We start from the raw sequence: 40,787 nt of genomic DNA on the forward strand, positions 1-40,787 counted from the left end.
TATTTGGGTCCTTGACTGTATACCAGCCTTCGTCTGTTTCGCCTGTCTTCACTCTGTCACCGGCTTCTGGGTTGTCCAATTCAGTATCAGTGCCTTCGATGAAGTATTTCACTCTGACAGCACCGCCATTATCAAACAATATAACGCCAACTCTCTCTGGTTCAGTAGGCAATAAACCATTTGTCGTTACCGCAAATGAATTCCAGGCTGCCTTCTTTTCATTTTCTTCAGTTCTTTTTGCTTTCGCAAGATCTGTGAAGAGAATGCTTTCATCAGGAAGATTTGTTTTATCGCCTTTTTCTGGTGCTTTCATATCAAACGTAAGAGTAATATCCTGCCCTTTGACAAAGATTGTATCGTCTTTAAGTTCTAATTTAAAGCTATGAATAGTACTCCAGTCATTAACTTCTTTTGTCCAGTTTGCTTCTTGAGCAGTTGCTGGATCTGTATGAACGAATGATGTATTTGGGTAATTCACTCTATTATAGAGATCAGTTCTCTTTGGATTTTTTGAAGTACTGTAGTATACATCTACTTTATCAGCCCAAGCTTTAGGTAACTGTACAGGACCTTTAAGGATTGGTGTAAATGCACTTCCTCTACTTGTATTATCAACAATTCCTAAATCACCAACGGAAGGAAGAACATCAATAAAGCCTAATTGAGAAATATTTCTACCTGTAGTATTTGTAAGATGTAATTTATATGAAATATCCCCACCTAAACTTGCCTTACCAAAACGAGAATATTCCGTATCCATATTACCTTTTACAGACTTTTCAATCTTAAGGTCTTCTTTTGTACGTAAGTTATAATTATTGCTGGCTTTAATAATCTTTTGATCATTTGATAAGCCATCATCATTAATATCTTTTGTATCTATTTCAATAGTATTAGTATCTGGAGTAGAAGCAACAAGTTCTTTAGATTTCGTACTTCCAGAATAAGAAATCAATTGCATATTCTTTGGTGCATCATCAGTAATATCAACATCGAATGTTACTGCTAACTGGTCATATGGGGCAACATAATCCTTATCCCACACAACTTTCACTAACTGCTTACCTGTACCCTTATAATCATCATCAATAACTTTACCTGTACCAGTAATACTATTAGCTGGAATATTTAAACGATATTCCTGATGATAGAACTTGAAGTTACCATCACCTTTTAGCTTTACACCATATGGAAGAATAATAGCTGAACTTATTTCACCATCTAGATTAACAGGAGATGCATATGGCGTATTAATGAAATGACGAACTTGATTTTCACCTACTTTTACAGTATTTCCATCAGCATTACTAAAACGAATACCTGATTTTACTAATGGTGTATTTTCTGTATTTTTAATAACCTGAAGTGTTCTTGGACCAATATTATCTGATGTTTTATCAGCTGATTTCACATATGTCTTTCCATTTGATAGCGTCATTTCCCAAGTATTTTGCCATCTAAGTTCACCTTCATAACCCTTCTTGATATTAAAGAATGGATAGGCATCTAATGAAACACCACCAAATATAGGAGAACCATCGGCATTTTCATAAACAACTTCATAACTATCAACATGATCTTGAGGAGTGATACCAAAGGCAGTACGTGATACTAAAACTTGATGAATACCAGTTTGTTTTGAGAAGTCAACTGTTTGTGATTTTGTTGTGCCATTATCTAAATGAAGGATAATTGTAACAACAGGATCAGATGCTAAACGTAAAGGTGGCTGACTTGAATGATAGTAACTCTTTGGTGTTTCAAGACGTACACCAGAGAAAATGAGTTCAGGACTAAATATTTGTTTCGAGACAATTTTCTTATAGCCTTGTTTCAAGACATCTCCTAAATTCCATTCAGATCTTGCATCAACACCATCTCTTGTCAGTTTATCTGTTTGATTAAGTGCTATAGCGTAATAATCATGGAAGAGAAGGGAAACGTTGTCTTTAACTGATGGGTTTGTGTTTTGTGCCCCAGTTACAGCATTAATTTGATTAACAGCTGTTCCACTTGTAAGAGATGTATACCAGCTTCCATCAGGAAATTTTGTATTATCGCCATCAGGAGCAATAGACATCTGTGCTTTAGATTCTTTTGTTATTTCTTTTCCATCAATACTTGTCGTTGTGAAAGTGACTTTATTTTCTAGTTTCTGAAGTTGATTTGTTTCCTTTGTCACTTCTGTAAGAAGCTGAATTTCAAATAAATATAAAGCTTCACCTCTAGCTGAACTTTCTTCCTGTTCTTTAAGAGAAGGTGCAGTAGCTGTCCAAGTAACTGTCTGGCCATTTACTTTAGCTTCACTTAGGTTTTTACTAATAATAGTCGCATTTGAATATGTAAGACCTTCAGGTAATGTATCTGTTACAGTAATTTTACTGCCTGGTTTCATATACATACCTGCACGTTGTGCTAAATCAACTGAACCTTTAAGATTCCAAATTGCTTTTTCACCCTTTTTAGGTGCTTCTTCTTTAGAATTCTCAACACCTTTATAAACCTTTGAGACAGATTCATTATATGCAGATTTAATCTGGAATGATGCTGTACGAGGAGTTGTGAATGATGTGCCATCTTCTTTATTAAGACTAGCTTCAAACGAAAGTGTTGTACCATTTGGTGTTATCCCATTATAAGTATTGATAGGGATTTGTACGACTGCTGATACGCCTGTTTCAACATTTTCAAGATTCCAAGATAATACTTTATTGTTTTGATCAAATGTTGGTTTTGTACCTAAGATTGATAAGCTTTCTAATGTATCTTGATGAAATGCATAATAAGTATCATCTTTAGGTAATTGCACTTTAACTTGTGCTTTACCTGAAAGATCCTCATTAATTTGTTCTTGTGAGCCTGCAATTTTCACATGCATTTCAAGAATCCCCGTATCTCCTGCATTAACACTCGATTGCACTGCATTAAGCGCAATATCATAATTCTCATTGCTTTGTGCTCCAGCTGCAAAAGCTTTAATCCCCATTGGCATGATCATCATACAAATCGCAATTAAATACTTATACAGCGAAGAAATCATTTTCTTTGACTGTCGTGTCATGTTTTTTACCTCTTTTCCCACTAGATTTTGGCACACGAAAAACAAGAGAAGACTTTCAATCTTTTCCCTCAGTGACCAATTTATTTGAAATACCAACTAAGAAGTACAGGCAGCTTCCTATTGATATCCCTAACCTCTTTACAAAGAAAGATAAGCTATATCAGCATCAATTAATGATTAAACTAGAAAGAGAAACGACTCATATAGCTTATACATTCTCAAATACTTCTATCAGCACAATCTTCCATATCATACTGATAACTCATGAGCAATCATAAAACATATCATCAAGCTGGTGCTATATTATTTGTTATGAGCTAAGTATTGTTATGTGTATATATTATTTGAGTGTTACACTCAAATTATGAAATTATCAAATATAGCCCCAGCAATATCACAGCTTTATAATCATCATTAGATTAACGTAATGTTTATTGTAGAGATAGTACTGAATATGAACGATTTTATGCATATTTCGTACTTGATGACTTTGTATCTGGATCTTGGATATCTCTATAAAAATACATAGATATCAAGTTGATTGACTTTAATCTTCTTTATATGTTTTACAGTTAGAAAACTAATAAAGGCGAAATATATTGATTAAATCAATACTTTTTCGCCTTTTTGCATATTATTTCAGCTTCGTACTTTTCTTGGAGTTAACGACCCGCTATATTTTTTTAGATATTTCTATGTAATGATCTCCCTTGATGGCTGAATGTCAAATGTCTTTACCAGCGCATCTTCCATCTCACACGCCTTAGTTCACAATTAGATTACCAAACAGAAATCATCTTAAGAGGGATTATCTCATATCAAAAATAATCATCGTAAAACACAAAAGACCTAGATTGTAAATGATCTAGATCTTTCTATTCATGATTATGCCACTTAGCGTATTGCAGCGAATACATATGAACCATTTGCGCCAATAGTTTAAATTAGATATTTGATAAACCTATACCTTCTTCAATAAGATGATATCATTTGCTTCAAAAAAATGTTGCTTTCAAAAAAAAGGAGTTTCTTGCACTCATATTCATTTTCAATCTTCCATAAATATGTTTCTATCTTCGATGACTATCTAATAAGGTATTCTAAAGTAATCTAGATAAGACTTATATTGATCCTGCGCACTTAGGCATGTATCCCTCAAATAGCCTCTCTCATGACTCCATTCTTTTAGTCCCCGATAGTAAAACATCTTCAGTTCATCCTCAATTATGAAAGGAACAATACCATATCTCAAACACTCTTTAAACATGATGAGTCTACCTACTCGACCATTACCATCCTGAAAAGGATGAATGCGTTCAAACTTAACGTGGAAATCCAAGATATCATCAATGCCCTTGTCTTCTATTTCATGATACTCTTGAAGTAATTCCTTCATTCTTTGAGGAACATCTTCAGGAAGTGCTGTCATTCTTCCGCCAACTTCATTGGGTAATTTTTTGTAAGCTCCTACTCTAAACCAATCTTTCCTAGCATCACTCGTACCATTTTTCAAGATTGCATGGAGCTCTTTAATAAAATTCTCAGTTAACTCAGACTTAGCGCGGTCTATGATTTTGTCAACACAGCGAAAATGATTAATAGTCTCTATAACATCGTCTATATTGACAGCTTGCTTTTCTAATCTAATAGTATTTGTATCAAAAATATACATTGTTTGATCAAGTGTTAATCTACTTCCTTCAATATGATTAGAATGATATGTTAATTCGATTTGCGTCTTGTGGTATATTCCTCTTGTATATTTTGTACTTTTCTGCTCTTGTAAAATATCTAATAAGTTATTAGATTTGTCTTTCTTTTGATTTTTGCGTTTTGGCTTTATCGCATTTTCAGGAATTTTCCAAGTTTTACCTTTAAGAAAGGCATCCTTTACACGTCCCTGGGCACAATAGTTTCTCACACTTCGCTCAGATATATTCCATTTTTTTGCAATTTCTCTTACACCAAGATATTTCATTCTTTGTTCCTCACCATAAATAAGTATTTTCATGATCCTGATATTATTATATAACTTTATCGGCAAAATTTCTCTTCAAATTCATACATCTATAATATTTTTTGCCGATAAAAGATGCCGATTATTTGCAGTAGAGTAGAGGAAAGAAATGAATTTTGTTCCTCTCATTGCAGTATATGTTCGGTTCGCATATATAGTGTTACATTCATTCACTTACTTCAGGCTATTTTAAATTATAATCAAGGGGATTGACCAAACCAGGTCTATCGCTTTTTCTTATCACAAGATCTCAAGACTGAGCTCATAGTTGACGCGATCACCATTTAACTACCTGTGTTCGATTTTATTCCGACTGAGTTAGTGCAATACCCGACATACAAACATAAAAGACCTAGATTGGGAATGATCTAGGTCTTTCTATTCATGATTATTTGGGAAGTTGTCATGAATACGTAGTCTATTTGGGAAAATTGTATTTTGGGAAAAATTATGAAAACTCTTTTTTGACTACACTTATAGAATACACATTATTCGTGTGAGAATTATGCATAAAATATGTGAAATCATGTGAATCTTTATTATGCAATAGTTTGAGATAGCGTATTGGCTGTTTTCATAGCTGCAACGACATCTTCTGGTGTAACTTCAAATGGCATATTACCCATCGTGTCATTTGGAGAGCATGCTTCTGTTGCTGCTTTCAACAACAACTCATCACTGACATTTTCCATATTCAAATCTTTAAATGATGTTGGAAGATGGCACGCTTTACAGAATTTAATAACCTTTGTGATTTCTTCAAGAGAACGATCTTCTAAAACAAGCTGAGTGATTGTGCCAAAGGCAACCTTCTCACCATGAAGATATTGATGTGTTTCAGGTATTACTGTTAAACCATCATGAATTGCATGAGCAGCCGCTAAACCACTAGATTCAAATCCAAGGCCGCTTAAATAAGTATTCGCTTCAACAATATTCTCTAATGCTTTGGTTGTCACTTTGTTTTCGACAGAAGCTTTAGCCTTCAGGGCATCTTCAAATAATGTATCACGACATAATGTTGCGAGGGCAAAGGCTGCTTTTGTGACATGGCCTCCTGGCATTGTCAAAGCATCACTCTTAACACAGGCAGCTGCTTCATAATATGTCGCAAGAGCATCACCAACACCGGCCATCAAGAAACGTACTGGCGCATGAGCAATAATATCCGTATCCATCAAAACCATATCTGGATTAGCTCTTAAAGGCAAATAAGCATCAAATTCACCATTAGGCTTATAGAGAACGGACAATCTTGAACATGGCGCATCGGTAGAAGCTGTTGTTGGCACAATGATGACAGGTAAGTGTGCATAGAATGCGACAGCTTTAGCAGCATCCAATGTCTTACCACCACCAATACCAATAACGACATCACATTCACCTAACTGTTTTTGATGTTTTTCCACTTCTTCGCTTGAACATTCACCACCAAAGACTGCTGAAGTAAAAGGTACATTTGCTTCTTTAAAAGAACTTTCAATGTCATCTAAGTCATGTACATAGGCATGATGACCAATCATCATATAGGCACCTTTCGTACCTAATTCCTGATAGTAGGAAGCAAGTTTCTTAATTTCACCTGCTCCCTGAATATAACTTCCTGGTGCACAAATAATTTTTGTCATAAAGCAACATCTCCTTTTTTATAAGTCACTAACTTGTTTATTAACACCATACAAATTATACCAGTCTTTATTAAAATCTTCTATTGCCAGGGAAATATTCTTATTTTCAAAGATTGTCTTAAGAACACCATAGGGTGCTGTAATAGCCTGAGCTCCAGCTGCCAATGACTCTTCCACCTGTCCTAAGGCATGGAAGCTAGCTGCAAGAATCTTACAATCATAGCCATCCATGGCGATTCTGCTTTCAACCTTGTCAATAAGGTCATATGGATCACCACCAATATTCGCAATACGATTGACATAAGGGGCAATATAGTCAGCACCTGCTTCTAAAGCCATATAAGCTTGCATCACTGTATAGATAGCAGTTGCTGTTACATTTCTACCTTCTGCTTTTAATGCTTTGATGGCTTTTACACCTTCATAGCTTGTTGGGATCTTTATATAAACATCTTCATCTATTTCTTCAAAGATACGTTTCGCATCTTTCAGCATATCTTCACAGGTTGTACCTACAACCTGAATATGAAGGCTTCTATCTTTTCCTATGATATGTCTGACTTCACGCATATGTTCAAAGAAATCTTTTGGTGCTGTCTTTTTGACAATACTTGGGTTGGATGTAATGCCACTAATAGGCATATGATCAACCCCATCTCTTATTTCCTCTAAGTTAATTGTATCTAATATGAATTCCATTTTCTTTCTCCTATAAACTTTGTTCTGTTCTTCCAATAATATCATCCTGTGTTGCTTTAGAAAGGACATTGAAGAATGCTGAGTAACCAGCAACACGAACAATTAAGTCTTTGTGTTTTTCTGGATGTTTTTGGGCATCAATGAGTGTTTCTCTTGAAACAATATTATATTGGACATGATAGCCATGTAATCGATTAAAGAATGTCTTTATCAACATTTCTAATTTCATTTTGTTTTCATCTGTTGTCAGCATTGTTGGGGTCATCTTTTGATTAAGTAGGACACCACCTGTTATAAGATGTGTTGGTAGTTTAGAAACAGTCTTGAAGACAGCCGTTGGTCCATTTTGGTCGGCATTATGAGCAGGTGAGCAACCTTCGGCTAATGGTTCATGGGCATGACGACCATCCGGTGTTGCCATAGTCCCCATACCTTGGCCAACATTGGCAGAAATAGAAGATGTTCCACCATAACGAACACCACCAATAGGTCCACGACCATAACGGGTATTCTTATACTTCTTCATTTCATCAAGATAGCTATCATAAGCTTCTACGACGAGCTGGTCAACAGAGTCATCATCATTGCCATATTTAGGTGCATCATGAATCAGCATATCCTGGATTTTCTGATTTTCTGGTGTACTAAAGTCATCCACAATCGCATCCCATAACTCTGCAGGGGTGATACGCTTCTCATCGAAGACAAGCTTCTTAATCGCCGCAAGAGAGTCTGCCATATTCGCAATCCCTACCTGTAATCCTGAAATAAAGTCATAAACAGCACCACCTTCTTTAATCGTCTTACCACGAGCTAAACAATCATCAGTCAAAGTACTACAAAGAATATCAGGAACATCTCTTTCACTCGCTTTATCAATCGCATTTTCAGTAATCACTGAATAACGAGTCAGTTCACGAACAGTTAAATCCCATGCCCTCATCAACTCTTCATAACTTGTCATATCTTTGAAATAACCATAACCCTTCGTAAATCTCTTACCACTTGTCATATCAATACCATTATTCATCGCCACAAGAAGAATACGAGGGAAGTTCATATAACTCATACCCGTACAACGATATCCCCATTTACCTGGTACCGCTGTCTCAACACAGCCAATAGCGGAATAATTATAGGCATCTTCTTCCTTCACACCTTTTTCAATGAATGAAGGAATAATGATTTCATCATTATTGAATGCTGGCATACCAAATCCTAACTTCACAACTTCAATACATTCATCAAAGAAAGCTGGATTAAGATTCTTATGATAACGGACTGTTAAGTTAGGTTGAGTTAATCTTGTTTGAGCGATAGATTGTAAGACTGTGAATGAGAGTTCGTTAACAGCATCCTGATGATCTGTTGTCTGTCCGCCAATAGTGACATTCTGGTACATTGGGCTACCTGCACTTGATAGTGTATGGGACTGACTTCTGACTTTATTGATTGTTAGGCTCTTAATCCATAAGTTTGATAAGAGCTCCAAGGCTTCATCTTTAGTCATGTCATGTTGTTCAAGAACGGAATGTTTGTAGTAAGGATACATATATTGATCAAAGCGACCATATGAAAGAGAATGGCCATTGGATTCAATTTGGAGAATGAGCTGAATAAACCAGACAGACTGCATTGCTTCATAGAATGTCTCGGCTGGTTCATAAGGCACTTTTTGACAAATCCTACTGATTTCTAAGAGTTCTGCTTTTCTCTTTTCATCAACTTCTTTCTCAGCTTTCTCTTTCGCAAGTTGACTATAGCGTAAGGCAAAAGTATGTACAGCTTCGAGGACAATCAATACGGCATTATAGAAAACATTTTGATCTATTGCATCAGGTTCACATAGGTCAAGCTTTGACTGAAGTTCTTTAGCTCTTTCCTCATAACCCTTAAGGCCATATTTCAGAACCTTCTCATAATTTACTGCAAGATGGGCATCACCGGCATTTAGCTTGCCTTCCATGCCAAAAAAGCCAGTTTCCATAAAGACCTGCACACACTCTGGTAAAAGGTTCATCCCTCGATCTCTTAATGTATTATTTTTCCAGAACGGCGCAATGCTTCTTAAATTCTCCTTTGTTTCTTCTGTAATATAGAAAACATCACCATCACGTTTTTCAAACTTATCAAGTTCATCAATCACAAAGCCCATTGTATATTCAGGGAAGATAGGGGCATTCTTGTTTTTTCTTGCCTGATTTCCTACAAGCAATGTCTGATCTTCAATATAGATTGTCATCTCTTCAAGAATAGCTTTCAACATCAAGGCTCTTAAAAGCACTCTTGGCTTATCTTCATTTTCTTTATAAACCTTAGTGACAATCATTGCACGTTCTTCATCAATATAAGGTTTTTCATCAAGTACTTCTTCACGGAATGCTTGCATACGATTAGTAAGTTGACCAAAGTGTTCTTTGTTTTCCATAAGCTTCTCCTTTTAATTTCATTTGAAAGTTCACAAACTTTCTTTTCCACCTATATCGTAGCATTATTTGGAAATTAGTCAATATATTGTTTCAATTAAATGATATTTAACTTTCATTCGTAAGTTTATATTTACTCTTTACTCTCAAACTGCTACAATAATTGCGAAGGAGAAGTAGCTTATGAGTAATGGTATCTTATTTAATATACAAAAGTTCAGCATTCATGATGGTCCTGGTATTAGGACAACAATATTCTTAAAAGGTTGTCCTTTGAGATGTCAATGGTGTGCCAACCCAGAAAGCCAGCTGGCAAAAATACAAATTCTCTATGATCAAGAACAATGCCTTCATTGTCTTCATTGTGTTGAGATTTGTCCTACACATGCCCTCACACATCATAATCAAAGCATTCATGTCAATCTTACAAAATGTAATGGATGTTTAAAATGCGTAAAAGAATGTCCTGGTCATGCCTTAAGTCATGAAGGGGAATATAAGAGTGTTGAGGAAGTTGTTGAAATTTGTCTTCAAGATTTACCTTTCTATGAAGAGAGTTGTGGGGGGATTACGATATCCGGTGGCGAAGGCATGAGTCAGCCTGATTTCCTACGTGAATTACTTCCTGCCTTAAAAAAGCACAATCTTCATCTTGCGATTGAAACAACAGGATATGTGCCAGAAGATCTCTTTCATGAACTAGCACCAATGTTTGATTTATTACTCTTTGATATCAAACATGCCGATTCTAAAAAACATCAAGCAGGCACAAGTGTTGGAAATGAACTGATTGCAAAAAATCTCAAATGGGCGATTAAACAACACATAGATATCCTCCCACGTATACCAGTCATTCCTCATTTCAACGATTCTTTAGATGATGCAAGATTAATTGCCACATACTTAAAAGAATTAGGCTTAAAGAAAGTCCAGCTCCTACCATTCCATCAAATGGGTGAAAAGAAATATCATTTACTTCAACGTAATTATGCATATGAAAATACAAAAGCCTTACATCCCGAAGACCTTCAATCCTACCAACGCATCTTCATTGATGAGGGCATTGATTGTTTTTTCTAAGAATGGGATTAAAGTAGTTATCCTCTTTCAGCTATGATAATATTTTTTTTGAGAGGAGAACATCTTTATGAAAATGCATCGCATATTCTTTATTATAGCTTCAATTATATTTATTGTATTCTACCTATTTGACCATTTTGCCTATGAATACTATTTGAGGAATTTTGATGTCTTCTTTTCTAACTTTTATCGCTTTACAGTCTTTAGTCGACCTCTTATTCTCATTGCCTTATGGTGTGATCATCTCTATCTTGTATTTAAACGTAAGTAGTAAAAAGTCTGGCAATAATACATTGTCAGACTTTTATAATGAAAAAAGTGCTACTTTATATAGCACTCTTAGTCAACTTTAATGACTTCTACATTCATTTCATTGAGATAGATTTCATCTTCTTGAGGAATATGGGTATCTGTATAAACTTTGGCGACATTTTTTGTATCCAGGAGATTGACTGTACCGATATGGCCAAACTTCTCACTTTCTGTCACGACTATAACCTGGGTTGCCTGTTTTGCCATTTCTCTGACAGTCTCAGCACGTAAATAGTCCTTTCCTGTAAAGCCTGATTTCTCTGAAAAGCCATCTGCACCAATAAAGTACTTATCGACAAAGAAATTCTTGGCATTATTTATTGTGATTGGTCCAACAAGAACCTGTGATGATGCTTGATATTCACCACCAAGCAAGATAACTTTAACTTCTTCATTACGTATGTAATCAGCAATGAAAGCTGAGTTAGTTATAATAGTGATGTTTTTCTTGCTTTGGGCAATCTCTAATGCAACGAGTGCACAACAAGAACCTGATTCAATCATGATTGTTTCACCATCATGGATATCTTCGCATACTTTCTTAGCTATGCGTTGTTTCATTTCATAGTGATAAGCTAATCTATTATTCATATCATCACTGTTATTTAATGTCGCATAGCCATGATTACGGATGATAAGACCTTGCTTAGTTAGGGCATCTAAGTCTTTACGAATAGTGACTTGGGAAACTTCCATCATTTCGGCAAGTTCTTTGACTTCTAGTTTTTCATGTTTTGTAAGTGCATCAAGAATACGATTTTGTCTTTCTTTCATATTGTTTTACCTCTTTTGTATTCTAACACATTTAGTTTCATTTGAAATATATGTAAAAGAAAAAGTCCATAATTTGGACTTTTCTGTTATTATTTTTGATTTAGTTCTTCTTTAATCTTTTTAAACTGCCTGTCTACAAAGATTAAGATTGGGATAAGAATTAGAAGTGTAATAACGATTTCTACCTCTAAAGGCCAAGATAGCTTCTCACCTAATGTACGCATTAGAACCAATACTAATGGGTAGGCAAACATAATGACGGATAAGATATTGGCTCTTGTTTTCCCTTTTAACATAAATAGCCTCCTCTCTTAGCTAATACTTTCTTACTTATAGTATATATGATAAGTATTGATTCTATGTTGTCTTTATTGCTTTTGTTTTTACATTTTTCAATACAAAAAGGTCGATTGCTCGACCTTAAGATTACTCATATGCCTGATCTTCATCATATTCAACTAGATCATCAAATGTCTGTCTTCTAATGACAACTTTACTCTTGCCTTCATAAGTAAAGACAACTGCAGGCTTAGGTAACTGGTTGTAGTTAGATGACATTGTATAGTTATAGGCACCTGTTGAGAAGACAGCAAAGATATCACCTGCTTCAATATTACCAGTGACATGGAGATCCTTACAAATAAGGTCTCCGGATTCACAGCACTTACCAGCAATTGTAACAACTTTTGTCTTTGTCTCACCAGCTTTATTGGCTACAATACCATCATATTTAGCATCATAGAGTGGGGTACGAATATTATCAGCCATACCACCATCTATCGATACATATGTACGTACATCAGGAATGTCCTTAATAGCTCCAACAGTATAAAGCGTAATACCGGCATTCCCAACAACCCAACGTCCTGGTTCAATTAAGACCATTGGTCTTTCCCAGCCACGTTTTTCATAAGCTTCACCAATAACATTCATGATTTCTTCTGTAATGGTTTCAAAGTCAAGAGGGTGGTCTAGCTTATTGTAGGCAATACCATAACCACCACCAGCATTAATCTTCTTAACAACAACACCAAATGTCTTATAAATCTCATCAACAAATCCCATGAATGTACGCATTGCTGAAATATAGGCATAAAGGTCAAAGACCTGAGAACCAATATGAGCATGTAAGCCTTCGAATTCCATATTCTTACTATCAAGAATCTTTTTGATTGCTTTGAGATAAATACCATAATGACTAGAGAAGCCAAATTTAGTATCGACATGGCCAGTCTGAATGAAGTTATGTCCACCCGCTTTAATACCAGGCACAACACGTACTGTTGCTTTGACAACAGTATCTAATTCACCGGCAATCTTGTCACATAATTCTAATTCATAGAAATTATCAACGACAAAGTGTGTTACCCCATGTTTTAAGGCATATTCGATTTCACTTGGTAATTTATTGTTGCCATGGAAATAGATTTTATCAGGATCAAAGCCTGCTCTTAAAGCAATGCTGATTTCACCAGCAGAGACACAATCAATACCAATGCCATATTCACTCGCAAGCTTATAGATGGCAAGACAGCTAAATGATTTGGATGCAAATAATGGTAATGTGTTTTCATATTTGTCCATGAACTTCTCTTTGAGTTCATTCATCTGATGTCTGATATGTCCTTCACTCATGACATAGAGTGGGGTACCATATTTTTTCGCTAAGTCTGTGGCTTTCACGCCATCGATATAGAGGTCGTTGCCTCTTATATCCGCAAATTGTGTTTGTAATACCATTTTTGCTTTTCCCCTCATCTTTTAATTATATAGCGTTTCTAAGTTATAGAATCCAACTTCTTTTTGTGATAAAGCTTTAAGAGCGCTGACGGCACCTTTCGCAAAGATATCTCTGCTTAAGGCTGTATGTTTGATTTCAATCAATTCGTCATCACCACCATAGAGAACAGTATGTTCACCATAAATTGTTCCTGCACGAATAGACTGAATACCAATTTCATTACGTTCTCTTGCTTCATGTTTTGACTGACGATCATATACAGGATGGGCACCATCAATAGATTGAGCAGCTGTATTATAAAGCATTACTGCTGTACCACTAGGGGCATCAATCTTACGATGATGATGTGCTTCTGTTATTTCTACATCAAAATTGTGATTGTAGAAGTCCTGAGTGAATTCTTTGACCATCTTGTTGAGCATGGCAACACCATAAGATGTGTTATAGCTCTGGAAGACAGGAACTTCTTGTGCTAAATCATGAATAGCTTGTAACTGTTCTTCACTAAAGCCTGTTGTGGCAAGAACAACAGGGACTTTATGTGCACGCACATAAGTCATAATACTTTCAAGATTAGCAGGATGTGAGAAGTCAATCACTGCATCAGCTTCTTCTTTAACTTCATTAATATTTGTATAATAAGGTACTTCCGGTGTTTCATCAAAGACAGGAGAAACAACCGCAACTAATGTCAATGTCTCATCTTCATTAACTGCTTTACATACTTTTTTCCCCATCACACCATATCCAACAACAATAACTCTCATAAACTACCATCCTTTACTTTCAAAAGTTTTCATTGCATCAAACAATAACTGCTTATTTTCATCCGTTGTAGGAATAAGTGGTTTTCTTAATGCTTCTGATTCAATATATCCCATATGTTTTAATGCAGCTTTAGGCATAATTGGGTTAGTGTCAATAAATAAGTACTTAGAGACATCATTGAAATCTAAAGCCATTTCTCTTGCTTTTTCTAAGTCTCCTTTTAATACCAATTGGGCAAACATTTCTGTTTCTCTTGGATACAGGTTAGCGAGAACGGAGATGACGCCTTTTCCTCCAGCGGCAATAAATGGCAAGATATTGTCATCACAACCAGAATATAAATCAAAGTCCATGTCTCTTGTACGTGTTAAGACTTCCATCGCATAAGCAATATCATCTGTAGCATCTTTCATCGCCACAATATTAGGAACTTTCGCAAGTTCAACAACTGTATCAACCGCAATCTTCATGCCTGTTCTTCCTGGTACATTGTACATAATAAGTGGTAGCTCAGGTGCTGCCGCTGCAACTGTTTTATAGTGATCAATTAAGCCACGCTGACTTGTCTTATTGTAGTATGGTGTTACAACTAAGTTAGCATCAGCACCAACTGCTGCATTAAATTTAGCTTTTTCTACAGCCACAGCTGTATTATTTGATCCACCACCAGCAATCACTTTAGTCTTTGTACCTTTACACATCGCAACCGCAATCTTCGTTAATTCCTGTTCATCTTCCCATGTGATCGTTGCTGGTTCACCTGTTGTCCCATTGACAAGAATGGCTTGTTGTCCGCCATCAATCATACGTTGTACATGTTTCTTAAATCCTTCATAGTCAATACTGCCATCATCATGCATAGGCAAGATCATCGCAACTGCACTACCTTCAAATAATGCCATTATTCAATACCCTCCTTGATTTCTTTTTGTGCCTTCTTGAGATATTTCTTATCAATAACTAAAGAGATAGAAATTTCACTTGTCGTGATTTGATAGAAAGGAATCTGGGCTTGACCGAGTATTTGGAAGACTCTTGCTGCTACACCGGATTCATCCTTCATATCTTCACCCTCAACTACTAGTTTACCAGTATTCTTGCTGGAATACACTTCCATTCGTGGGTGATTCTCTAAAATCTGTTGAATAGCTTGATTAAGTTTGGATTGATCTTTTGCTTCACAAGTGAAGTCAATCTGCATTTCATCTTCTAAGTTGGCACTAGAAATCATATCGATATTAATATCATGACTCGCCAGTACCCCAAAGATCTGTCCGACAAATAACGAGTTCTTTTCAACATTCTTCATTCTTACCTGAATAATGTCTTCATCAATTTCCACACGTGTAATAACCTTCTTATCCATTGTCATTCCTCCTGAATATAAAAAAGTACAATAGATGAGGGCTACTGTACTTGAAAAAACATATAAGTTCAATAGCACTCCACATTCCTGTGACAGTGAAGTAGATATTCTCTAAATCACCAGGAAAAACAAGTTTACAGCCTCATTCAACCTTCGGCGGTTTCTCCTCCAACAATACCTGTCTGTAAACATTGATACTGTCTTCTTAGCACCCGCGCCTCTATTTAGGCAAATACTAACACAAAGCGTATGAAAATACAATGAAGCATTTCAAATATCTTGAATAAGTACTGATTTTATATTGTATAATAGGTGTGAGGTGATCTTCTTGAAACTTGTACAAATCCTACTCTATATTCTACTTGTCATTATTCCAATGCTTTACTTTTTACATCTCTTGAAAAAAGAAAGCCTATTTTATAAAGGTCTTGTCGTACTGATTGCCTTATTTTCAGGCAATGGCATATGGCTCAAGTTCTACTTTCATCCCAATAACCTTCTCTTTGAATACTTTGTCATTGCGACCCAGGTACAACTCTGGTTTCTTTATATTCTCTTCTTAATTATTGTCCTTTACCGCTTTCTCTTTACATTCATCAGACATAAACCATTTCGTAAAGGCCATATTCTCATCATTATTCTCACCATCACTTTAACTGCTTCAGGCTTCACTGAACACTATATAAAAAAACGTCAGCACTATGATGTCACCATCAATAAACAAAGCAGTATGAAAAGCTTAAAGCTCTGTGTTGTTTCTGATTTTCATATTGGGACAGGGTCTTATCTCAAGACTGTTGATAACTTTGTCAGTCGTGTAAATAATGAACATTATGATGCTATCTTGATGGTAGGGGATATATTTGATGAAAATACACCAGATGCGCTTATTCCACAATGTCTCGAATCCTTCAGTCATCTTAAGAGCACCTATGGCACATATGCGATTGCTGGCAATCATGAATACTATCGCAAGAATACAAACTTCCTCAATACCCTCAACAAATATCATATTCATTATTTACGAAATCAATATATTGAAGTTGATGGTAAATTTAATATTGTTGGCTTTAATGACCACACAAGTCATGACCAGTACAATATCAAACAAGTCATCTCCCACATGAACAAGAATCTCCCAACAATTACCCTCGATCATAACCCAGACCGTTATAAGAAATATCATGCCTTTACAGACTTACAGCTCTCCGGTCATACCCATAATGGTCAGATCTTCCCAGGCAATATCTTCATGAGTCTTTACTTTGATTATTCTTATGGACAACATCACTATGGTCATGAAGATATCATTGTCACAAGTGGTATGGGTAGCTGGGGCTTCCCATTCAGACTTGGTACTCAGGCTGAGTATTGTGATATTAACCTTCAATTTAGTAAAAAGTAAGTGACTTATCAAGATAAGTATGTGACCGCTTACAAAAACATGCCTTTTTACGAAAAAGTTATAGACAACCTCTCTAAAAATCGTTATAGTACTAGCGAAGTTAATCAATACATACTTCAAAAGAGAGGGTATTATATGACTATCACAGTTCAGAAAGAATTCGAAAATATCGAAAAAGATGTCACAAAAAAAATAGACAAATACATAGAAGAATATAATCTGTCAGTTGAACAAAATGCCAAAGAAAATCTAGCCATCCACCTCGCACTCTCAATCACAAGAGAGTTATCAGGTAATTATATTCAAACAAGTCATTCACAGTTAGAAAGCTGTAAAGACTTACCTACATATCCTATTGCTAAGAAATTAGTTAAGGAATTGGCAGATGATTATAATACAGGGGCAAGTGAACTTGACTTCTATACCGCAGCTATGTATTTATCCAATCTTGATCAATGGGATTTAGAATTTAATTCTACCTTTGATATTATTGATGATGAAATGGGGTCTATTATGGATGAGGCTCTTGATGAAATTAAAGATAAGCTTGGTGTTGATCTTAAGCTTAATGACACATTCTATAAGGGCATGACATTACATTTCTATCCAGCATTAGAGAGATTAAAACATAATAATCAGTTAATGGACAACCCATTAGTAGATATGGTATCAGCCAGTCATGAAAAAGAATATCAGTGTGCTGAAATTCTAAATAATATTGTCAAGAAACATTACAACAAAGATTTCAATGAAAATGAACTTGGCTATATTACACTACACTTCGGTACAGCATTCTATAGTCCAGAAAGTCATTAGAGGATTCCTAACGGAATCCTCTTTTCATTTAATGAGATGGGCAAAGATATTTAAAAAGACAACCACACAACCAACAATAAAACTATTCTGGATCACTTCTTGTCGATCTTGTTTATAGGTATAGTAGATAATGAATAAGCCAAAGACTATTTCAATAAAAGTAAGCAAATAAATATAACGTGCGATAAAATGATATTTATTGGAATTCAAGAAATAAACCATGACAAAAAAGATTACTAGTACAATACTAAAACAGGTCTTGAAGAAACCTAACTTATTCTTCATGATCATCACTCCCTATATGTATTGTGACATTATTTCTACCACAAATTCAATACCTAAAACTCATCACATTAAAATTACATATTTACTTCAACATAAAGGCTACAAAATAAGCTAAGGTAAGAACTACGATAAGTGTCATAACTGCCCATGCTTTTCTTAACTTCCGATCCTCTTTAAGCGCTAATACAAATAGCGCAATTTCTGTAATCACAAACATGACGATAAAGAAGAGCACGAAGATAAAAGGCAATTCAATATGGAGTTGTTTTACAATAAAGAGGCAGCTCAATACTCCAAATGAGAAGAATGCATTATACTTTTCTAATCGAACACTTTTCATTTTCATCACCACTTTTATTATATCGATTCATCATCTTCCCGGGAATCTTTTTGAAAGATATGAAAAAAACTGGGAATATTCCCAGTTAGTGTACAATCTTAGAGAGTATAAAGAGAATGATAGCTTCAATGCCTGTCGCTACTGAGAGAAAGAGTGTGAGTAGGCTGACATAGTAGAGATAGGGGTTATCTCCTGTATTGATTGCTGTAGAAATGAGAAAGACAAGTAGGGCAGGAATGAAGATAAAGAGCACTTTCTTACTATAATCCTTATAGCGTTCACCTGGTGTTTTATACTGCATATTCATACCTACTTTCCGATACAGAAACGGGCAAAGAGCTCATCTAGTAAATCTTCTTTCGCCTGTTCTCCTAAGATTTCTTTGAGTTTTTCCCATGAATCATAGAGATCTGTCACAACTAAATCTGGTGGTACTTGTTGGTTCATGGCCGTAATCGCACGGTTGAGGGCTTGTGATGCTTGTTCTAAGAGAAGTAACTGACGCTGATTGGCTAACACTTTGGCATCACTTCCTGATAATGCTGAGAAGTCAAAGGTATGCTTGATATAATCTGTTAAGGCATCAATGTTGTTGTCTTTGGCGGAGATATGAATACCTTCTAAATCTACAACACAGCCTTTATCGGCTTTGTTGATGATGATTATACGGTTGGTATCCTGTGTTTTCTCAAGAATGAGCTGGTCTTCTTGATCTAATGGCTGACTTCCATCAACAACAACCAAGACTAAATCAGCTTGATCAATCAGGGAGAGAGATTTCTCTACACCCATTCTTTCAATCTTTTCATCTGTTTCATGAATACCTGCTGTATCAATCATGTTGAGAACGATGTTATCTAAGCGTATTGATCCTTCAACTACATCTCTTGTCGTACCGGCAATATCTGTGACAATGGCTTTATCTTCTTCCAGTAAGGCATTTAATAATGAACTCTTGCCAACATTAGGTTTACCAACTATTACTGTTGATATACCATCTTTGACAAGACGGATATTCTTACTTTTCGCAATAATATGATCCATCTTGCTTCTAAGTGTTGTACTCATTGGGATGAGTTTTTCATTTGTCATGACTTCGATATCTTCATATTCAGGATAATCGATATTGACTTCAATATTGGTAATAATCTGAATGAGGTCTTCTTTCAAGTCTTTGATGAAATGCGAAATGTTACCTTGTATGCCACGTAAAGCAAGCTTGCTGGCTTCATCGTTGGTAGCTGTGACCATATCGGCGATAGCTTCAGCCTGGGATAAGTCAATCCGGCCATTTAAGAAAGCACGCTTTGAGAATTCGCCATGTTCAGCCATTCGTGCGCCTTTTCTTAAGATGAGGGAGAGTACTTTATTGGTGATGAAAACACCCCCATGGCAATCAATCTCAACCATTTCTTCACCTGTAAATGTATGTGTTCCACGATAGATGGCAACCATCACTTCATCAACTTTTTCATCACCATCCATAATATAACCATAGTTGATGGTATTGGATTTCTTGTTTGTCAGATTGCCTGAGAAGAAGGACTGTACAAAGGCAATACAGTCTTTTCCTGAGACACGTATAATGGAAATAGCTGCTTCTAAACGACTTGTCGCTACAGCAGCAATAATATCATCATTCATGAATAGACCTCCTTAAATATATCATTGAAAGTATCAGTGCTAAGGCAAAAGTAAATGCCCCTAAGATAAATGGATTCATCACATTAATCGAATAAATCATCCCGGCAATATAAGCCCCCAAAATCATCCCAAGAGACTTTGTCGCTTGATAGAAGCCTAGGACCTGATTACGGGTCTTTTTTTCTGCCTGATTAGTGATCAGTGTTTGAGTAAGTGGGATCATGATGGCATAGAAGCCATAGAAAATCATAATGGCGATAATGAAGTGAAGAGGGGACTTCATGACTAATGAAGCACTCACACTGACCATGCCCAAGAAAAGTATCACAATATTACTCTTTCGAATATCTGTCTTCTTCATCAAATAAATACAAATAGTCATATTAAATAATAATGAAACAAGACCAACCGTCCCTTTTATCATACCATTATAACGACTTGTAAACTGAAATACATCTTTGAGATAATAATTAAATGACTGATCAACAGCTGTATAACCTAAGAATATCAATGTAGAAAGAGTAAAGAGTAAAGCTAAAGACTTCGTCATAAAGAGACGACCATCAATAAAGGCCTTAAAGGGATTAGAAGCTTTCAGTACTTCTGGTAATGTCATATCATGTTCTTCTAAATCCTCATCCAAGACAAAATAAACAAGAATACCTGTTGATATCAACTGAATCACTTGAATGATGAAAGAAAGATAGACACTCACTTCACCAAGCATGCCTCCGACAAAATAGCCAATAGCCCCAGCTACTGTCTGTATTGTCGCATTCATTGTCAAATAACTTCCTCGTTCTTCTTCATGCGACATGTTGGCAATATATGTCAAAGCCCCAACAAAGAATGCCCCACAGGACAACCCAGCGACAACTCTCGCAATACCGATAAAGAAAGGTATACGACCAAAGCCAAAGAAAGCCTGCGCAATCCCATAACCAATCCCACCAATAGCCATTGCACTCTTGGAATTGATAAGGCCTGTGATCTTTCCCCAGAAAGGAGAAGAGATAAACATGCCTACTGACATCAAGGCAAAAGAAATGCCAAACATACTGGCAGGAAAATGCAACATCTTAAAAAGAGTAGGAGTTACTGGATGGGCATAGTTAGCTGCCAAATTAAATAATATCATACATAGAAAAAAAGGTATTTTCTTCTTCATAAACATCTCCTTTATGCCATTATAGCGAGAGAGCTATTTTGAGGCAAAAGAAAAACCTCTTGAATAAGAGGTTTAGTCTTCGACATAGTAAATCGTAATGAAACGATCTTTACCTTCGCCCTGTGATTCTGTTCTTAAGTGATCCATCTGGGCAATTGTTGAATGAAGGACTTTTCTTTCATCAGCAGGCATTGGGTCAAGCTTGACATCAACATGTGTACGCTGTACTTGTTTGCCAAGGCGCTTGCCTAAAGCTGCAACTTTCTTGAAACGTTCTTCTTTATAGCCATTGATATCAACAGAGATTTCTAATCTTTCACCAAATTCTGTCTGTACGGCATGCTTTGTGACAAAGTTCAATGTTCTTAAAATCACACCGCCCTTACCAATAAGAATAGAGTTGTTGTCAGTATCGATATTGCAGTAATAACGCTGATCCTGGAAGAATGTCGCAGTTTCTACAGTAAAGCCCATATCTTCAAGAATACGTCTAATATAACCACTCATATATTCTTCAACCATCTGGTTATCGAAGCATTCAATGACTGTTTTCTTTGAGAAAAGACCTTTCTTTTCTTCAATCACTTTATAATGTAATTCCTCTAAAGTGATGCCTAAATCTAAACAAGCTAAATCAACAGCTTCTTCTTCTGTTTTTGCTTCAAAAGTTTTTTTCATATCTACGCCACCTTATCTCACAACATTCTTTTCTTTAGCAGCCTGTTCTTTTTCGATGTAATGAATCTGAATATAGATTGTTCTTAGAACAGTGATAATATTTGTCGTAATCCAGTAGAATGACATTGCTGTAGGCATGACTAAACCAAAGTAGATAATCATAACAGTCATGACAATATTCATAGACTTCATAGAATTCTGTGTACTTGATGGTTTATAGTTCTTGTTTCTCTTGAGCATGATGTTGTTGATTTCAATAGCACCAAACTGAGAAAGCCCCATGATAGCTACAAGAATTACATAAATGAAATGTCCTTTAGTAATCTGTGACATAGGTGTTAAACCTAAGTTCATACCAAATACTGTTGTTGAGTAAAGAATTTGTACTCTCTGGACTGCCTGCCACATCGCAAACATAATTGGTAAAGTAATAAATGTGATGAATGAACCAAACATGGAAACATTATTCTTTTTATAAAGTGCCATAATTTCATTCTGCATACGTAACTGACTTGTCTGATCATTCATACCACGATACTTATTCTGAATCTTTTCCATTTCTGGCTGAATAAGCTGCATCTTCTGTGTTGATACAGTTGATTTAATCATGATTGGTAAGATAATCAAGTTAATGAGAATTGTCATTAAAATGACACCCCATAATACATTACCTGTTAACGAATTAATAAATAGAATTCCCTTCGCAATAGGGATTACAAGTAAGAAATCAAAAAATCCAGCATTAATAGACCACTTAGTACTCTCTGTAATTGCTCTATCAGCAATTAGTTTACCTGACTTATCAAGATTGTTGGCACAACCCGCAAGAACAACCATAAAAGCGATCATCGCAAAGACTTTGAGATATTTCTTAGTACGATTGTCTAATACCATCTTATTTACCCATCCTTTTCTTTGTTTTCTCATATAGAGAAAGCAGGGACTGCTTATTTGTCGCATAATCTTGTGTTAAATAATGCTGTCGTACAATAATGACATAATCACAAGCTAATTCATGATCAAATGCTTCATGAACCATCATTCTTACCTGACGTTTAATCTTATTGCGAACAACCGCATGCCCAAGCTTCTTACTGACAGAAATGCCAGCTCTTAAATGACTCTCATTCTTCATGTAATAGAGAACAAAATCTTTATTGGCAACACTTTGGCGTTGATGAATGATTTTCGTAAAATCTTCGTTTTTCTTAACTCTATATGCCTTTTTCATACTTTTTTTTAGAAAAAAAAGCCACATTAAAGTGGACTCTTTTTAAACAGTTAAAGCTTTTCTTCCTCTTTTTCTTCTTCTTGCAATAACTTTTCTGCCACCAACAGTAGCCATTCTTGCTCTAAAGCCATGAGTCTTAGCTCTTTTTCTTTTATTTGGCTGATATGTTCTTTTCATTTTATTCACTCCTTTAGATTGCTTTTTTCATTGCTTTATACTTCGTTAACATATGCTCCATCATTATATTCAAGAATTATTTATTCGTCAACCTCAAATCCCTAAAAATCCCCATCCTATGCACTTATTCACCGCTTAATCACAACTTACGCACATATGCATAAAGTTATTCACACCTGTGAATAACGTCTTTTCCCATCCTTATTATATATAGAGAGGTGTGCATAAGGGTGTGAATAAGAAAGTTATCCACAATTTTTAAAAGTTATGCACAGTGACTAATGATCTTATGCACATTGGGGATTTAGGCACAATTTGTGAATAAGTAGGAAAATGTTGATATATATACGTCTCAATTGTGCATAAGTATGTGGATAAGTTGTGAATAACTTTTTTATTCTTCTATTTTATTCACAATTCCTCTATAATAGGTGGGAAAGGTAAGGTGCATTATGACTACGTTAGAATCGAATTGGGAGAAAACCCTCAATATCTTTGGTCATAACTTTGAAGATAAGGTCATTTTTGAATCTATCATCACCTTATTAAAGGCTCAGGAAGTTAATAGTCATGAGCTTATTGCGACAATAGAAGCTGAATTTAATGTCCCCATCGTTAGTGAGTATGCTGATGAACTAGAAAAGATCTACAATGAAATCACCGACAGCCATATTAAGCTTACAATCATGAGTGAAGAGGCTTATTTAAAACAACATGCTTCGGACAATACACCGGTACATTTTGAAGATCATTTAAGACCAGATTTCACCTTTACAAACTTCGTTGTAGGGAACTCTAACCGTATTGCCCAGAATGCCTCTCTTGCAGTAGCAATGAAACCAGGTGCGGCTTATAGTCCTTTGTTTATTTATTCTAATAGTGGACTTGGTAAAACCCACTTACTTAATGCGATTGGGAATTATATTAAAGAAAAAAAGCCCCATTTACAGGTGCTTTATTCAACTTCTGAACAATTTGTGAATGACTATATTTCATCCTTATCAAATCATACAATCAATGATTTCAATTTTAGATATCGTAATGTTGATGTCTTATTGATTGATGACATTCAGTTTATTGCGACAAAAGAATCAAGTAGTGAGATGTTCTTTAATATCTTTAATGCGTTACAAAATGATAATAAACAGATCGTCATATCATCTGATAAACCGCCAAAAGATCTTAAAGGCATGGAAAATCGTCTTGTTTCACGTTTCACCAATGGTTTAACTGTCTCCATTGATACGCCTGAATTTGAAACAGCTAAAGCTATTTTACGAAAAAAGATTGAAATAGAAAAAGTGGACTATCCAATTGATGAAGAAGTCCTTGATTTTATTGCGTCACATTTCAATCGAGATGTTCGTGAACTAGAAGGCAGCTTAAAGCGTTTATTCTTCTATAAAGTCGTTACTGGTCAAGAATATGACCATATTAATATGGAATGTGCGCTTGAAGCATTCAAAGAAGACTATCATACAACAGTCAATACGTCTAAAAATGAAGAACTGAGTGTTGATAAGATAAAGAAAGTGGTTGCCGAGTACTATAATTTATCCGTACAACAGATTAATTCTAAATCGCGTACATCCAATCTCATTGTGGCAAGACATATTGCCATGTATTTAGTAAGAAATCTTATCGAAAGTATTTCTTATATTCAGATTGGGAAGGAATTTGGTGGTCGTGATCACTCAACTGTTATGAAAGCCTGCGATAAGGTGGAAAAGAATATGAAAAAAGATCCTAATTACCGTAAAGCGGTAGAGGAAATTAAGAGTAAACTTGTTTAAAACTGTGAATAACTATTTAAGTTATGCACCGTTATTCACCACTTATTCACACCCTAAATCACAGCATTTCTTCTCTATTTATCATGATATTTTGAGTTATTCACATAATTCACAGGCTATTATTATGATTATTAAAGATATAGAGAAATAAATAAAAAAAGAAAAAAGGAGATTTGAAATGAAATTTAATATCAAGCGAACAGTTTTACTGAATGCTTTATCAAGAGTATCTCGATCTGTCTCATTAAAGAGTCCACTTCCAGTACTCACAGGTATCAAATTTGATTTAAAGACTGATGGTCTTATATTAACTGGTAGTGATAGTGATATTTCGATACAAACGAAAGTCACTGAAGATATTGAGATTATTGAAACAGGTTCTGTTGTTTTATCGTCTAAATATATTTTGGAAATTGTCCGTAAGATTGCTAGTGACACAATTAGCTTTGAAATTTTAGATGGTGCTTTAACACGTATTGATGGTGGGAGTTCTCAATTTAATTTAAATGGCACACCTGCATTTGATTATCCAAGAATTGATTTCTCTAAAAAAGGTACACTGATTACTATTGATTCAGAAATCTTAAAGAGATTAATCGAAGAAACTTCTTTTGCGACAAGTGAAAATGAAATTAGACCAGCCTTAACAGGTGTCAATTTCCATGCTGCTAATAATCAGCTTACATGTATCGCTACAGACTCTTATCGTTTAGCCCAGGCTACAAGTCCAATCCCTGATGACAATACTTTCAATATCATTATTCCAAAGAAATCTCTTGTTGAAATATCACGTATTATTGAAAAAGATGAACCTATTGATATCTATGTTGAAGACAAGAAAATCTTATTTATTATTGATGAATATATGATTATTTCTCGTTTAATAGATAGTTCATACCCAGATACATCACGTCTTATTTCTGATTATTATGAATTTGAATTGACTGTTTCATCACATACATTATTAGGTGCGATTGACAGAACAACACTTCTTTCTAATGAAGACAAGAATCTTGTAACACTGACGATGGATCCAGATCATGTCACTATGACATCAAATAGCCAGGAAGTTGGTTCTGTCGAAGAAGATTTACCTAAGGCATTCTATAAAGGTGAACCTCTCAGTATCTCTTTCTCTGGTAAATATCTCGCTGATGCTATTAGAGCTATTAACTCTGATAAAGTCAAACTTGAGTTCTCTGCCCCAATGCGTCCATTTATTGTCAAGGACTTAGAGAGCGATGACAACATTCAATTAGTATTGCCTGTACGTAATTAAGATGAGCTTATATATTTAACTATTTTGACGGAAATACCTGAGATGGTATCATCCGTCTTTTTCGTATTGATTAACATTAACATTAATATCCAACATCTATATCTATTAAATGGGATATGTTTTCAAATTATATTCACTTACTAGAAGATAAAAAATTCATTTGATTAATTTAGTATTGTCTGATAGGGAACTTCTTTCAGTTAAATACAAATATTAAGTCGAAGAATTGATGCTATAAATGATCTATTATCACTCAGGAAATATAAATCATTCGATATTAATGACAGTTCCTTATCAGTTTTTTATATCACTTATAAAATGAAAATATTATAAAGAATAAGATGCATGCGCGATATCCCCAAAATAAATCACAATATTTGTAAGCGCTTTATGTTTTACTTGTGCTATATACTTTTTTTTTGTATTCTTTAAGTAAATAGGGAAAGGTACAATTTTTAGAAAGGACTTATATAATATGAAATTAAAAAAGAAAATTGCAATAATCTTTAGTGTTGCATTCTTATTATGCTTACCTGCATCAGTGCTTGCGAAGGATTATCACTATAGTGATGGTTTTATTTCAATAGATATGGGTGACACTAATTATTCAAGCGGTAGATCTACGTATTATACTGCGTATGCCTGCAAATCGAGAATGTCACACTCAAAAATTACGACAAAAAGGCACTCACTAACGAGAAGTGGCTATCAGAATAGTTATGCGAAACTTGAAGAAGTAGAGAGAGACGATAAACATCAGCATACTTATTGGAATGATAACTAAACTCACAACCATTAAGACAACAACTATCATCTTAATGGCCTGTGTCCTTTCCTTCTTCATCATTGACTTTGCTGCCCGCGACATGAATGGTGATTTTAGGGACCAATTAGATTCTCATTTTAAGGATTCCTTGGAGATTTCCTTTGATTACCGTACAAAGAATGATGAACGAAAAGCTATTCTAGAGTATTATGCAAAGAAGTATCATTTCTCCTTCTATTGTTATGAATATCATTCAGAGAATGATTCCAATTTCTATTTTATCTATGATCCCTCAAATCGTATTACTTTAAAGAAATATGATATTGGTGGTTACTTTAATCGACACTATATACATGATGTCAAAGCTATAAATGAAAACCAATATTATTTAACTAACTATAATATTCTTTTTGATGGTGATAAGTCAGCTATCGAAGATGCTTTCTCTAGCATGAAAGATATTAGAATAAAAGAGGAATACAATCAACATAATCATCATGTTAAGGGTAATTCTACATTTATCTTTCTTCTACAGACCGTTTCAACATATATCACCATATTACTCATAGTTTATCTTATAGTTGAGTTGGCAATCTATGAAAAGCAATGCAAAGAATATGCTTTAAAAAAGATGCATGGCATAAGTGTCTTGACCATCTTGAAAAAGACATATATAAATGATTTTCTAGCTGTTTCACTTCTTTATTGGCTTACAAATCTGATATTTGTTTTTGGGTTAGGATATAAAGGGAATGATTATAGCTATATATTAAAGATGAGTGCTAAGATCTATGGACTCCTACTTATACCATTTATCCTGATAGATGTCTTAGAAAGTGTAGGTGTACGTTTCCTTAGCATCAAGGATGCTTTAAAAAATAGAGTGAATGTTGTGGTATATGATGCAGTTTCTATTGCTTTCAAATTTGTGACAGTCTTCTTCTTGACATTCCAGCTTGTTTCTTTGACAAGTCATGCTTATGACTTATATAAGCAGACAAGAGAACTCAATAAGATAGCCCAGAAGACAAAATATATGATGAGAATTTATGGTATGGATGTACGCTATGATCTTTCTAACGATGAGACGGTTAAAGTTATGAACAAATTTGATCAGCTTGTACAAGATAATGGCGGTATCTATATTGATGCCAGTAATTATTATACAAAAGATGGTGGAAATCCTTATGGCCCATTAAGTTATTTTAAAAAGGCTATTATTGTCAATGAGAATGCAGTATCTTTTTTCCATATCAAGGATGTTAAAGGAAAAGATATTATCATTGATAAAGTTAAACAAAGATATCTTCATCCAATACTCCTTGTTCCTGAAGATTTGAAGGATGATCCTAAGGTTCAATCTTACATAAAGGATTCTGATTTGAAATATGAAGTTATTACTATTCAATCCAATCAAAAGATTTATTCATTTAGACCTGAACTGGCTAATAGGAATGATGGATGGATTATTAATTCAATTATGATCATTGATGGAAGTTCACTTAATGATGCATTGATTCCGATCAAAGACAAAGATATTGAAATGGGTTTTAAGAACTTACTTAATGCGTATGATATAGATGATAAGTTATTGCTGAAAATGAGACCTGCTGATTATTTCAATGAACATATGAAGTGGCTTAAAGAAGAGGCTATGCGTTATCTTGTTATTTCTATATTCTCATTATTATTAGCAGCAATCGTGATTTATCAAAGTATTGTCATCTATTTCAAGAGAAATATGAAACGTATTTTGATACTGAAAGTGAATGGGAATTCCTTTGTGGAACGTTATGATATGTATTTCATTACTGATTTATCACTGTACATGATTATGGGAATACTTTCAGTGATTTTGGGAAGACCTCATAATGTTTTGGCTTTATTTGTCATTTATCTGCTCAATATCATATTTTTAACAGCTACATTAAGGCATGTTGAATCAAGTAAGATCATTGCCTTTCTTAAAGGAGATGATAGATGATGCGTATTGAACTTAGACATATTCATAAATCTTTTGGGAGTAAAGTGCTTTTTGATGACTTTTCTTATGTCTTTGAAGAAGGAAAAATCTATGCTGTTACGGGTGATAGTGGTACGGGGAAGACAACACTACTGAATATGATTGGTTTCTTAGAAAAAGTTGATCGTGGAGAAATCATTATTGATGGTAATAACCACTGGTCTAGTAAAAAAATCAGAGAACTCTATAAACATAAACTCAGTTTCCTTTTTCAAAATTATGCTCTTATTGATAACTATACGGTAGAAAAGAATCTTCAACTTATCTTAGATAAGAATGATGATAAGAGAATTGATGATCTTCTGAATCTTCTACATATTAAAGATTTAAAGAAACAACGTATCTATACACTTTCAGGTGGACAGCAACAGCGTGTTGCTCTTGCAAGAGCCTTACTGCATAATACAGATATCATGCTTTGTGATGAACCAACAGGTAACTTAGACGAACATAATAGGGATATTATCATCACTATTCTTAAAGAATGGATGAATGAAAACAAAATCATTATCATGGTGACACATGATCTTGAACTTGCTAAGCAATGTGATATCCAAATTGATCTCAATACTTTTTTTCAAGTTTAGAAGCAAGAAGAAATAACGTTTCTCTTGCTTTTTTGTCATCTTTTTCGCATAAAATAAAAATAATGTATGTAGATATCAGAAACATAAACATATCATGATATAGTATATGTATGGAAAATAAATATAGACATACAGACACAACGGTATCTTTGATCAACTACCATTTTGTCTTTTGTCCAAGATACATGCGTAAAATTTTTCTGATATCAAATGTAGAAAGACGCTTTAGGGAACTGGTCAAAATAAAATGTAAGGAGTTGGAAATTGAAATCATTGCAATCGAATGTGATAAGGACCACTCTCATATGTTCTTGAATTGTCCTCCAGCATTAAGTCCTTCAGGCATTATGCAGCGAAGCAATTAAAAAGTATGCAGAAAGTCAGAAGAAGAGATACTAGAAAAAGAGAATATCATATCAGAAAGCGAGGTGAACATCATGGCAAGCTTTATTGTTGAATTTCCATTGATAACGGAAAAATATCAGGAAGATATTTTAAATAAGCGTTTTGAGACTGGAAGAAAGATCTATAATTCCTTAGTCAATGTAACACAGAAGCGTTATAAGGAAATGATTAAAACCAAGAGATATCGCACTCTTCTGTCTTCATTGTCTGAGAGTGAAAAGTCAGATAAAGAAATCTGGAAACAGATAAACGATATGCGAAAGCAATATAGCATGTCAGAATATTCATTTCACAAAGATGTGAAGCAGATGCAAAGACATTTTAAGGATAATATTGATTCGTTTACTGCACAGAAGATTGCAACAGCATTATGGAAATCCTATGACAGGTTATTCCATGGAAACGGCAGGAAAGTTTATTATAAGAAATATGGTGAATTAAATTCACTTGAAGGAAAATCCAACAAGACAGGAATCAGAATAATTAATGATACTCTTGTCTGGAATGGGTTAAAAATCCCAGTTTCAATTGATTATGACAATCATTATGAATGTCAGGCTATGCAATGTGATATCTGTTATAACAGGATTGTCAGGAAATATGTAAGAAACAAATATAAATTCTATGTTCAGGTAGTCTTTAAAGGAAATCCACCTGTCAAGGTGGATGCTGAAACTGGTGAAATGAAACATCGCATTGGCGATGGTGATGTTGGTCTGGATATTGGAACCAGAACCATTGCCATTTCAAGCCAGTCTGATGTAAGAATATTAGAACTTGCTGACAGGGTCCAGAACATTGAAAACCAGAAACAGAAACTTCTGAGAAGAATGGACAGGTCAAGACGTGCAACTAATCCAGATAATTATAATGAAGATGGAACCGTTAAGAAGCAAGGCGATAAGAAAGTCAGATGGAACAAATCAAATCACTATATCAGATATCAAAACGAATTAAGAGAACTATATAGAAAGCAGGCAGATATAAGAAAGTATCAGCATGAATGCCTGGCAAACTATATCATATCTCTTGGAAACAAAGTATATGTCGAAAAAATGAATTTTGCAGGACTTCAGAAGCGTGCTAAAAATACTGAAAAGAATGATAAAGGCAAGTTTAAGCGAAAGAAACGTTTCGGTAAGTCATTAGCCAATAAAGCGCCAAGTATGCTGCTGACTATTATAAATAGGAAATTAGGATATTTTGGCGAGAAATTAACAGAAATAAACACTTCTGAAGCAAAGGCAAGCCAGTTCAATCACTTTGATGGAACATATACAAAGAAGACACTGTCACAGAGATGGAATGATCTTAATGGAATCAAGATACAAAGAGACATGTATTCCGCTTTCCTGATAATGAATATAAGTGATGATCTGAAAAGCTTTGATATTGATAAATGTAATGGAAGATTTGAAAACTTCTATAGACTCCATAATCTGGAAGTAGACAGACTAACTGGCAGGAAGAATCTAAGCAGTATCGCAATTTAAAAAGAGAATATATAAACAGGTTTTGACACGAGCCTTATGCTATCGCTAATGGATGCAGTGGCATCTTTGGTAGTGAAAGTCTTATAGAAACTCATTAGTCTCATATGCTTTCGAGCATATCTGGAAGTGAATGTATATAAGAACCCAACGTGCTTTAGCCGTTGGAGTGTCAGACAAATTATTACTTGATAATGATGTTGTTGTGCTATGTGAATATGGACAATATGATGCACAGAATGAAGCTGATTTTACTGCTTTAAAAAAGGTAAACATAAACATCAATAGCTATGATCTTTTCATGTCAAAAATTGTCCAAGGAACAGCGGATGGTGGTATTGCACCCGTGACAGTAATCACGAGAAAGTCATTGAACAATCATATCGATGATAATTTCACCTATAGCACAACTTTTTGGTACTCTTCATTTAAAGAATGATCACTATCCTGAAATAATTGCCTTACATACCGCTCCACCTTTAGCTATGTTGAAGAATGAATGGCAAAATGATTTACAATTGATCAGTGATAAATTGATCAATAAGTATCCCGATGCGATTATTCTTGGCGACTTCAATGCAACTTTGCGTCATGGTAGTTTAAGTACCATTAAGACACATAAAGATGTCCTCAATGCTTTACCCTTCTGGAAGAGGGGAACTTGGCATACTCAGATGCCTTGGTTTATTCGCTCATCCATTGATCACATACTTGTCCCTAGAGACTATAAAATAAAAAGTGTTGCGGTGATGGATTTAGGAGAGTCTGATCATACATGCATTCAGGTTAATCTTATATAGAAATGTCCCCTTCACTAAGTTATTAAGGTGGGGGCATTTTTATTTTTATTTCTTAAGAATATAGGTTCATGGTAGAATAATTGAGAAGAGTGAGGTGATTATATTGAATACATTTTCCATTGCCTTATGTGATGATGATCCAGTCATTCATAGAATAGTTCTACAAAATATCGAGTCTTTCTATAAAAGTAAAAAATATATCAGTGAATATACAAAGTTATTATCATGCTATGAATATACTAAATGATGCTAAAAATCATTAAGTTGTTCTTATGGATATTGATTTTCCTGATATTGATGGCATTGAGGTTGCAAAAAGATTAAAGATTATTCATCCGAATAGTAAAGTTGAACGCTTCAAAGATGGATATCTATAAAAATAGGAGAAGGTAGTTTTTTTTGGTCAGTAACTATTTCTAATGCGACATTGAATACTTCTATGTTGAAGACTTCTAAAACTGATAAGAAAAACCATGGCTTTGGGCTGAAACATGTCAAAGAAATAGTGAAATAGTATGATGGAAATTTTAATTATGAGTTACTACAAAATTGTTTTATTGCCAATATCACATTAAGAAAGTGATATATCTTTGTTGAATAGATATTAGATAGCATAAAACGCTTAAATTTCTTGTTTAAGCGTTTTTTGGTTAAAGTAATGGTAGAATATGGTTTTTATGGAATGCTTTTTCTGTACTAAAATTCGCATATTTGTGCTATAATAGGCAAGTATGAGAAAGGACAGTGTAGTTTCATGAAAGATTTAGAAATATCAACTGAATATATTACTCTAGGACAAGCGATGAAACTTTCTGGTGCTGCTTCTTCTGGCTTTGAGGCGAAGGTGCTCATTCAAGAAGGTGATGTCACTGTAAATGGTGAAGTAGATACACGTCGTGGTAAGAAGCTCTATGATGGTGATATATTTGGTTATGACGGTGAAACGTATCGTATTACATGCAAGTCAATGAACTGAAACTGAAACATTTCAGAAACTATGACCAAGAAACATTTGTCTTTGATCCCCATATCAATATCTTAATGGGCAATAACGCCCAGGGGAAGACAAATGTTTTAGAAGCTATCTACCTCCTTTCTACAACAAGAAGCTTTCGTACACATAAAATCAAAGAATTGATTCAATTTGAACAAGAATTTGGTTTTGTAGAAGGGCAGATTGAAAGCAATAAACATGACTATGACATGCGTGTTGTCGTAAGTAAACAGGGCAAGAAAGCTTTTATTAATCGTAAGGATATTGCGAGAACGAGTGATTATATTGGTTATTTGAATGCGATACTCTTTGTGCCTGAGGACTTATCTTTGGTCAAAGGAAGTCCAAGCGCAAGAAGACAGCTCTTAGATCAGGAGATTTCTAAAATATCTCCCATCTATATGTATAACATCACAAAGTATTACAAACTTCTTAAAGAACGTAATGCCTACTTAAAGATGCTCAAAGAACAACATAAAGAACCTGATCTCTATCTTGATGTTTTATCAGAACAGCTCGCTGATTTATCAGCTGACTTAATCACGCGGAGAATGGATTTTGTAGGTGTTTTAAATGAGATGAGTGGGATGATGTATGACTATCTATCAGCTGATGAAAAGCTTACTGTGGGATATCATACAAGCTATAAAGAGAAAACAAGAGAAGCTATTCTTGCGAAATATCAAAAGACATACAAAAGAGATATCATCTATATGTCAACCGTAGATGGTTTACATAAGGATGATTTAAAATTCAAATTAAATGACAATGATGCTGCACTCTATGCTTCACAAGGACAACAGCGTTCGATTGTCTTAGCCATCAAGACAGCTTTACTTGAAATCGTTAAGAAGGAGATCGGCGAATATCCCATACTCTTACTTGATGATGTCTTAAGTGAACTTGATGATCAACGTAAAATGAAGATGATGAATTTAATTGATCATAAGGTTCAAACATTCATCACTACAACATCAATAGAAGGCATTCAACATCCCTCTATTGTTTCAGCAAAAAAAATAAAAATTAGTCATGGAATTAAGGAGGACATATAATGGACGAAGATACTAAAGTGCATCATTCCTATGGGGATAGTGATATTCAGGTTCTTGAAGGTCTTGAACCAGTACGTAAAAGACCAGGTATGTATATTGGTACAACTTCTGGCAGGGGACTTCATCATCTTGTCTGGGAAATTGTCGATAACTCAATCGATGAAGCCTTAGCTGGTTTCTGTACAAAGATTATCGTTAAAATCAAACCTGGTGACGTTATTGAAGTTATTGATAATGGTCGTGGTATGCCTACAGGGACAAATGCGAAAACAGGCAAGAGTACTATTGAAACAATCTTTACTGTCCTACATGCCGGCGGTAAGTTTGGTGAAGGTGGCTATAAGGTTTCTGGTGGTCTACATGGTGTCGGTGCTTCGGTCGTTAATGCTCTCTCTAGCTGGCTTGAAGTCTATGTCCATCGTGATGGACATATTTATCACCAGCGCTTTGAGAACGGTGGTAAGCCGGTTAAGGATCTTGAGGTTGTAGGTACATGTGATGACACAGGTACAACTGTTGTCTTTAAGCCTGATCCTACTATTTTCACTGAAACAACAGTTTATGATTTTGAAACATTAAATCAGCGTATTAGAGAATTGGCTTTTCTTAATAAAGGATTACGTCTTGTATTAATTGATGAACGTGGTGATAAGCCAAGAGAAAATGATTATATGTATGAGGGTGGTATTAGAGAATATGTTGCCTACCTCAATAAGAATAAAACAGCTTTACATGAAGAAATTATTGATTGTGAAGACTCGATTGATGGTATTTCTGTAGAAGTAGCTTTGCAGTATAATGATGGCTTTACAAGTAATATTTATTCTTTTGCGAATAATATTCATACTGTTGAAGGTGGTATGCATGAAGAAGGTTTCCGTGCTGCCTTAACACGTGTCATCAACAACTATGCAAGAAACAATGGTTTCTTGAAAGAGAAGGATGAAAATTTATCTGGTGAAGACTGTCGTGAAGGTTTAACAGCGATTATCTCAGTTAAGCATCCTGATCCACAGTTTGAAGGCCAGACAAAGACAAAACTTGGTAATGCCGAAGTACGTAAGATAACTCGTACTATTGTCTCAGATGCCCTCGAAAAATTCTTCCTAGAGAACCCTGATACAGCACGTATTATCATGGATAAGGTTACTCTTGCTTCTAAAGCAAGAATGGCTGCTAAGCGTGCTCGTGAAATGACAAGAAGAAAGACAGCTCTTGATATTGCTGATCTTCCAGGTAAACTTGCAGATTGTTCTTCGAAAGATCCAACTGAATGTGAGATCTATATTGTCGAAGGGGACTCTGCCGGCGGTAGTGCGAAAACCGGTAGAGATCGTCGTACACAGGCTATTCTTCCTTTAAGAGGTAAGATTTTGAATGTTGAAAAAGCACGTCTTGAAAGAATTCTTGGAAATGCTGAAATTCGTAGTATGATTACAGCTTTTGGTACGGGTATTGGTGATGAATTTGATATTAGTAAGTTGAGATATCATAAGATTGTCATTATGACCGATGCCGATGTTGATGGTGGTCATATTAGAATCTTAATGTTGACATTCTTATATCGTTATTTAAGACCACTTATTGAACAAGGCTATGTCTATGCTGCTCAACCACCACTTTACTTATTGAAACATGGTAAAGATGATCATTATCTCTATTCAGATTATGAATTGGATAAATTAAGAGAAGAGCTTGGACCTGATGCGAAATTTACAATTCAGAGATATAAAGGTCTAGGTGAAATGGATGCTGAACAGTTATGGGAAACAACCATGTCACCTGAAAATAGAGTTCTTAATCGTATCAATATTGATGATGCGATGGAAGCAGATCTCTTGTTTGATATGTTGATGGGGGAAAAGGTTGAACCTCGTCGTGATTTCATTAGAGAGAATGCGAAATATGTAGAAAATCTTGATATTTAAGGAAGGAGTATGAAATGGACGATCAACACAATATTGAAGAAAAAGGCGTTCGTAATATTAATCTTACGAGCGAAATGCGTAAGTCTTTCCTTGAATACGCAATGTCAGTTATTATCTCACGTGCTCTTCCTGATGCAAGAGACGGGTTAAAGCCAGTTCAAAGACGTATTATTTATGGTATGAATGAATTAGGCTGTTATAGTGATAAACCATTTAAGAAGTCGGCAAGAATTGTCGGGGATGTTATGGGTAAATATCACCCTCATGGTGATAGTTCCATCTATGAAGCCTTAGTTCGTATGGCCCAGGATTTCTCTTATCGTTACATGCTTGTCGATGGTCATGGTAACTTTGGTTCCATCGATGGAGATGGCGCAGCCGCCATGCGTTATACGGAATCACGTATGAGTAAGATTTGTATGGAAATGGTAAGAGACATCAACAAAGATACAATCGACTTTGTCCCTAACTATGATGGTGAAGAAAAGGAACCATCTGTACTACCTTCAAGAATACCAAACTTACTCATTAATGGTACAACAGGTATTGCCGTAGGTATGGCAACAAACATGGCTCCCCATAACTTAGGTGAAGTTGTTGATGGCTTATTGGCTTATTCCAAGAATAGAGACATGTCAGTAACGGAACTGATGGAATATATCAAAGGTCCTGATTTCCCAACTGGTGCCTATATTCTAGGTAAATCAGCTATTAAGAAAGCTTTTGAAACAGGTCAAGGTCTCATTGTCATGCGTGCAAGATCTGAAATAGAAGATATTGGTTCGAATAAGAAAGCTATTATCGTTACTGAAATTCCATATATGGTCAATAAGGCAAGACTTATTGAAAAGATTGCTGAACATGTCAAGAATAAGAATATTGATGGTATTACGGAATTACGTGATGAATCAAGTAGAGAAGGTATTCGTATTGTCATTGAATTACGTCGTGATGTACAGCCTGAAGTTATTCTTAACCAACTCTACAAACTCACTTCTTTACAGACTACATTTGGTGTCAATAACACAGCTATTGTCAATGATGAACCTAAAACACTCACATTGAAAGATATGTTGGATATCTATTTGAATCACCAGGAAGATGTTATTCGTAGAAGAACAGCCTTTGACTTAAAGAAGGCTGAAGACAGAGCACATATCTTAGAAGGCTTAAAACGTGCCATTGATAATATTGATGCCATTATTGCCTTAATCCGCTCTTCACGTACAACAGAAATCATCCAACAAAGATTAATGGATGAATTCAATATGTCTGATCGCCAGGCTAAAGCTATTCGTGAAATGCAGTTACAGCGTCTCGCTGGTTTGGAAAGAGAAAAGATTGAAAATGAATTAAAGGCATTATTGGAACTGATTGCGGACTTAAAGGATATTCTTGCGAATGAAGAACGTGTTCTTGAAATTATTCGTGATGAATTAACTGAGATTAAGAATAAGTATGGTGATGAACGTCGTACTGAAATCATTCAAGGAACATTTGATATCGAAGATGAAGATCTTATTCCTGAAGAAGACGTTATTATTTCGATGACGACAAATGGCTATGTCAAGAGAATGCCAGTTGATACTTATAAAGCCCAGAATAGGGGTGGCAAGGGTGTCAAAGGTATGGCTACAAACAATGATGATGTCGTTAAAGACATTATCAATATGTCTACTCATGATGACTTACTAGTCTTTACAAACTTTGGTAAGGTTTATCGTATGAAGGGATATAATATTCCTGAATTCGGACGTACTGCCAAAGGTCTACCTATTGTCAACCTTCTCAACATGGACAAAAATGAAAGCGTCAAGACAATGATCTCCATCCATCGTGATAATGTATCTGACGAACATTTCTTATTCTTTGTCACAAAGAATGGTATTGTCAAACGTACAAAGATCAGTGAATTCGAAAATATTCGTACATCGGGTAAGATTGCGATTAGCCTAAGAGATGATGATGAACTTGTTGATGTCAAATTAACAGATGGTCATTCCGAAATTCTCTTAGCAGCATCTAACGGTAAAGCCATTCGCTTTGATGAGAATGATGTCCGTGAAATGGGCAGAACAGCCAGTGGTGTACGTGGTATGAATGTTGATGGAGCCCATATTGTTGGGGTGACAACATCCCTTGAAGGCAGCAAAGTGCTTGTCGTGACGGAATATGGTTATGGCAAGATTTCACCTGCTGATGAATATCGTCTTGCACATCGTGGTGGTAAGGGTGTTAAGACACTTAATGTCACAAGTAAGAATGGTGACCTTGTTGCGATTAAGGCCGTAGAAGGTGATGAAGACCTCATGATTATGACAAGTGAAGGTATTGTCATCAGATTACCTATGGAACAGGTCAAAGAAGCTGGTCGTGCAACACAGGGTGTACGCCTTATTCGTGTTAATGATGGTTCAGTTGTCTCTTCTATCTCCGTTGTCGATAAAACAGAGGAATCTGAAGAAACAGCACAAACAAATGAAACAGAAGAGAGTCAGGAATAATATTCCTGGCTTTTCTCTTACATTGAAACCTGTCTTTTTTTTTAGATATGATTGTTGTATAATCATCATGTATATAGTCAAAGGAGATTATCATGATTGATATTGCAAGATTAAGAGAAGATCCTGAATCTGTCAGAGAGAATATTCGTAAAAAGTTCCAGGATCATAAATTACCATTAGTAGATGAAGCATTAAAGCTTGATCAAGCGAAAAGAGCATCAGAAACAGAAGGTTCTGAATTAAGAGCAGAAAAGAATAAGATTTCTAAATCAATTGGTCAGTTGATGAGAGAAGGCAAGAAGGAAGAAGCTGAAGCTGCGAAAGCAAGAGTAAAGGAAATTAATGAAAAGCTTCCTGAATTAGAAGCAACACAAAAAGAAACAACACAGAAACTTCTTGAAGTGATGTATCAGATTCCTAATTTCATTGATCCATCAGTCCCAATTGGCAAAGATGATTCAGAGAATGTAGAAGTTGAAAGATTTGGTGAACCTGTTGTTCCTCCATATGAAATTCCTCATCATGCCGATATTATTCATAGAGTCAATGGTATGGATAAAGAATCTGCAGGTCGTACTTCAGGTGAAGGTTTCTATTATCTAATTGGTGATATTGCCCGTTTACATGAAGCGATGATTGCTTATGCAAGAGACTACATGATTGATAAAGGCTTTACTTATTGTGTACCACCATTCATGATTAGAAGTAATGTCGTTAATGGAGTTATGTCTTTTGAAGAAATGGATGCCATGATGTATAAGATTGAAGGGGAAGACCTTTATTTAATTGGTACATCAGAACATTCTATGATTGGTCGTTTCCAGGGACAAATTGTTGAATCGGATAAACTTCCAATTAGAATGACATCATATTCACCATGTTTCCGTAAGGAAGGTGGCTCACATGGTCTTGAAGAAAGAGGTCTCTATCGTGTTCACCAGTTTGAAAAGGAAGAAATGATTGTTCTTTGTGAACCAGAAAATTCTATGGAAGAATATGAAAAGATGTGGCGTTATACTGTTGATGTCTTTAGAAATATGGATGTTCCAGTAAGACAGTTAGAATGTTGTTCTGGTGATTTAGCTGACTTAAAAGTTAAGTCATGTGATGTCGAAGCATGGTCACCACGCCAGAAAAAGTATTTCGAAGTAGGTTCATGTTCTACCCTTGGTGATGCGCAGGCAAGAAGACTTGGTATTCGTGCTAAGAACGAAAAGGGCACATACTACTTACATACATTAAATAACACAGTTGTTGCTTCTCCTAGAGGCATGATTGCAGTTATTGAAAACAATTATAATGAAGATGGTTCAATCAATATTCCTAAAGTATTACAGCCTTATATGGGTGGTAAGACAAAGATTGTTACTCAGGATTAATTAAAAAGAAGATTCGCTTGAATCTTCTTTTTTAGAGCTTATTTTGAGCCTTCATTAACATTAGTGGGTAATATTCCAGCTTCAATGAATGAATTTATATAACTTTATATAGAAAAACCACTAAATATCATTTATCGTTAAGTCGACCAAAACCACGAGAGGATGATA

General features: G+C 35.2%; 37 protein-coding genes, 1 pseudogene and 1 riboswitch. Of the genes and pseudogenes, 18 read left to right on the forward strand and 20 right to left on the reverse strand.

Annotation, left to right across the window (positions count from 1 at the left end; all coding sequences use genetic code 11):
- From FYJ79_RS09525 to FYJ79_RS09545, 5 genes are all read right to left on the reverse strand, one after another.
- The coding region (locus FYJ79_RS09525; RefSeq protein WP_154517445.1) for a hypothetical protein at window positions 1–3,061 on the reverse strand (3,061 nt) is incomplete at its 3' end.
- A 1,087-nt stretch (window positions 3,062–4,148) separates the two neighbouring features.
- Window positions 4,149–5,039, reverse strand: a complete 891-nt coding sequence (locus FYJ79_RS09530; protein WP_154517448.1) for a Fic family protein — start codon at window positions 5,037–5,039, stop codon at window positions 4,149–4,151.
- Window positions 5,040–5,617: 578 nt separating this feature from the next.
- A complete protein-coding gene (locus FYJ79_RS09535) occupies window positions 5,618–6,706 on the reverse strand; it encodes a glycerol dehydrogenase (RefSeq protein WP_154517451.1) in 1,089 nt (362 codons plus the stop codon).
- An 18-nt stretch (window positions 6,707–6,724) separates the two neighbouring features.
- The gene (locus tag FYJ79_RS09540; RefSeq protein WP_154517454.1) at window positions 6,725–7,405 is read right to left on the reverse strand and encodes a fructose-6-phosphate aldolase; all 681 of its coding nucleotides are present in this window, start codon (window positions 7,403–7,405) and stop codon (window positions 6,725–6,727) included.
- Window positions 7,406–7,415: 10 nt separating this feature from the next.
- Window positions 7,416–9,833: a glycyl radical protein gene (locus tag FYJ79_RS09545; protein ID WP_154517457.1), complete on the reverse strand. Its 2,418-nt coding sequence runs from the start codon at window positions 9,831–9,833 to the stop codon at window positions 7,416–7,418.
- 181 nt (window positions 9,834–10,014) lie between these two features.
- Between FYJ79_RS09545 and FYJ79_RS09550 the strand changes: the two genes are divergently transcribed.
- The gene (locus tag FYJ79_RS09550; protein ID WP_154517460.1) at window positions 10,015–10,911 is read left to right on the forward strand and encodes a glycyl-radical enzyme activating protein; all 897 of its coding nucleotides are present in this window, start codon (window positions 10,015–10,017) and stop codon (window positions 10,909–10,911) included.
- Window positions 10,912–10,978: 67 nt separating this feature from the next.
- Window positions 10,979–11,182 (forward strand): hypothetical protein, encoded by a 204-nt coding sequence (locus FYJ79_RS09555; protein WP_154517463.1) that lies wholly within the window; start codon window positions 10,979–10,981, stop codon window positions 11,180–11,182.
- A 68-nt stretch (window positions 11,183–11,250) separates the two neighbouring features.
- Here FYJ79_RS09555 and FYJ79_RS09560 read toward each other — a convergent pair whose 3' ends face one another.
- The 6 genes from FYJ79_RS09560 to FYJ79_RS09585 all read right to left on the reverse strand — a co-directional run bounded on the left by FYJ79_RS09560 (window position 11,251) and on the right by FYJ79_RS09585 (window position 15,872).
- Window positions 11,251–11,997: a DeoR/GlpR family DNA-binding transcription regulator gene (locus tag FYJ79_RS09560; protein WP_154517465.1), complete on the reverse strand. Its 747-nt coding sequence runs from the start codon at window positions 11,995–11,997 to the stop codon at window positions 11,251–11,253.
- 89 nt (window positions 11,998–12,086) lie between these two features.
- A complete protein-coding gene (locus FYJ79_RS09565) occupies window positions 12,087–12,293 on the reverse strand; it encodes a hypothetical protein (RefSeq protein ID WP_154517467.1) in 207 nt (68 codons plus the stop codon).
- Between the two features lie 130 nt (window positions 12,294–12,423).
- Window positions 12,424–13,737: a diaminopimelate decarboxylase gene (lysA, locus tag FYJ79_RS09570; protein ID WP_154517469.1), complete on the reverse strand. Its 1,314-nt coding sequence runs from the start codon at window positions 13,735–13,737 to the stop codon at window positions 12,424–12,426.
- Window positions 13,738–13,758: 21 nt separating this feature from the next.
- Window positions 13,759–14,505 carry a 4-hydroxy-tetrahydrodipicolinate reductase gene (dapB, locus tag FYJ79_RS09575; RefSeq protein WP_154517471.1) on the reverse strand — a complete coding sequence of 249 codons (747 nt, stop codon included), beginning with the start codon at window positions 14,503–14,505 and terminating at the stop codon, window positions 13,759–13,761.
- Window positions 14,506–14,508: 3 nt separating this feature from the next.
- Window positions 14,509–15,408 (reverse strand): 4-hydroxy-tetrahydrodipicolinate synthase, encoded by a 900-nt coding sequence (gene dapA / locus FYJ79_RS09580; protein ID WP_154517473.1) that lies wholly within the window; start codon window positions 15,406–15,408, stop codon window positions 14,509–14,511.
- Window positions 15,408–15,872 carry an ACT domain-containing protein gene (locus FYJ79_RS09585; RefSeq protein ID WP_154517475.1) on the reverse strand — a complete coding sequence of 155 codons (465 nt, stop codon included), beginning with the start codon at window positions 15,870–15,872 and terminating at the stop codon, window positions 15,408–15,410. The genes dapA and FYJ79_RS09585 overlap by 1 nt, the downstream gene beginning before the upstream one ends.
- A 64-nt stretch (window positions 15,873–15,936) precedes the next feature.
- Window positions 15,937–16,103, reverse strand: a riboswitch (Lysine riboswitch).
- 97 nt (window positions 16,104–16,200) lie between these two features.
- Between FYJ79_RS09585 and FYJ79_RS09590 the strand changes: the two genes are divergently transcribed.
- Complete coding sequence (locus FYJ79_RS09590) at window positions 16,201–17,277, forward strand: metallophosphoesterase (protein WP_154517477.1); 1,077 nt, start codon at window positions 16,201–16,203, stop codon at window positions 17,275–17,277.
- Window positions 17,278–17,412: 135 nt separating this feature from the next.
- Window positions 17,413–18,093: a BglG family transcription antiterminator gene (locus tag FYJ79_RS09595; RefSeq protein WP_195837064.1), complete on the forward strand. Its 681-nt coding sequence runs from the start codon at window positions 17,413–17,415 to the stop codon at window positions 18,091–18,093.
- Between the two features lie 24 nt (window positions 18,094–18,117).
- On the opposite strand, the gene FYJ79_RS09600 is transcribed toward FYJ79_RS09595, so the two are convergent.
- The 9 genes from FYJ79_RS09600 to rpmH all read right to left on the reverse strand — a co-directional run bounded on the left by FYJ79_RS09600 (window position 18,118) and on the right by rpmH (window position 23,616).
- On the reverse strand, window positions 18,118–18,378 hold the full coding sequence (locus FYJ79_RS09600; protein ID WP_154517481.1) for a hypothetical protein: 261 nt from the start codon (window positions 18,376–18,378) through the stop codon (window positions 18,118–18,120).
- An 82-nt stretch (window positions 18,379–18,460) separates the two neighbouring features.
- Window positions 18,461–18,718, reverse strand: a complete 258-nt coding sequence (locus tag FYJ79_RS09605; RefSeq protein WP_154517483.1) for a hypothetical protein — start codon at window positions 18,716–18,718, stop codon at window positions 18,461–18,463.
- A gap of 85 nt (window positions 18,719–18,803) precedes the next feature.
- Window positions 18,804–19,019, reverse strand: coding sequence for a hypothetical protein (locus FYJ79_RS09610; RefSeq protein ID WP_154517485.1), 216 nt, complete (start codon window positions 19,017–19,019; stop codon window positions 18,804–18,806).
- A gap of 8 nt (window positions 19,020–19,027) precedes the next feature.
- Window positions 19,028–20,362 carry a tRNA uridine-5-carboxymethylaminomethyl(34) synthesis GTPase MnmE gene (gene mnmE / locus FYJ79_RS09615; RefSeq protein ID WP_154517487.1) on the reverse strand — a complete coding sequence of 445 codons (1,335 nt, stop codon included), beginning with the start codon at window positions 20,360–20,362 and terminating at the stop codon, window positions 19,028–19,030.
- The gene (locus FYJ79_RS09620) at window positions 20,355–21,530 is read right to left on the reverse strand and encodes an MFS transporter (protein WP_154517489.1); all 1,176 of its coding nucleotides are present in this window, start codon (window positions 21,528–21,530) and stop codon (window positions 20,355–20,357) included. Before FYJ79_RS09620 ends, mnmE begins: the two co-directional genes overlap by 8 nt.
- Before the next feature lie 72 nt (window positions 21,531–21,602).
- Window positions 21,603–22,208: a Jag family protein gene (locus FYJ79_RS09625; protein WP_154517491.1), complete on the reverse strand. Its 606-nt coding sequence runs from the start codon at window positions 22,206–22,208 to the stop codon at window positions 21,603–21,605.
- Window positions 22,209–22,220: 12 nt separating this feature from the next.
- Window positions 22,221–23,102 (reverse strand): YidC/Oxa1 family membrane protein insertase, encoded by an 882-nt coding sequence (locus tag FYJ79_RS09630; RefSeq protein ID WP_154517535.1) that lies wholly within the window; start codon window positions 23,100–23,102, stop codon window positions 22,221–22,223.
- 1 nt (window position 23,103) lies between these two features.
- Complete coding sequence (gene rnpA, locus FYJ79_RS09635; RefSeq protein ID WP_033161941.1) at window positions 23,104–23,439, reverse strand: ribonuclease P protein component; 336 nt, start codon at window positions 23,437–23,439, stop codon at window positions 23,104–23,106.
- Window positions 23,440–23,481: 42 nt separating this feature from the next.
- Window positions 23,482–23,616 carry a 50S ribosomal protein L34 gene (gene rpmH / locus FYJ79_RS09640; protein ID WP_033161883.1) on the reverse strand — a complete coding sequence of 45 codons (135 nt, stop codon included), beginning with the start codon at window positions 23,614–23,616 and terminating at the stop codon, window positions 23,482–23,484.
- A gap of 452 nt (window positions 23,617–24,068) precedes the next feature.
- Between rpmH and dnaA the strand changes: the two genes are divergently transcribed.
- The 14 genes and pseudogenes from dnaA (at window position 24,069) to serS (ending at window position 40,619) form a co-directional block, all read left to right on the forward strand.
- Complete coding sequence (dnaA, locus tag FYJ79_RS09645) at window positions 24,069–25,409, forward strand: chromosomal replication initiator protein DnaA (protein WP_154517494.1); 1,341 nt, start codon at window positions 24,069–24,071, stop codon at window positions 25,407–25,409.
- A 178-nt stretch (window positions 25,410–25,587) separates the two neighbouring features.
- A complete protein-coding gene (dnaN, locus tag FYJ79_RS09650; protein WP_154517497.1) occupies window positions 25,588–26,688 on the forward strand; it encodes a DNA polymerase III subunit beta in 1,101 nt (366 codons plus the stop codon).
- A 475-nt stretch (window positions 26,689–27,163) separates the two neighbouring features.
- Window positions 27,164–27,472, forward strand: coding sequence for a hypothetical protein (locus FYJ79_RS09655; protein ID WP_154517500.1), 309 nt, complete (start codon window positions 27,164–27,166; stop codon window positions 27,470–27,472).
- Window positions 27,462–29,438, forward strand: coding sequence for a DUF1430 domain-containing protein (locus FYJ79_RS09660; protein WP_154517503.1), 1,977 nt, complete (start codon window positions 27,462–27,464; stop codon window positions 29,436–29,438). Before FYJ79_RS09655 ends, FYJ79_RS09660 begins: the two co-directional genes overlap by 11 nt.
- Window positions 29,435–30,064 carry an ATP-binding cassette domain-containing protein gene (locus FYJ79_RS09665; protein WP_154517506.1) on the forward strand — a complete coding sequence of 210 codons (630 nt, stop codon included), beginning with the start codon at window positions 29,435–29,437 and terminating at the stop codon, window positions 30,062–30,064. Before FYJ79_RS09660 ends, FYJ79_RS09665 begins: the two co-directional genes overlap by 4 nt.
- A 110-nt stretch (window positions 30,065–30,174) precedes the next feature.
- Window positions 30,175–30,420, forward strand: a pseudogene (tnpA, locus tag FYJ79_RS09670) (IS200/IS605 family transposase); the annotation flags it as partial.
- Between the two features lie 81 nt (window positions 30,421–30,501).
- Window positions 30,502–31,962, forward strand: coding sequence for a transposase (locus tag FYJ79_RS09675; RefSeq protein ID WP_154517510.1), 1,461 nt, complete (start codon window positions 30,502–30,504; stop codon window positions 31,960–31,962).
- A 383-nt stretch (window positions 31,963–32,345) separates the two neighbouring features.
- Window positions 32,346–32,759, forward strand: coding sequence for an endonuclease/exonuclease/phosphatase family protein (locus FYJ79_RS09685; protein WP_195837065.1), 414 nt, complete (start codon window positions 32,346–32,348; stop codon window positions 32,757–32,759).
- Between the two features lie 373 nt (window positions 32,760–33,132).
- The gene (locus FYJ79_RS12845) at window positions 33,133–33,273 is read left to right on the forward strand and encodes a GHKL domain-containing protein (protein ID WP_407695595.1); all 141 of its coding nucleotides are present in this window, start codon (window positions 33,133–33,135) and stop codon (window positions 33,271–33,273) included.
- A gap of 240 nt (window positions 33,274–33,513) precedes the next feature.
- Window positions 33,514–33,735 carry an RNA-binding S4 domain-containing protein gene (locus FYJ79_RS09695; protein ID WP_154517519.1) on the forward strand — a complete coding sequence of 74 codons (222 nt, stop codon included), beginning with the start codon at window positions 33,514–33,516 and terminating at the stop codon, window positions 33,733–33,735.
- The gene (recF, locus tag FYJ79_RS09700; protein WP_154517522.1) at window positions 33,717–34,808 is read left to right on the forward strand and encodes a DNA replication/repair protein RecF; all 1,092 of its coding nucleotides are present in this window, start codon (window positions 33,717–33,719) and stop codon (window positions 34,806–34,808) included. Before FYJ79_RS09695 ends, recF begins: the two co-directional genes overlap by 19 nt.
- Complete coding sequence (gene gyrB / locus FYJ79_RS09705) at window positions 34,808–36,736, forward strand: DNA topoisomerase (ATP-hydrolyzing) subunit B (protein ID WP_154517526.1); 1,929 nt, start codon at window positions 34,808–34,810, stop codon at window positions 36,734–36,736. The genes recF and gyrB overlap by 1 nt, the downstream gene beginning before the upstream one ends.
- Window positions 36,737–36,750: 14 nt before the next feature.
- Window positions 36,751–39,240 carry a DNA gyrase subunit A gene (gyrA, locus tag FYJ79_RS09710; protein WP_154517529.1) on the forward strand — a complete coding sequence of 830 codons (2,490 nt, stop codon included), beginning with the start codon at window positions 36,751–36,753 and terminating at the stop codon, window positions 39,238–39,240.
- 92 nt (window positions 39,241–39,332) lie between these two features.
- The gene (gene serS / locus FYJ79_RS09715; RefSeq protein ID WP_154517532.1) at window positions 39,333–40,619 is read left to right on the forward strand and encodes a serine--tRNA ligase; all 1,287 of its coding nucleotides are present in this window, start codon (window positions 39,333–39,335) and stop codon (window positions 40,617–40,619) included.
- Window positions 40,620–40,787 lie beyond the last annotated feature (168 nt).

The sequence above is a fragment of the Sharpea porci genome (assembly GCF_009695655.1).
Taxonomy (GTDB): domain Bacteria; phylum Bacillota_I; class Bacilli_A; order Erysipelotrichales; family Coprobacillaceae; genus Sharpea; species Sharpea porci.

Bases quoted from the DNA above. Each gene is read 5' to 3' on its own strand.
- FYJ79_RS09530 (WP_154517448.1), bottom strand. From the start codon at position 5,039: ATGAAATATCTTGGTGTAAGAGAAATTGCAAAAAAATGGAATATATCT.
- FYJ79_RS09535 (WP_154517451.1), bottom strand. From the start codon at position 6,706: ATGACAAAAATTATTTGTGCACCAGGAAGTTATATTCAGGGAGCAGGT.
- FYJ79_RS09540 (WP_154517454.1), bottom strand. From the start codon at position 7,405: ATGGAATTCATATTAGATACAATTAACTTAGAGGAAATAAGAGATGGG.
- FYJ79_RS09545 (WP_154517457.1), bottom strand. From the start codon at position 9,833: ATGGAAAACAAAGAACACTTTGGTCAACTTACTAATCGTATGCAAGCA.
- FYJ79_RS09550 (WP_154517460.1), top strand. From the start codon at position 10,015: ATGAGTAATGGTATCTTATTTAATATACAAAAGTTCAGCATTCATGAT.
- FYJ79_RS09555 (WP_154517463.1), top strand. From the start codon at position 10,979: ATGAAAATGCATCGCATATTCTTTATTATAGCTTCAATTATATTTATT.
- FYJ79_RS09560 (WP_154517465.1), bottom strand. From the start codon at position 11,997: ATGAAAGAAAGACAAAATCGTATTCTTGATGCACTTACAAAACATGAA.
- FYJ79_RS09565 (WP_154517467.1), bottom strand. From the start codon at position 12,293: ATGTTAAAAGGGAAAACAAGAGCCAATATCTTATCCGTCATTATGTTT.
- lysA (WP_154517469.1), bottom strand. From the start codon at position 13,737: ATGGTATTACAAACACAATTTGCGGATATAAGAGGCAACGACCTCTAT.
- dapB (WP_154517471.1), bottom strand. From the start codon at position 14,505: ATGAGAGTTATTGTTGTTGGATATGGTGTGATGGGGAAAAAAGTATGT.
- dapA (WP_154517473.1), bottom strand. From the start codon at position 15,408: ATGGCATTATTTGAAGGTAGTGCAGTTGCGATGATCTTGCCTATGCAT.
- FYJ79_RS09585 (WP_154517475.1), bottom strand. From the start codon at position 15,872: ATGGATAAGAAGGTTATTACACGTGTGGAAATTGATGAAGACATTATT.
- FYJ79_RS09595 (WP_195837064.1), top strand. From the start codon at position 17,413: ATGACTATCACAGTTCAGAAAGAATTCGAAAATATCGAAAAAGATGTC.
- FYJ79_RS09600 (WP_154517481.1), bottom strand. From the start codon at position 18,378: ATGAAGAATAAGTTAGGTTTCTTCAAGACCTGTTTTAGTATTGTACTA.
- FYJ79_RS09605 (WP_154517483.1), bottom strand. From the start codon at position 18,718: ATGAAAAGTGTTCGATTAGAAAAGTATAATGCATTCTTCTCATTTGGA.
- FYJ79_RS09610 (WP_154517485.1), bottom strand. From the start codon at position 19,019: ATGCAGTATAAAACACCAGGTGAACGCTATAAGGATTATAGTAAGAAA.
- mnmE (WP_154517487.1), bottom strand. From the start codon at position 20,362: ATGAATGATGATATTATTGCTGCTGTAGCGACAAGTCGTTTAGAAGCA.
- FYJ79_RS09620 (WP_154517489.1), bottom strand. From the start codon at position 21,530: ATGAAGAAGAAAATACCTTTTTTTCTATGTATGATATTATTTAATTTG.
- FYJ79_RS09625 (WP_154517491.1), bottom strand. From the start codon at position 22,208: ATGAAAAAAACTTTTGAAGCAAAAACAGAAGAAGAAGCTGTTGATTTA.
- FYJ79_RS09630 (WP_154517535.1), bottom strand. From the start codon at position 23,102: ATGGTATTAGACAATCGTACTAAGAAATATCTCAAAGTCTTTGCGATG.
- rnpA (WP_033161941.1), bottom strand. From the start codon at position 23,439: ATGAAAAAGGCATATAGAGTTAAGAAAAACGAAGATTTTACGAAAATC.
- rpmH (WP_033161883.1), bottom strand. From the start codon at position 23,616: ATGAAAAGAACATATCAGCCAAATAAAAGAAAAAGAGCTAAGACTCAT.
- dnaA (WP_154517494.1), top strand. From the start codon at position 24,069: ATGACTACGTTAGAATCGAATTGGGAGAAAACCCTCAATATCTTTGGT.
- dnaN (WP_154517497.1), top strand. From the start codon at position 25,588: ATGAAATTTAATATCAAGCGAACAGTTTTACTGAATGCTTTATCAAGA.
- FYJ79_RS09655 (WP_154517500.1), top strand. From the start codon at position 27,164: ATGAAATTAAAAAAGAAAATTGCAATAATCTTTAGTGTTGCATTCTTA.
- FYJ79_RS09660 (WP_154517503.1), top strand. From the start codon at position 27,462: ATGATAACTAAACTCACAACCATTAAGACAACAACTATCATCTTAATG.
- FYJ79_RS09665 (WP_154517506.1), top strand. From the start codon at position 29,435: ATGATGCGTATTGAACTTAGACATATTCATAAATCTTTTGGGAGTAAA.
- FYJ79_RS09675 (WP_154517510.1), top strand. From the start codon at position 30,502: ATGGCAAGCTTTATTGTTGAATTTCCATTGATAACGGAAAAATATCAG.
- FYJ79_RS09685 (WP_195837065.1), top strand. From the start codon at position 32,346: ATGATAATTTCACCTATAGCACAACTTTTTGGTACTCTTCATTTAAAG.
- FYJ79_RS09695 (WP_154517519.1), top strand. From the start codon at position 33,514: ATGAAAGATTTAGAAATATCAACTGAATATATTACTCTAGGACAAGCG.
- recF (WP_154517522.1), top strand. From the start codon at position 33,717: ATGCAAGTCAATGAACTGAAACTGAAACATTTCAGAAACTATGACCAA.
- gyrB (WP_154517526.1), top strand. From the start codon at position 34,808: ATGGACGAAGATACTAAAGTGCATCATTCCTATGGGGATAGTGATATT.
- gyrA (WP_154517529.1), top strand. From the start codon at position 36,751: ATGGACGATCAACACAATATTGAAGAAAAAGGCGTTCGTAATATTAAT.
- serS (WP_154517532.1), top strand. From the start codon at position 39,333: ATGATTGATATTGCAAGATTAAGAGAAGATCCTGAATCTGTCAGAGAG.